Annotated in this window: 61 protein-coding genes (1 of these 61 only partly in view); 3 read left to right on the top strand and 58 right to left on the bottom strand. The window is 56.0% G+C overall.

Features of this window, described 5'->3' with window-relative positions; translation table 11 throughout:
* The 34 genes from Q8Q08_07110 to Q8Q08_06945 form a co-directional block, all read right to left on the bottom strand.
* Positions 1–117 carry the beginning of a GspE/PulE family protein gene (locus Q8Q08_07110; protein ID MDP2653785.1) on the bottom strand. 1,593 nt of this gene lie to the left of the window's left edge, so only the first 117 of its 1,710 coding nucleotides appear in the window; it begins with the start codon at positions 115–117; its stop codon lies beyond the left edge, outside the window.
* Positions 110–1,855 (bottom strand): ATPase, T2SS/T4P/T4SS family, encoded by a 1,746-nt coding sequence (locus tag Q8Q08_07105; protein MDP2653784.1) that lies wholly within the window; start codon positions 1,853–1,855, stop codon positions 110–112. The genes Q8Q08_07110 and Q8Q08_07105 overlap by 8 nt, the downstream gene beginning before the upstream one ends.
* 46 nt (positions 1,856–1,901) lie before the next feature.
* Positions 1,902–2,369 (bottom strand): hypothetical protein, encoded by a 468-nt coding sequence (locus tag Q8Q08_07100; GenBank protein MDP2653783.1) that lies wholly within the window; start codon positions 2,367–2,369, stop codon positions 1,902–1,904.
* 326 nt (positions 2,370–2,695) lie between these two features.
* On the bottom strand, positions 2,696–3,802 hold the full coding sequence (rodA, locus tag Q8Q08_07095) for a rod shape-determining protein RodA (protein MDP2653782.1): 1,107 nt from the start codon (positions 3,800–3,802) through the stop codon (positions 2,696–2,698).
* A 13-nt stretch (positions 3,803–3,815) separates the two neighbouring features.
* Positions 3,816–5,531: a penicillin-binding protein 2 gene (gene mrdA, locus Q8Q08_07090; GenBank protein MDP2653781.1), complete on the bottom strand. Its 1,716-nt coding sequence runs from the start codon at positions 5,529–5,531 to the stop codon at positions 3,816–3,818.
* Positions 5,507–5,992, bottom strand: a complete 486-nt coding sequence (mreD, locus tag Q8Q08_07085) for a rod shape-determining protein MreD (GenBank protein ID MDP2653780.1) — start codon at positions 5,990–5,992, stop codon at positions 5,507–5,509. Before mreD ends, mrdA begins: the two co-directional genes overlap by 25 nt.
* A 135-nt stretch (positions 5,993–6,127) precedes the next feature.
* A complete protein-coding gene (gene mreC, locus Q8Q08_07080; protein MDP2653779.1) occupies positions 6,128–6,913 on the bottom strand; it encodes a rod shape-determining protein MreC in 786 nt (261 codons plus the stop codon).
* 251 nt (positions 6,914–7,164) lie between these two features.
* On the bottom strand, positions 7,165–8,238 hold the full coding sequence (locus Q8Q08_07075; GenBank protein ID MDP2653778.1) for a rod shape-determining protein: 1,074 nt from the start codon (positions 8,236–8,238) through the stop codon (positions 7,165–7,167).
* A 145-nt stretch (positions 8,239–8,383) separates the two neighbouring features.
* Positions 8,384–9,694 carry a 3-phosphoshikimate 1-carboxyvinyltransferase gene (gene aroA, locus Q8Q08_07070; GenBank protein ID MDP2653777.1) on the bottom strand — a complete coding sequence of 437 codons (1,311 nt, stop codon included), beginning with the start codon at positions 9,692–9,694 and terminating at the stop codon, positions 8,384–8,386.
* Positions 9,691–10,581, bottom strand: coding sequence for a hypothetical protein (locus tag Q8Q08_07065; GenBank protein ID MDP2653776.1), 891 nt, complete (start codon positions 10,579–10,581; stop codon positions 9,691–9,693). Before Q8Q08_07065 ends, aroA begins: the two co-directional genes overlap by 4 nt.
* 413 nt (positions 10,582–10,994) lie before the next feature.
* Entirely contained in the window at positions 10,995–11,903 is a 909-nt protein-coding gene (locus Q8Q08_07060) for an RluA family pseudouridine synthase (protein ID MDP2653775.1), read from the bottom strand.
* Between the two features lie 41 nt (positions 11,904–11,944).
* The gene (gene lgt, locus Q8Q08_07055; GenBank protein MDP2653774.1) at positions 11,945–12,697 is read right to left on the bottom strand and encodes a prolipoprotein diacylglyceryl transferase; all 753 of its coding nucleotides are present in this window, start codon (positions 12,695–12,697) and stop codon (positions 11,945–11,947) included.
* Between the two features lie 9 nt (positions 12,698–12,706).
* Positions 12,707–13,252: a signal peptidase II gene (gene lspA, locus Q8Q08_07050; GenBank protein ID MDP2653773.1), complete on the bottom strand. Its 546-nt coding sequence runs from the start codon at positions 13,250–13,252 to the stop codon at positions 12,707–12,709.
* 102 nt (positions 13,253–13,354) lie between these two features.
* The gene (locus Q8Q08_07045) at positions 13,355–13,750 is read right to left on the bottom strand and encodes a TraR/DksA family transcriptional regulator (protein ID MDP2653772.1); all 396 of its coding nucleotides are present in this window, start codon (positions 13,748–13,750) and stop codon (positions 13,355–13,357) included.
* 38 nt (positions 13,751–13,788) lie between these two features.
* Positions 13,789–16,614, bottom strand: a complete 2,826-nt coding sequence (gene ileS, locus Q8Q08_07040; GenBank protein MDP2653771.1) for an isoleucine--tRNA ligase — start codon at positions 16,612–16,614, stop codon at positions 13,789–13,791.
* A gap of 64 nt (positions 16,615–16,678) precedes the next feature.
* Positions 16,679–17,539, bottom strand: coding sequence for an S-methyl-5'-thioadenosine phosphorylase (gene mtnP / locus Q8Q08_07035; protein MDP2653770.1), 861 nt, complete (start codon positions 17,537–17,539; stop codon positions 16,679–16,681).
* 91 nt (positions 17,540–17,630) lie between these two features.
* Positions 17,631–18,419 carry a pyrroline-5-carboxylate reductase gene (proC, locus tag Q8Q08_07030; GenBank protein ID MDP2653769.1) on the bottom strand — a complete coding sequence of 263 codons (789 nt, stop codon included), beginning with the start codon at positions 18,417–18,419 and terminating at the stop codon, positions 17,631–17,633.
* A 30-nt stretch (positions 18,420–18,449) separates the two neighbouring features.
* Positions 18,450–19,145 carry a YggS family pyridoxal phosphate-dependent enzyme gene (locus tag Q8Q08_07025; protein MDP2653768.1) on the bottom strand — a complete coding sequence of 232 codons (696 nt, stop codon included), beginning with the start codon at positions 19,143–19,145 and terminating at the stop codon, positions 18,450–18,452.
* A gap of 91 nt (positions 19,146–19,236) precedes the next feature.
* Positions 19,237–19,965: an isoprenylcysteine carboxylmethyltransferase family protein gene (locus tag Q8Q08_07020; protein ID MDP2653767.1), complete on the bottom strand. Its 729-nt coding sequence runs from the start codon at positions 19,963–19,965 to the stop codon at positions 19,237–19,239.
* Positions 19,966–19,980: 15 nt separating this feature from the next.
* Positions 19,981–20,910, bottom strand: coding sequence for an endonuclease/exonuclease/phosphatase family protein (locus tag Q8Q08_07015; GenBank protein MDP2653766.1), 930 nt, complete (start codon positions 20,908–20,910; stop codon positions 19,981–19,983).
* Positions 20,911–20,959: 49 nt separating this feature from the next.
* Complete coding sequence (gene recQ / locus Q8Q08_07010; GenBank protein ID MDP2653765.1) at positions 20,960–22,783, bottom strand: DNA helicase RecQ; 1,824 nt, start codon at positions 22,781–22,783, stop codon at positions 20,960–20,962.
* A gap of 78 nt (positions 22,784–22,861) precedes the next feature.
* The gene (locus tag Q8Q08_07005) at positions 22,862–24,856 is read right to left on the bottom strand and encodes a tetratricopeptide repeat protein (protein ID MDP2653764.1); all 1,995 of its coding nucleotides are present in this window, start codon (positions 24,854–24,856) and stop codon (positions 22,862–22,864) included.
* Positions 24,857–25,075: 219 nt separating this feature from the next.
* Positions 25,076–27,559 carry a glycogen/starch/alpha-glucan phosphorylase gene (locus Q8Q08_07000; protein ID MDP2653763.1) on the bottom strand — a complete coding sequence of 828 codons (2,484 nt, stop codon included), beginning with the start codon at positions 27,557–27,559 and terminating at the stop codon, positions 25,076–25,078.
* A 102-nt stretch (positions 27,560–27,661) separates the two neighbouring features.
* Positions 27,662–28,786, bottom strand: a complete 1,125-nt coding sequence (locus Q8Q08_06995) for an alkaline phosphatase family protein (protein ID MDP2653762.1) — start codon at positions 28,784–28,786, stop codon at positions 27,662–27,664.
* Positions 28,761–29,255, bottom strand: a complete 495-nt coding sequence (locus Q8Q08_06990) for a hypothetical protein (GenBank protein MDP2653761.1) — start codon at positions 29,253–29,255, stop codon at positions 28,761–28,763. The genes Q8Q08_06995 and Q8Q08_06990 overlap by 26 nt, the downstream gene beginning before the upstream one ends.
* On the bottom strand, positions 29,252–30,196 hold the full coding sequence (locus Q8Q08_06985; GenBank protein ID MDP2653760.1) for a hypothetical protein: 945 nt from the start codon (positions 30,194–30,196) through the stop codon (positions 29,252–29,254). Before Q8Q08_06985 ends, Q8Q08_06990 begins: the two co-directional genes overlap by 4 nt.
* A 28-nt stretch (positions 30,197–30,224) precedes the next feature.
* The gene (locus Q8Q08_06980; protein MDP2653759.1) at positions 30,225–30,656 is read right to left on the bottom strand and encodes a hypothetical protein; all 432 of its coding nucleotides are present in this window, start codon (positions 30,654–30,656) and stop codon (positions 30,225–30,227) included.
* A complete protein-coding gene (msrA, locus tag Q8Q08_06975; GenBank protein MDP2653758.1) occupies positions 30,656–31,123 on the bottom strand; it encodes a peptide-methionine (S)-S-oxide reductase MsrA in 468 nt (155 codons plus the stop codon). The genes Q8Q08_06980 and msrA overlap by 1 nt, the downstream gene beginning before the upstream one ends.
* 223 nt (positions 31,124–31,346) lie before the next feature.
* Positions 31,347–32,078 (bottom strand): hypothetical protein, encoded by a 732-nt coding sequence (locus tag Q8Q08_06970; protein MDP2653757.1) that lies wholly within the window; start codon positions 32,076–32,078, stop codon positions 31,347–31,349.
* A 4-nt stretch (positions 32,079–32,082) separates the two neighbouring features.
* Entirely contained in the window at positions 32,083–34,887 is a 2,805-nt protein-coding gene (locus Q8Q08_06965; GenBank protein MDP2653756.1) for a PD-(D/E)XK nuclease family protein, read from the bottom strand.
* A gap of 136 nt (positions 34,888–35,023) precedes the next feature.
* Positions 35,024–35,209 carry a hypothetical protein gene (locus Q8Q08_06960; GenBank protein ID MDP2653755.1) on the bottom strand — a complete coding sequence of 62 codons (186 nt, stop codon included), beginning with the start codon at positions 35,207–35,209 and terminating at the stop codon, positions 35,024–35,026.
* Between the two features lie 36 nt (positions 35,210–35,245).
* Positions 35,246–35,647: a hypothetical protein gene (locus Q8Q08_06955; protein MDP2653754.1), complete on the bottom strand. Its 402-nt coding sequence runs from the start codon at positions 35,645–35,647 to the stop codon at positions 35,246–35,248.
* Positions 35,648–35,687: 40 nt separating this feature from the next.
* Positions 35,688–35,948, bottom strand: coding sequence for a hypothetical protein (locus Q8Q08_06950; protein MDP2653753.1), 261 nt, complete (start codon positions 35,946–35,948; stop codon positions 35,688–35,690).
* 373 nt (positions 35,949–36,321) lie between these two features.
* A complete protein-coding gene (locus Q8Q08_06945) occupies positions 36,322–36,822 on the bottom strand; it encodes a hypothetical protein (GenBank protein ID MDP2653752.1) in 501 nt (166 codons plus the stop codon).
* Positions 36,823–37,072: 250 nt separating this feature from the next.
* Between Q8Q08_06945 and Q8Q08_06940 the strand changes: the two genes are divergently transcribed.
* From Q8Q08_06940 to Q8Q08_06930, 3 genes are all read left to right on the top strand, one after another.
* A complete protein-coding gene (locus Q8Q08_06940; GenBank protein ID MDP2653751.1) occupies positions 37,073–37,402 on the top strand; it encodes a DUF5666 domain-containing protein in 330 nt (109 codons plus the stop codon).
* 140 nt (positions 37,403–37,542) lie between these two features.
* Positions 37,543–37,755, top strand: a complete 213-nt coding sequence (locus Q8Q08_06935) for a hypothetical protein (GenBank protein ID MDP2653750.1) — start codon at positions 37,543–37,545, stop codon at positions 37,753–37,755.
* Positions 37,756–37,941 (top strand): hypothetical protein, encoded by a 186-nt coding sequence (locus tag Q8Q08_06930; protein MDP2653749.1) that lies wholly within the window; start codon positions 37,756–37,758, stop codon positions 37,939–37,941. It abuts the gene before it with no gap.
* Positions 37,942–37,989: 48 nt separating this feature from the next.
* Here the strand turns inward: Q8Q08_06930 and Q8Q08_06925 are convergent, their stop codons facing one another.
* The 24 genes from Q8Q08_06925 to Q8Q08_06810 form a co-directional block, all read right to left on the bottom strand.
* Positions 37,990–38,910, bottom strand: coding sequence for a glycosyltransferase (locus Q8Q08_06925; protein ID MDP2653748.1), 921 nt, complete (start codon positions 38,908–38,910; stop codon positions 37,990–37,992).
* Positions 38,911–38,965: 55 nt separating this feature from the next.
* The gene (locus Q8Q08_06920) at positions 38,966–39,511 is read right to left on the bottom strand and encodes a hypothetical protein (GenBank protein MDP2653747.1); all 546 of its coding nucleotides are present in this window, start codon (positions 39,509–39,511) and stop codon (positions 38,966–38,968) included.
* Positions 39,512–39,546: 35 nt separating this feature from the next.
* Complete coding sequence (locus Q8Q08_06915) at positions 39,547–40,059, bottom strand: DUF3617 family protein (GenBank protein ID MDP2653746.1); 513 nt, start codon at positions 40,057–40,059, stop codon at positions 39,547–39,549.
* 310 nt (positions 40,060–40,369) lie between these two features.
* Positions 40,370–40,831: a cyclic nucleotide-binding domain-containing protein gene (locus Q8Q08_06910; GenBank protein ID MDP2653745.1), complete on the bottom strand. Its 462-nt coding sequence runs from the start codon at positions 40,829–40,831 to the stop codon at positions 40,370–40,372.
* A gap of 91 nt (positions 40,832–40,922) precedes the next feature.
* Positions 40,923–41,192: a hydrogenase maturation nickel metallochaperone HypA gene (locus Q8Q08_06905; protein MDP2653744.1), complete on the bottom strand. Its 270-nt coding sequence runs from the start codon at positions 41,190–41,192 to the stop codon at positions 40,923–40,925.
* Positions 41,182–41,676, bottom strand: a complete 495-nt coding sequence (locus Q8Q08_06900; protein ID MDP2653743.1) for a hydrogenase maturation protease — start codon at positions 41,674–41,676, stop codon at positions 41,182–41,184. Before Q8Q08_06900 ends, Q8Q08_06905 begins: the two co-directional genes overlap by 11 nt.
* Positions 41,669–42,961, bottom strand: coding sequence for a nickel-dependent hydrogenase large subunit (locus Q8Q08_06895; protein MDP2653742.1), 1,293 nt, complete (start codon positions 42,959–42,961; stop codon positions 41,669–41,671). Before Q8Q08_06895 ends, Q8Q08_06900 begins: the two co-directional genes overlap by 8 nt.
* Positions 42,951–43,730, bottom strand: coding sequence for an oxidoreductase (locus tag Q8Q08_06890; GenBank protein MDP2653741.1), 780 nt, complete (start codon positions 43,728–43,730; stop codon positions 42,951–42,953). The genes Q8Q08_06895 and Q8Q08_06890 overlap by 11 nt, the downstream gene beginning before the upstream one ends.
* On the bottom strand, positions 43,730–44,572 hold the full coding sequence (locus Q8Q08_06885; protein MDP2653740.1) for an FAD/NAD(P)-binding protein: 843 nt from the start codon (positions 44,570–44,572) through the stop codon (positions 43,730–43,732). The genes Q8Q08_06890 and Q8Q08_06885 overlap by 1 nt, the downstream gene beginning before the upstream one ends.
* 15 nt (positions 44,573–44,587) lie before the next feature.
* Complete coding sequence (locus Q8Q08_06880; protein ID MDP2653739.1) at positions 44,588–45,043, bottom strand: cyclic nucleotide-binding domain-containing protein; 456 nt, start codon at positions 45,041–45,043, stop codon at positions 44,588–44,590.
* Between the two features lie 33 nt (positions 45,044–45,076).
* Positions 45,077–46,219: a 4Fe-4S dicluster domain-containing protein gene (locus tag Q8Q08_06875; GenBank protein ID MDP2653738.1), complete on the bottom strand. Its 1,143-nt coding sequence runs from the start codon at positions 46,217–46,219 to the stop codon at positions 45,077–45,079.
* Positions 46,220–46,258: 39 nt separating this feature from the next.
* Complete coding sequence (locus Q8Q08_06870) at positions 46,259–46,903, bottom strand: hypothetical protein (GenBank protein ID MDP2653737.1); 645 nt, start codon at positions 46,901–46,903, stop codon at positions 46,259–46,261.
* Positions 46,904–47,217: 314 nt separating this feature from the next.
* Positions 47,218–47,721, bottom strand: a complete 504-nt coding sequence (locus Q8Q08_06865; protein MDP2653736.1) for an ORF6N domain-containing protein — start codon at positions 47,719–47,721, stop codon at positions 47,218–47,220.
* Positions 47,722–47,947: 226 nt separating this feature from the next.
* On the bottom strand, positions 47,948–48,748 hold the full coding sequence (locus Q8Q08_06860) for a hypothetical protein (protein ID MDP2653735.1): 801 nt from the start codon (positions 48,746–48,748) through the stop codon (positions 47,948–47,950).
* A gap of 48 nt (positions 48,749–48,796) precedes the next feature.
* Positions 48,797–49,207 carry a hypothetical protein gene (locus Q8Q08_06855; GenBank protein ID MDP2653734.1) on the bottom strand — a complete coding sequence of 137 codons (411 nt, stop codon included), beginning with the start codon at positions 49,205–49,207 and terminating at the stop codon, positions 48,797–48,799.
* A complete protein-coding gene (locus Q8Q08_06850) occupies positions 49,204–49,746 on the bottom strand; it encodes a nucleotidyltransferase domain-containing protein (protein ID MDP2653733.1) in 543 nt (180 codons plus the stop codon). The genes Q8Q08_06855 and Q8Q08_06850 overlap by 4 nt, the downstream gene beginning before the upstream one ends.
* 76 nt (positions 49,747–49,822) lie before the next feature.
* A complete protein-coding gene (locus Q8Q08_06845) occupies positions 49,823–50,491 on the bottom strand; it encodes a transposase (GenBank protein MDP2653732.1) in 669 nt (222 codons plus the stop codon).
* Positions 50,492–50,708: 217 nt separating this feature from the next.
* Positions 50,709–53,291, bottom strand: coding sequence for an ATP-binding protein (locus tag Q8Q08_06840; GenBank protein ID MDP2653731.1), 2,583 nt, complete (start codon positions 53,289–53,291; stop codon positions 50,709–50,711).
* The gene (locus Q8Q08_06835) at positions 53,281–54,126 is read right to left on the bottom strand and encodes a hypothetical protein (protein ID MDP2653730.1); all 846 of its coding nucleotides are present in this window, start codon (positions 54,124–54,126) and stop codon (positions 53,281–53,283) included. The genes Q8Q08_06840 and Q8Q08_06835 overlap by 11 nt, the downstream gene beginning before the upstream one ends.
* 40 nt (positions 54,127–54,166) lie before the next feature.
* Complete coding sequence (locus tag Q8Q08_06830) at positions 54,167–54,532, bottom strand: hypothetical protein (GenBank protein ID MDP2653729.1); 366 nt, start codon at positions 54,530–54,532, stop codon at positions 54,167–54,169.
* Positions 54,533–54,580: 48 nt separating this feature from the next.
* Entirely contained in the window at positions 54,581–55,375 is a 795-nt protein-coding gene (locus tag Q8Q08_06825) for a hypothetical protein (GenBank protein MDP2653728.1), read from the bottom strand.
* A gap of 35 nt (positions 55,376–55,410) precedes the next feature.
* A complete protein-coding gene (locus tag Q8Q08_06820; protein MDP2653727.1) occupies positions 55,411–55,986 on the bottom strand; it encodes a hypothetical protein in 576 nt (191 codons plus the stop codon).
* A gap of 17 nt (positions 55,987–56,003) precedes the next feature.
* Complete coding sequence (locus Q8Q08_06815; protein ID MDP2653726.1) at positions 56,004–56,135, bottom strand: hypothetical protein; 132 nt, start codon at positions 56,133–56,135, stop codon at positions 56,004–56,006.
* Complete coding sequence (locus Q8Q08_06810; protein ID MDP2653725.1) at positions 56,132–56,299, bottom strand: hypothetical protein; 168 nt, start codon at positions 56,297–56,299, stop codon at positions 56,132–56,134. Before Q8Q08_06810 ends, Q8Q08_06815 begins: the two co-directional genes overlap by 4 nt.
* Positions 56,300–56,643 lie beyond the last annotated feature (344 nt).

Here is a 56,643-nt window from a genome sequence, read left to right as displayed (position 1 = left end):
TTCGAGGCTGATCTTCTTGCGCTTCTGAAGGTCGATGGCGTCGTCGATGTCCGCCTTTTTGATCTTGAGGGCGGTCACCAGGGTGTTGATGATCTTGTTCTTGAGCGTCTCAACCATGGCTGCCGCCCTCCATTTCCTCGTCGGGAGCGGTGACGCGCAGGACCTCTTCCAGGGACGTGGCCCCGGCCAGGGCCTTGATCAGGCCGTCCTCGCGCATGGTCTTCATGCCATCCTTGCGACCGGTGCTCTTGATCTTGATCTCGTCGGCTCCCTGGAGGATCCTTTCCTTGACCTGCGGAGACAGGATGAGCACCTCCGAGATCACGACCCGGCCGGTATAGCCGGTGTTCAGGCAGGACTTGCACCCCTTGCCGCGGTAAAGCTTGGGCGATTTGTCGGCCGTGATGCGGGACAACCCCACCCTCTGGGCCAGCTCCGGAGGGACCGCGTAGGATTCGCGGCAGGACGTGCATATCCGGCGCACAAGCCGCTGGCCGACGATGCCCAGGACCGCCGAGCAGATCAGGTAGGGCTCGATGCCCATGTTGATCATGCGGATTACCGATCCGGCCGAGGTCGTGGTGTGCAGAGAGCTCAAGACCAAATGGCCCGTCAAGGCCGACTTCACGGCGATGTCCAGGGTCTCGAAGTCGCGGATCTCGCCGATCATGATGATGTCGGGGTCCTGGCGCAGGATCGAGCGCAGGCTGGCGGCGAAGGTCAGTCCCACCGACGGTTTGACGTTGACCTGGTTCAGCCCCTTGATCTGATATTCGACCGGGTCCTCCACGGTGACGATGTTGAGCGCCGGCGAATCCACATATTTCAGGATCGAATACAGCGTCGTGGTCTTCCCGCTGCCCGTCGGCCCGCAGGCCAGGATCATGCCGTGGGGGCGCTCCCCGCACTCCTTCAACCGCACGAGCTGGTCCGGCTCGAAGCCGAGCTTTTCCAGGTCCAGCATGCCGGCGGACTTGTCGAGGACTCTCAGGACCACCTTCTCGCCGTAAGACGTCGGCAGGACGTTGACGCGGAAGTCCACCTCCCGCTCGCCCTGCACGATCATCTTGAACCGGCCGTCCTGGGGCAGGCGGTGCTCGGAGATGTCCAGGTTGGAAATGACCTTGATGCGCGAGACGATGGGCAGGTGCAGGGCCTTGGGCATCTGGTCGATCTCGCGGATGATGCCGTCGATGCGATAACGGATGCGCAGGGTCTTTTCCATCGGCTCAACGAACACGTCGCTCGCCTTGGAGACCACCGCCTGGCGGATGATCGTGTCCGTCAGCTTGATCATCGGCTCTTCGTCGGTCAGCTCCCCGCCGATGTGCTGGTCCAGCTCCGAGACGGAATCCTTGATGAGCTCCAGGTCTTCGGAGTCCTTGATGTCCTTGATGATCTTCTCGAACGCCTCGTGGGTGTCTCGGGAATAATATTTCTCGATGGCCTGCTGGATCTGCGAGGACCGGCTGATGATCGGCGTGATCTTCAGTCCCGTCAGGACCTCGACGTTGTCGATGGCGAAAATATTGAGCGGGTCCGCCATGGCCAGGGTCAGGCGGTCCCCCATTTTCGAGATGGGAAAAATCTGGTAGTTGACCGCCATGTCCTGGGGGATGAGCTTGACGACCTCGGGGTCGATCTTCAGGCGGGAGATGTCGATGGGCGGCAGGCCAAGGCCCTTGCTGAGGACGTGCGTCAGGCCTTCCTCGGAAATAAGCTTGAGCTTAACAAGGATCTTGCTCAGTTCCCCGCCGTGCTTTTTCTGCTCTTCCAGGGCCCTGTCCAGGTCTTCCTGCTTGATGATGTTGTCCCGGATCAGGATCTCTTGCAATCGCTCTTTCAGTGAAGACATAGCGGGATCATCCTAAGGATGCGGGTCCGCATCCGGACGGCGGGCTTCAAAGCCCGGGCGAAGCCGGTTTGGGTTTGTAATACTTGTCGATCGCTTCCCGGATGTCGCTGGTCGTGCTCACGAACGCCTGGACGGTGCAGCCGGTGATCAGCTCCACATCCTCAATGGCCGTGAAATTCAAAGGGTTGGACATCGCCAGGGTCAGGCTTTTGCCGATTTTGTCGATGGGGATCAGGCAATACTGCCGGCCGAGGTTCTCCGGGACCGAATTGATGACCTCGGTCTCGATCTCGTAATTGGACAAGGGAAGGTACGGGAAACCATACTGGCACGTCAGGGCCTGGGCGATGTCTTCCTCGGTCGCGAATTTGAGTTCAACGAGGATTTCGCCCAGCAGTCCGCCCTTTTCGCTTTGGTAAGCGATGGCCATGGCGACCTGCTGGCGGTCGATGACTCCCCGCTCCACAAGCAGTTCGCCCAGGTGTTTATGGGATGTGCGCTTAAATTGTTTCATAGATTCATTGTATTATATCCGCAGAAGCCGGACAACTCCATCTTAAAATTCAGCTTGTCCCAGGGGCACAGGGGACTTGCGTCCCTCTCCGCGAGACTTCTATAAATCCTGATTAGCCCCTCCGCTTTGCTTCGCAAAGCGAAACCGCAGGGGTTAATTCCTGCCGGCAGGCAGGCGTCCAGCAAACTTACGTTTGCCTACGGCTCCGTAAGCCATGTGCTCATTAATCCTGCTTCGAAAACGTTCGCTTGCGAGCTCGCTCACTCTCCGCAGGACTAATTCCGGCATTGGCTTGCGTTCACTACGTTCCGCAAGTCAAGCCGTCATTAGAACACCGTCCTCTTTTTGCTCAGGTTCAGCAGGAAGCCCAGCGTGATCATGAAAAACATAAACGACGTCCGCCCGTAGCTCAACAGCGGCAGGGTCAGGCCGACGACCGGCAGAAGCCCCAGGACCATCCCCATGTTGATGACCACCTGGAGGGTCAGCACGCCGACAATCCCGATGGCCACCTGGGTCCCGAACTGGTCTTTGACCTGCCCGCTGATCTTGAGACCGCAGTGGATCAGTCCCCAGTAACAGGCCAGCAGGAACAGCGCCCCGAGCAGCCCCCACTCCTCGCCGACCACCGAGAAGATAAAGTCCGTGTGCCGCTCGGGAAGAAAGTTGAGCTGATTCTGGGTCCCGGCCAGCCATCCCTTGCCGAAGACCTGGCCGGAGCCGATGGCGATCCGCGACTGGATGATCGTATATCCGGCTCCCAACGGATCGATGTTCGGATTCAGAAAAACCAGCAGCCGGTCTTTCTGGTAGGCCTTCAGCACGTGCCAGCCGAACGGCGCCACCGAAAGGCACAGCAGGCAAAAGCCGAGAAAATACCGGTAGCGGATGCCGCTGACAAAAAGCATAATCAGAAAAATCCCGAAAAACAACAACGCCGACCCCAGGTCCGGCTGTTTGAAAATCAGCAGCATGGGGACCCCCGTGATCGCAAGCGGAAGCATCAGGTCCTTGAACAGCACCGGAATATTGCTGAAAAAATTGAAAGCGATGGACGGCCGGTTGTCGCTAAAGTAACGCCCCAGTGCCAGGATGAGTCCGAGCTTGGCCAGCTCCGACGGCTGAAAACTGATCCCCCCGATCTCCAGCCAGCGCGTGGCTCCCAGGGCATTGCGGCCGCCGGCCAGGACGATGACCAGCAGGACGACGTTCGCGCCGTAAAAAATATACGCCAGGTCGTAAAACCGCCGGTAATCGATCCGGCTCAGGACGAACATCAGGATAAACCCGGTGACCGCGCACGAAACCTGGTCGTAAAAAACCTTGTGCGGGACGCGCACGTTCTGATAGGCCGCGCTGTAAAGGGTGACCAGCCCCATGCCGACGATCAGCAGGGTGAAAATCCATATCATCCGGTTGACGCTCCGGTCCATCAGGTCCTCTCTCTCATATAATATCCTCGGCCTGCATCCGGAGCAGGATCTCCCGCGTGGCGACGACGGCATGATAGCTGGAGCCGCCGTATTCCAGGAAAACGCAAAAGGCCAGCCGGGTCTTCCCCCGGGTCGTGTACCCGGCGAACCACGCGTGAGTGTCCTTGCCCTTGGTCGTCTGGGCGGTCCCCGTCTTCCCCGCCGCGTCCAGCCCCTCGATCTCCAGCGTGCGCGCCGTGCCGGTGCTGTCCCCCACGACCGCGCGGAACCCCGCCTGCAGGATCGCGTAGATCTTGGGATCAATGTTGACGTTGCGCACCGTCGAAAATTTCACGATCTCCTGATCGCCGATGGACTTGATGAGATACGGCTGGACCTCCCGCCCGTGGCGCGCGATGGTGGCCATCATCCGCGCGATCTGGAGCGGCGTGGTCAAAAGGTCGCCCTGCCCGATCGAATAATTGATCGTGTCGCCGCGGAACCAGCCGCGCTTCTGCTTCGTCTTCCGCTGGAGAGGGCTCGGCACATTGCCCTTGGATTCCCCGGGCAGGTCGACCTCCGTGAGCCCCCCCAGCCCGAACATCCGGGAATACTTGTCGAGGAGCTCCGCCCCGACCCTGTCCCCGACGTTGTAAAAATACACGTTGCAGGAATGCGTGATCGCCTGCATCAGATTCTGGGGGCCGTGCACGTGCAGGCAGTGGAACCGCGCCCGTCCCAGGACAAAAACGCCGTTGCAGTTGAACGTCGTTTGCGGGGAAATTTTTTCCGAGGCCAGCCCGGCGATGGTCACGATGGTCTTGAAGACCGATCCCGGCGGATACTGGCCGGCGATGGCCCTGTTCAACAGCGGCGCCGCGCGGTTGGTAAAATACGAACCGGGGCTCAGCCCCGCACTGCTCTCCACAAAAACATTGGGATCGAACGATGGGGAGCTGACCATCCCGAGGAGCTCCCCGCTGTCCAGGTTCATGATCACGACCGCGCCCGCACGGTCCGCGAGGACGTCGCTCGCGATCTGCTGGACGCGCTGGTCGATCGTCAGCTGAAGGTCCTGGCCGTTGGCCGGCTGTTTGACGCTCAACAGCCGGACCTGTTGGCCCCGGCTGTTGACCTCGATCTGGACCCCACCGGTGTTGCCCTTGAGATAAGAATCGTAATACTCCTCGACCCCGGTCTTGCCGATGATGCTCAAGTAGGTGTAGCCGTACTCCTTGAGTTTCTCCGCCTTTTCCAGGTCGATCTTGCCCACGTACCCGAGGATATGCGCCCCGGTCGTCTGGAACGGGTAATGCCGCTGGAGCGCCGGCTCGATGATGAGCCCCGGGAACTGAAAACGGCTTTCTTCCAGCACCATCGCGGCCGTCTTGTCCACGCCCTCGGCCACGGCCACGGGGGCGAACGGCGTGATCTTGCGCTGCTGGTACCGCTCGAGGAGCTTGGTCTTCTTGATCTTCAGCGTGTCGCTCAAAAATTTGAAAAGCCGCTCTGAGGATTTGAGGTCCTGCGGGACGATCGAAACGGTAAAGGCCATCCGGTTCTCAGCGAGCACAACGCCGTTGCGGTCCAGGATCCGGCCGCGCCGCCCTTCCACGGGGACCAGCCGGATCCGGTTATTGACGCTGAGATTGTAATAGTACTGGCCCCGGATCACCTGGGTGTAAAACAACCCGCAGGCGATCATCCCCAGGAGGCCATAAAAAATTATACGGACAACTTTAATACGCATTTTTTGATTTTATTGAAGGCGTAGGCGGCGATCACGGTCGTGGCCAGGACTTCGGGCACGATGACGTGGGTCATGGCCGCGCCGATATCAACGGACAGGAACACCACCATCACCAGATACTGAATAAGGAGATTGGCCAACGCCATCACGCAGGCGACGAACACGCGGGACGCCATCGAACCGATGTGAAAGAGGTATATCTTGAACAGGGCCGTCAGATACGCGCAGGACAGCAGGGAAAAAACATTCAGCCCGAAAAGCCCGACGGCAAAACTGTCCCGGATCAGTCCGGCGGCGAACGCGGAGATCACGCCGTAACGCGTCCCCCAGAACAGATTGAAAAAAACCACCGCGATGATTTCCAGGTTCGGCTTGAACCACCGCCCGCCCACCGAGGACAGAACGCTCTCAACGACAAAGCACGCGCTGACCACAAAAATAATAATAAAAACTTTTCGCATCAATGAATTCCAAGCTCAATGAGTGCCTGAGTTATGGAGCCTTCCAAGGAGACATAACTCATTTGCATGAACCCGTTCACTTCGTTCAGGGCGGTTTGCCCAGAGGGGCAAACCATTTAAACGATTCGGACCCCCTCACTGCTTCAATATCACCAGGACCTCTTCGACCTGGGATGCCGTGACCGCCGGTTTGACCAGGCAGTCCAGCATGGTGTTGTCCGGGCTCAGGTCCACGGAAACAACCTCGCCGACCAGCAGTCCCTCGGGGAACGAGGCGCTCAGCTTGGACGTGACCACCTGGTCCCCCACGGTCACGCCGGCCTCGGGGGAAAGATAACGCATGCGGCACAACCCCTGGAGCGTGCCGGACACCAGCCCCACTTCGCGGGAATGTTCGGACAGGGCCACGACGCTGAAGCTCGGGTCGGTGAGCAGGATCACCTTGCTCCGGTGATCCCCGGTTTCGGCGATCTTGCCGACAACGCCGGCGGCATTCACGACCGGCATCCCCACGTCCACACCGTCGTCCTTCCCCTTGTCGATGATCAGCGTCGCGCTCCAGTTGGACGGATCCCGGCCGATGACGCTGGCGGCGGTGGCGGAATAGACCACCTTTCGCTTGAAATCCAGAAGCCGCGCCAGGCGCTGGTTCTCGCGCATCGTTTCTTCCGTCCCGATCAGGCGGGCGTGGAGCACCTGGTACTCTTTTCTAAGCCTCATGTAATCGTTGTGCGTCTTGTGATAAAGGATGAGCTTTTTCATTTCCTTGAACGGGAACGTGACGATCCGGATCGGCAGAGACAGGACGTTGACAACCTGGAATTTGAGGGGGGCGAAGACACTGGAACGGACAAAAATCAGGTAGAGCGCGGCGGTGAGGATCAGGAGACTGACAACGATTTTTTTGTTTCGTCTTGTCACACGTTGAGAGGAACGGGGTTGTTCGTTTTTAGAATTGGGCCGGGGGGAGAAGACTAAAACCCCGCCTCTTGCTGCGCAAGACCGGCGGGGTTAATTCCTGCCTGCCGGCAGGCAGGCGCCCAACAAACTTATGTCGCCTGAGGCTCCATAGGGACTCATTAACCCCGCATGATTTGCTGACGCAAATCAAATCTGCGGGGCTAATTCCGGCATTGACTTGCGTTCACTTCGTTCCGCAAGTCAAGCCGTCATTAGAAATCCAACTTGGTCGGAACGATGAGGCGTCTTCTCAACCGGGGCGGCATGTTCAGGGTTTGGCCCGTCCCCAGCACAACGGCCGTCAGGGGATCGTCGGCGATGTGCACCGGAAGTCCCGTCTCTTCGGCGATACGTTTGTCCATCCCCCGAAGGAGGGACCCTCCGCCGGCCATAACGATCCCGCGGTCGATCAGGTCCGCGGACAATTCCGGCGGCGTGTTCTCCAGCGTAGCCTTCGAGGCGTCCACGATGGCCTGGACCGGATCATGAAGAGCTTCCCGGACCTCTTCCGAAGTGATGGTGATGGTCTTGGGAAGCCCGGCGATCAAATCGCGTCCGCGGACGTCCATGGTCAATTCTTCTTCCAGGGGATAGGCGGACCCGATGCGGATCTTGATCTCCTCGGCGGTCCGTTCCCCGATCAAAAGATTATAGGTCTTGCGCAGGTATTCCATGATGGCCATGTCCATCTCGTCCCCGGCGATGCGGATAGACTTGGAGTAAACCAGTCCGCCCAGGGAGATGACGGCGAACTCGGTGGTCCCGCCGCCGATATCGATGATCATGTTGCCCGCGGCCTCTTCGACCGGCAGCCCCACCCCGACGGCCGCGGCCTTGGGCTCCTCGATCAGGTCCACGGACCGGGCGCCGGCGCGCTCGGCGGAGTCCTTGACCGCGCGCTTTTCCACTTCCGTGATCCCCGAGGGGATCGCGATCACCATCGCCGGCCGGACCAGCACGCGGCGGCGGTGCACCTTCCTGATGAAATACTTGAGCATGGCCTCGGTGATCTCAAAATCCGAAATGACGCCGTCCTTCATGGGACGGATGGCCACGATGTTTCCGGGTGTGCGGCCGAGCATCTTTTTGGCCTCGTCCCCCACCGCGACCACACGGTTGGTCTCTTTTTCGATCGCGACAACCGACGGCTCGCAAAGGACAACGCCCTCACCCTTGACATACACCAGGGTGGTCGCCGTCCCGAGGTCGATCCCGATATCATTGGAGAAAAGTCCGAGGACGTAGTTCACGGCGCTTTTGATAAACCGGACGATTTGCTGGATCATGGATTCCCCTTCGTTTGGGGTTTCAAAAACCCGCGTTAGGTGGTGTCCGCCTGAAATTCAAAAAAGAAAGCCCGCGCGCTGGCGCGAAACTCGGTAAATGCTTGCCGTTGAATAAGAAACATCTTACATGAACGAAAAATCACTGTCAACGTTTATTCAGGATTTTTCCTTGTTTTGCCCTCGAGACTTTGGCGCCCAGGGCCCGGATGTCCCTCACAAATCCTGGATAGGATTTACGGACACAGTCGATATCGCGGATTTTTGTCCCGATCTTAAGTCCCAGCACGCTGAAGGCCATGGCCAACCGGTGGTCCTGATGAGGGTCCAGCAGGACCCCGGACCGGTAACCCGGCCGAGGATTGATGATCAGCTCTGTCTGCGTCTCCCTCACGTCCGCCCCGGTCTTGAGCAGCTCAGAGCGCAAATCGCTGATCCGGTCGGACTCCTTGACCCGTGCGTGGCGGATGTCGCAGAGCCTTGTCGTCCCGCGGGCGAACAGCGCCAGCACCGCCATGACCGGGACCAGATCCGGGCAGTCTTTCAATGAAAAACGGCCGCCCTTCAATGCAAAGGGGCCGCGGATCAACAGGGCGTTCTTCGTTCTCCGGAAACGGACGCCCATGCGCCGGAGAAACCCCAGGATCCGCCCGTCGGCCTGCACGAGCGCGTCGTCAAAATGTCCGGTCAAAACGGCCGCCGACGGGACAAGGGCGCAGGCGGCCAGCAGAAACGCGGCCAGCCCGTAATCCGACGGGACCGTGAAATGACCGAGCCCGCGGTAAACCTGGCGGCCGGGGATAAAGAAAAGTCTTTCTCCGCGGCGGGTCATCCTGATCCCGGCCCGCCGCAGGACCTGAAGCGTCATCGCGACATAATCCGAGGACACAAGCTGGCGGCCTTTGAGAGCGAGGACTGAATCGTCTTCCAGCAAAGGGCAGGTCATCAAGAGAGATGAAACGAATTGCGAACTGACAGACGCATCCAGGGCGATGCGCCCTCCCCGGATCGCGCCCCCGGAAATCCGAATCGGGACGCTTTCCCCGGGGCCCGTGCCGCGGACATGGACGCCCATGGAGCGCAAGGCTTGCAGGAGATGGCGGTTGGGCCGGCCCTTGAGCGTGCCCTCACCGGTCACGCGGACCTTCGATCCTCTCAGGGCCGCCAATGGAAGGACCAGCCTTAAAACAGTGCCGGATTCCTTGACGTTGATGCCGGCAAGATGCGGACGCCCGCCGGCGGAAAGCCGCCACGCCCCGGGTCCCGGGCGGGAAATTTTTACGCCCAGGGACCGGGCGGCGCCGAGCGCGACTTTGGCGTCATCGCAATCCGAAGGGAAACGGAGAACCGAAACTCCTCCGCAGGCCGCGGCCAAAAACGCGCGGATGGAATAGGACTTCGAGGCCGGCAAACGCACGCGGCCCTTGAGGGAAGAAACAGGCTGGACCTTCAGGATCATTGCTTGATGACGACCTGGTCGTTCTTGCTGACCTGCTGACCGGTCAAAGGCGGGATGAAATCCGCTGCGGACATCTCGGGCAGAACGCGGGACACTTTGACGTCGCCCAGGTAACTGTTATCGCGGTAAACCGAGAGGACGGCGCCGGCCGCGATGCCGTCGCGTTCTCCGAGACTGGAGATGATAAACCCTGTTTCCGCGTCCACGCTGATCACCTTGCCGGCATTCTGTTCGGAGGGGTTCACGATGATTTTCTCAAGCTCCACGTTCTCCTTCGGAAGCCGGGCAGGTTTGAGTGTCCCTTCTTCGGGCCGGGCCGGCTCCGGACCCGCGGATTCCGCAGGGGATCCCGCGTCCGGCAGGACAGCCGCAGGCAAAATATCCGGCGCCGCCTGCCTGAGGGTGTTGATCTGATCATTCAACTGATCGCTGCTCTTCTCCAGCTCCTGATTCCGGGCCTGCGCCGCGTCGAGCCGGGACTTGAGAATTCCGACCTCCTCTTTGGCTTTTTCAATTTCCGCGCTCAATTTGTTCTTGGCCTCCTGCGCGATCTTCTTCTCTGCCTCCAGAGCGTCGGTCAGGGCCTTGTTCTCCTTCTTGATCTCTTCCTTGACCCCTTCCACCAGCTCCAGCTCCTGCTGAAGATCATCGATCTTGGTCTCGAATTCCTTTTCTTTTTCCTGAAGGAGAAAAACCTGTTTTTTGGCCTCTTTCATTTCCCCTTCCAGCTTGGCCTTCTCATCCTGCAGGGCCGTCAGCTGGGTCTCTTTGGCTTTCCGCAATTCCACTTCCTGCAGAAAGAAAAACACCGAAATGGCGGTCAGGGAGATGAGCAGGATGGCTATGACAAAAAGAAAGATGGTCAAGGCCTTGCCGGAGTTGTTCATACTTTTTTCTCCTCTTTCTTTCCCCCTCGGGGGTTGAGATGATAATGAAAATTTTTAAAAAACAGGACAATATCAAAGGGCCGAAATTCTTCCAGCCCCATGAGTTTATCATTTTAAAATGTCAGTAATTTAATTATACGGCAAAGCTGAATCAAGTAAAGGCGAAATCTTAATTTTAATGAGCGCGCGACTTATGAAGCCCCACAGGGACGAACGTAAGTCGCTGTACGAATTAATGAGGCCCAAACTTATGGAGCCGTAGACGACATAAGTTTGCTGGCCGAAGCCATTTGACTTCATTCAGGGTGGTTTGGCCCAGAAAGGCCAAACCATCGCGGGCCCCGCAGCCCTGATTTGCGCCAGCAAATCAGGCGGGGTCAATATCTCCGTTAAAGCAACAAAACGTAATTGGATTAAAGATTGATGAAGACTTTGCGGAACTCGGAAGGCATGGGAGAAAAAAATTCGATGTCCCTCTCCGTCCGGGGATGGACCAGGCCGATCCCCTGGGCATGCAGGGCCAGCCGGGGGAAATGGTCGCCCTTGCCGTATTTGTCGTCCCCGAGGATCGGGTGGCCCAGGTGGGCCATGTGCACGCGCAGCTGGTGCGTGCGGCCGCTTTCCGGGAACAGGGCGACCAGGGTCTTGCCCGCCCCGCGCCGGATGACGCGGTACACCGTCTTCGCTTCGCGGGCGTTCTCCTCGTAGGAAACGGTTTTTTTGTCGAAATGGACCGGGTGCCGCCCCACCGGGGCGTCCACAACGCCTTCGTCATAGTTGATCTCGCCGTGGACCACGGCGGCATAACGCTTGCGGATGGTGTGCGTTTCGAATTGTCCGGCGAGGTGCGCGTGGGTCTGGTTGTCTTTCGCGACCAGGATCAGCCCCGACGTTTCCCGGTCGAGCCGGTGGACGATCCCGGGCCGGAAAGATTCGTTGGCGTCCGACAGGTTTTGGCAGCGGAATAAAAGGGCGTTGACCAGCGTCCCGGTCTGGACACCCGGCGCGGGGTGGACGAGCATCCCCACGGGCTTGTTGATGACCAGCAGGCAGTCGTCCTCATAAAAGACATCCAGCGGGATCTCTTCGGGCTCAATGTTCTCGAACCCGCCTTCCGTGTCCGGCAGATCCGCGATGATCTTCTCGCCGGGGGAAATCTTGTAATGCGCCTTCACCTTTTTGCCGTTGACCGTGACCCGTCCCCCGTCAATCAGGTTTTTGACGTATGTCCGGGACGGGACATCCGCCAATATCCTGGCAAGGTAACTGTCGAGGCGCTGCGAGGCGTCTTCGGGACCGACGGTAATATTCTGGACAGGCATGGCAACGGGTCCTTGCGGGATTAACGATTGGCCGGGAACGGTCACGCCTTTTTCTGCGGGCGGGATTTGCGCAAAACCAGCCAGGCCGCGAGCCCTGCGGCGAAGATCGCCAGGCTGAAGACCTGATAAACGCTCAACCCGACGGCTTCGACCATCAGGTGCTCGTGGTCTCCGCGGAAAAACTCGTTGATGAATCTCTGCAGGCCGGCCAGGGCCATGTAAAGGGCGAAAACCTCGCCGCGGACCTGCGACCGTTTCTGGGAAAACCGCAGGATCAAAAAAACCAAAAACAATTCCGCGGTGTCGTAGAGCTGGGTGGGCTGGAGCCGCGCGCCGTGCACCGGGAAATAGATCCCCCAGGACGCCGGCCGGCCATAACAACAGCCGTTTAAAAAACATCCGATGCGGCCGATGGCGTGGCCGAGCGCGATGTACGGGGCCATCAGGTCCAGCATGAACAGGATCGGCAGTTTCTGCCGACGGACATACCACGCCCCGGCAGCCGCGGCCGCGAGAAAACCGCCCTGGAACGACAGGCCGCCGCTCTGCACCATCAGGATCTCCAGCGGCCGTCCGGAAAACTGCTCCCAATGGAGAACGACGTAAAGGATCCGCGCGCCGGCGATCCCGGACAGGACCAGCCAGAACATGAGATCATAAATGGTTTCGGAGGGGATGCCGTGCTTGCGGGCGTCCCGGCTCAACAGCCAGGCGCACGTCAGGGCGGCGACGGCCAGCATCAGTCCGTAGGAGAACAACGACACAGGACCGATTTTGAGGAGGATCGGATGCATGCTGAATGCCTACTTCGCCTTGAGCGGGATGAAATTGAAAGCGATGATGACCGCGCCGATGGTGATCGCCGTGTCCGCGATATTGAACACCGGCCACACGCGGAAGTCGATAAAATCGATCACGTACCCGTACAGGATGCGGTCCACCAGGTTCCCCATGGCCCCGCCGAGGATCAGCGAAAAGCCCAGGATGTACGTCCGGCTCAGTTTTTCATTGTTGCATTTGAAATAATAGATGTTGTAGCCGAGCAGGATGATGGCGATCACGGGGATAATGATGAACACAAAGCCCTGGTTCTTGAAAAGACCGAAGGCGATGCCCGTGTTGTGGATCAGGGTCATGTGAAAAACGTTGCGGATCACCGGCAGGGATTCCCCTTCCAGAAGGAGCCCCATGAACAGGGCCTTGGTCAGCCGGTCCAGAACAATGACCACGGTCACGGTCAGCAGGGACAGGACGATGTCCATCCGGGAACGGTCAAACCCGCGGAGCCAGGCCGCCGCCGGTTCCAAGACCCGGGGGAAACGGCTGGGGGATGTCGATTCTCTCATCATGGAAGGATTCTGCCGACGGTGTCGGGACAAAGGGAACACCCCAGGGCCTTGCGGGCCGCCTGGGGAGAGACTGTTGTCGCATGACAAAAGGACAACAAACGATTAACGGGGTGTTTTCTTCTCCAGCTCTTCCTGGCATTTCAGGCACGTCTCGGTGTAGGGAATCGCCTTCAACCGGATCAGCGGAATCGGTTTTTGGCAATGCCGGCAGGCGCCGAACGTGTTGTCGTCCACGCGCTTGAGCGCGGACTGAAGTTTGAAAAGAAGCTCGCGGTCGTTGGAGGCCAGTCCGAGACTGAATTCCCGGTCATACATGTCCGTGGCCACGTCCGCCATGTGCAGGGCATGGCCGGAAACGTCGCTGTTGTCCTTGTCCGTTCCACTGCGGACCTGGGACATGTTCTTGATGTCATGCAGGATGTCTTCCTTCATCTTCTGAAGCTGTTTACGGAAATCGTCCATCTGCTTCTTGTCCAACTTCTTGTTGTTTTCTGGCATGCCTTGAGTCTCCTGTAATAACGTCTTCCCAACCAAGCTCAACCCTTGACTGTGTCCTGCGCAGGAATCCGGCGGACAACCTCGGCGCACTCGCCGCACAGGCCCGCGTGTTCCTGGTCCTTGCCCACGTCCGTCCGGTACTTCCAGCAACGGCCGCATTTTTCGCCGTCGGCCGCCCCGATCTCGATGTGCGTTTTCGGGAACGCGTCGCCGGTCCCGGCCTCCACCGTGCCGGCCTTGCGGATCTCCACCCGGGACACGATGAAAACCGCGGCAAGATCTTTCTCAAGAGCCTTCAAATATCCGTAATCACGCTCGCTCGCCGACGTCAAGACCACCTTGGCCTCCAGCGACCCGCCGATGTCTCCGGCGCGGCGCTTGTCGTCCAGGGCCTTCATGACGTGCGGCCTCAGTTCCAGGAGCAAGCCGAACTTCTCTTCGATCTGCGGGTCCGCCCATTCGCCGCGGCCGGCCAGCCATTCCAGCAGATGAACGCTGGCAACGGCGCGAAGTCCCCGGTCCTTGGGCATGACCTCAAAAATCTCTTCGGAAGTGAACGTCAAAATGGGAGCCGAAACCCGCAGCAGATAATTCACGATGTGGTAAAGAACGGTCTGTGCGCTGCGTCTTTCCAGCGATTGAGCGGATGAAGTATACAGCCGATCTTTTAGGATGTCAAGGTAAAAGCTGGACAGATCGTCGTTGCAAAACGCGTAAATCCCCTTGTACGCCTTGGCGAATTCATAGCCGTTGTACGCGCGTTGCACCGTCGACAACGCCAAGTTCAGCCGGTTCAGCGCCCACTTGTCGATGTCCAATAACCGGGCGTGCGGGACCTCGTCCCGCTCAGGGTCGTAATCGTAGAGATTGCCCAGCAGATACCGGAACGTATTGCGGATTTTCCGGTAGGCGTCGATCAGCCGGTCCAGGATCTCCTTGGACAGGCGGATGTCGTCGTTGTAATTGCTCGACGCGACCCAGAGCCGCAGGATCTCGGCCCCGCTGTTCTTCATCACGTCCAAAGGCGAGATCACGTTGCCGAGTGACTTGGACATCTTGCGCCCTTCCCCATCCACGACAAAGCCGTGCGTGAGGACTTCCCTGTAAGGAGCGCGCCCGTCCATCGCCGCGGCAGGGATCAGGGACGACTGGAACCACCCCCGGTGCTGGTCCGAACCCTCCAGATACATCTGGGCCGGCGGGTTCTGGCCCATCATCGGCGACAGGACCGCGCGGTGGCTCACCCCGGAATCGAACCAGACGTCGAGGATGTCGCGGGCCGTGTCAAAATCATTTTTGCCGCAATGCGGGCATTTTTGAACAACCTTCAGGATCTCTGCTTTAAAATGGGGGTCAAACCACGCGCCGCTGCCCTCTTTTTTGACAATTTCCGCAAACTTCTCTATCACGTCCGGGAACAGGCTCTCCTCACCGCACGATTTGCAGATCAACGACGGGATCGGCACGCCCCAGTGCCGCTGGCGCGAAAGGCACCAGTCCGGGCGGCCGGCGATCATCCCGAGGATCCGTTCCATCCCCGCGTCCGGAATCCAGCGGACCTGGTTCTTGATGATGTCCTGCAGTTTTTCGCGCAGGCCGTTGTGGTCCACTTTTAAAAACCACTGTTTGGTCGCGCGGAAAATCACCGGTTTTTTGCAGCGCCAGCAGTGAGGATACGAATGGCTGATATTTTCGGACGCGAACAGGATGCCTCTGGCCTTCAAGTCCGCGATGATGTTCTCATTGGCCTTGAACACGTGCTGTCCGGCGAAACTCCCGGCGTCCTTGGTGAAAACGCCCCGGCTGTCCACCGGCATCAGGACGTCGAGCTTGTGTTGAACGCCGGCGGCGAAGTCTTCCTGGCCGTGCCCAGGCGCCGTGTGCACCAGCCCGGTGCCGTCTTCTTTCGTGACATAATCCACGGTGATGACGCGGCAGTTGTCCTTGAGGCCGAACGGGTGAACATAGGTCAGCTCCTGCAGGGCCTTGCCTGAAATCCCGGCATAATTTTTCCCGGACGCTCCGGCCTTTCCCAAAACTCGGTCCCGCAACGAACTTTCGATGACCAGATATTCCCCGGACAACTCAACAACCATGTATTCATAATTCGGATGAACGGCAACGGCGACGTTCGCCAGCAGGGTCCACGGCGTCGTTGTCCAGACCAGCAAATAAACCGGTTTAGAAAATTGATGGCCCCAGGCCTTCTCCGGATTATTCACCTTAAATTTGACATAAACCGACGGTGATGTGTGATTTTCGTATTCCACCTCGGCTTCGGCGAGTGCGGTCTCGCAGTCGAAGCACCAGTTGACCGGCTTCAGGCCCCGATAAACGTACTCTTCGCGGGTCAAGCGGGCGAGAGAGTCCAGGATCCAGTATTCGTATTCCGGGGCGAGCGTCAGGTAGGGGTTGTCCCAATCGCCGAACACGCCGAGCCGCTTGAACTGGTCGCGCTGAATGCCGACGTATTTCATGGCATAGGCGTGGGCGTCCTTGCGGAATTGGGGGCCGTCCACGTCCGACTTGCGCTTCTTCTGCTCTTTCAAAAGCTGGTGTTCGATCGGCAGGCCGTGGCAGTCCCAGCCGGGGACATACCAGCTGTCGAACCCCTGCATGGTCTTCATCTTGACGATCATGTCCTTGAGGATCTTGTTCAGGGCGTGGCCGATGTGGATGTTGCCGTTGGCGTAGGGCGGTCCGTCGTGAAGGGTGTACTGGGGCTTGCCCTTCGACTTCTCGCGGATCCTGGTCCAGAGTCCCTCCTTCACCCATTTCTCGAGGATCAGGGGCTCTTTTTGGGCCAGTCCCGCTTTCATCGCGAAAGCGGTCTGCGGCAGATTGACGGTTTTTTGGTAATCCATTTGGTGAGCGTACAGCGTGGAGCGTAAAGCGCAGAGCGAGTTTCTATCCGCTATACGCTATCCGCTACTTTAAATATTTCCCGATCAAAAGGTCCAGTTCCTTCTTCTTGTCTTCCGGCATCAACTGCCTGTTGGTCACGATGGAATATTTCATGGCGCCCTGGGCGCTGAACTGTGCCAGGCGGCCGATCTTCGGGACCGCCGCGCGCAGGATCTTTTTCGCGTTCTCCACGTTCTTGCCGAGACAATCGAGGATCATCTCCACCGTCACCGACTCGTGCGCAGGATGCCAGCAGTCGTAGTCGGTCACGGCCGCCAGCGTCGCGTAGGAAATCTCCGCCTCGCGCGCGAGCTTGGCCTCGGTCACGTTGGTCATGCCGATGATGTCCAGCCCCCAGGCCCGGTAAAGCCGGGACTCCGCCAGCGTCGAGAACTGCGGGCCCTCGATATTGATGTACGTTCCGCCGTCAAGCGCCGTGATGTTCAATTCCTTGGCCGTTTCCACCAGGGCCTGCCGGATCTCCGGGGCCACCGGTTGGGCCATGGGCACGTGGGCCACGATCCCGTTCCCGAAAAAGGTGTCCAGGCGCTTGCCTTTGGTCCAATCCACGAACTGGTCCGGCACCACAAAATCCATCGGCTTGATCTCTTCTTTCAAGCTGCCGCAGGCCGACACCGACACGATCGCTTCCACGCCCAGTTTCTTCATGGAAAAAATATTGGCGCGGTAATTGATCTCGCTGGGGGATATCCGGTGCCCCTTGCCGTGGCGGGGCAGGAACACCACGTCCACGCCGTCGATCCGGCCCGCGATCAGGTTGCAGGACGGCTGGCCGAACGGCGTCATCAGGGACAGCTCCTCCACCCGCTCCAGACCTTCCATCTGATACAAACCGCTGCCGCCGATAATACCGACCTTGGCCATAGGACACCTCCAATGAGTGTCTGTACTTGCTTCTCTAAATTTAATCAATGAAGCCATCGCGGCCTAGCGATTGGCATGGGATACCTTTAATTTATTTCTTCGCCAATTTTCTGGCTCTGTCCCGCGCGGCTGTCAGCGCTTCCTGAAAAATCCCGCCGATCCGGTGTTTCATGAAAACATCCGTCGCGGCCTGGGTGGTGCCGCCCTTGGACGTGACTCTGGCCCTCAGGGCGGACGGATCGTCCTTCTGCCCCGCCAGAAGATGAGCGCTGCCCAAAAGCGTCGACGTCACCAGTTTTTCACTGACCCGCGCGTCAAGGCCCAGCGACAGCGCGGCATCGCGCAAGATCTCCGCGAACAAAAAGACATACGCCGGGCCGCTGCCGGACACGGCGGTGACGGCGTCCATTCCCTTTTCGCCGATGACAACGGTCTCTCCCACGCGGCTAAAAATCTTCAAAGTTTTCGCGACATCCGCTTTCGAAGCCCGGCGTCCCCCGGCCACGGCCGTGACGCCCTCGCCGATCATGGCCGGCATGTTGGGCATGGTGCGGACGACGCGGCTCCCGGGCCCGAGCCGGCGCTCCAGATACGCGGTCGTGATACCGGCGGCGATCGAGATCACCAATTTCTTGTCGGCTCCCGCCTGTTTCATGGCGGACAGAACGCCCTCGATGTCCTGCGGCTTGACCGCGACGATGATCGCGTCCGAAACCTTGACGAGTTCCGGCAGGTCTTTGAAAACGGTCTTAAATTTTCTCTTCAACGACGCGCGGCGGCCGGCGTCCTGCTCGCAGACCACGACCTTAAACGCCCCGCGGATCCGGCCCGCGATCGCCGCCCCCATGTTCCCCCCACCGATGATGCCGATCGTCTTCATTCTTTCTCCCCTAAACAAAAATTTTATGACTCATTCTCCAAATATCGCCGTGCCGATGCGGACCATGTTCGATCCTTCTTGGATGGCGATTTCGAAATCCTGGCTCATCCCCATGGACAGGTGCTGCATCCGGACCTTGGGATTGCCTTTAAAAAGCTCATCGACCTGGTCGCGGACCAGCCGCAGGTCGCGGAACGTCTGGCGGACAACGCTTTTGTCTTCCGTCAGCGGGGCCATGGTCATCAGACCCAAAATTTGGATGCGCTTGAGCTTGACCAGCTCATCCATCAGTTTCAAAGCGTCGGCCTTGGCCACGCCGGACTTCTGGGCTTCACCCGACGTGTTGATCTGGACCAAAATATTGACCGTTTCTTTATTCAACCGTTCGGCCTGGCGGTCGATCTCGTGGGCCAGCGGCAGGCTGTCCACCGACTGGATCACGTCGAAAAACGGAACGGCCAGCTTCGCCTTGTTGGACTGCAAATGGCCGATGAGGTGCTTGGTGTATTTCAGGCGAGCCTGGTCCAGAAGAGCAAATTTCCCCTGCGCGTCCTGAACCCGGTTCTCCCCCAGGTCCGTGATCCCGCAGGACACGGCTTCCTTCATCTTGTCAACGGTCGTGTACTTTGTAACCCCAATGACCGTAATCTCTTTGGGGTCTCGATTGGCCTTCCGGCAGATCTCGGCGATCCTGCCTCGCAACTGGGAAATCCGGTCCTGAATCATCTCTCCCGTCCTCCAAACATAAAAATACGTGAAACATAAACTAACACAAAAGCCCTGGAGCGTCAAGGGACGACCCTTCGGGTTGCCTCCGTCATCCTTTTCCCGGAGCGCCCGGGCCGGAGAGAGGGTCCCTCTCTTTCAAAAGCAACAGAAGAAAAAGCAGGATGAGAAAATCCAGGCCGAAGACGATGCCCTCTTTCCAGATCAAAAGATCTTTCGAGACCAGGCCTTCTTCAATCAACTCCAGGGCCACCGCGACCACCGGCAGGTAAAACAGGCACTGCTTTTCCTGCGTGATCCAAAAATACTTCCATTGGAACAACTCCTGGATGCGCAAACTGCGGAGCGTTGAAAACCTCGGCAAAAACCTCGGGACGCGGCGAAAGTAGTCCGCGTAAGCGTCCCCGAACATCTCCAGCAAATAATCCTCTTCCTTGCCCACCTGGATGCGGAACCGCAGATAAAAAGCGCCGATAAAAATCCCCAGACACCAGAACGGGAACCCGATCAGCATCAGCCCCGAACCGATCAGCAGGGTCCCAAGATACATCGGATTGCGCGTAACGGCATACGGCCCTCCCTGGACCAGCGCTTTGCTGTCACGGGAATGGACCTTTTTATACCCCCGGGCCGCCATCCGGAAGAAGATCCCCAAAAGGAGGATAAAAAATCCGAACAAATCCAGGAATTCACTCACCCCTTCACTCTGAAGGAACAGGCGGGGGAACTTCAAGATCAGGAACCCGAGGACAACCAGCGTTGAGGTAATGACCAGGGCGTCGATCTTGATCCGGATTTTGTCGTTATCCCGCTCAATCATTTTCCAATCCCTTCTCTATATCTCCAGCCGGACGAAAACCGGCAGATGATCGGAACCGATGTCCCGCTGAACCCGGTATTCCTTCACCGGAATGTCCCGGCTGACCAGAACATGATCCAGCGGCACGCGAAGGAGCCCCGGCCAAAACGACGGCCAGGAAAAATGAACGCCTTTCCCTTCGGCGGCGTCTCTCAGGTCCCGGCCTTTGGCAACGGCAAACGCGAAGCACCACGGCGCCGCGTTCAGGTCCCCGACAACGATCTTCGCCCGGGGATCCAGGTCCAGTTCCTCCCTCAAAAGCCGGATCTGCTCGTTGCGCATCCGCCAGTACTCCGGGCCCACCGGAGGAAGCGGATGCGTCGCCCAGAGCGTGTATTCCTTCCCCTCCCGCGAGAATTCTCCCCGGAACGACGGGACCTGGGCCTCTCCCAGGGACCACATCTCCAGGTTCTGTAAAGGGATTTTGGAAAACAGCGCCAGGCCGAAATTGTCCTGCCGGATGCTGACCTTCCCGAACGGATACCCGCGCAGATCGCGCCGCAGCGCCTCGTCCCACGGTTCGTTGATCTCGCTCAAAACAAGGACATCCGGATCTTTGTCGCGGACAAGCCCCAGGACCTGGCTGAATTTCTTGTTGTAAAAATTGACGTTGATATACAGAACGGACAAAGAGCGGTCCGGAACGCCGCCGGACGGATTCCCCCGAGGAACATACGGCAGGAGCGGAACGCCGAACACGGCGATGAGCAAAACCGTCATGGCCGCGCGTCCCCATTTCTTTCTCAGCGCCATGAGCGCCGCGAAGACCGCGAGAAGGATCAACTGCTGGACGCGGAAATGGCTGAAGATGTCCAAAAACCAGTGCCACCGGCCGAACAGTCCCAGGAACAGCGTGATCCCGCCGTAAAGGAACAGGCGGTCGACAAAAGTTGTTTTAAAAATCATGGATGAAAAATCCGCTCTGTTGATCTTTGCCCCGGCCCTTTCCTGCGACTCAAGGCCCCACCTGATGCTCCCGGATCACGCGGATGAATTCCTCCGCGTAGGCCTCCAGCTTCTTCGCGCCCACACCGTAAATATTCGCGAAGCCCTCCCGGGTGACAGGCCTCTGCTGGCTCAGCTCGATAAGGGTCTTGTCCGAGAAAATGATATACGGCGGGACGTTCTGCGCGTCGGCCAGCTCCTTGCGCCGGCGGCGCAACCGCTCAAAAAGCTGCCCGTCGTATTCCTCCACGGCGTCCTTGCGCGCCTTCGCGGGCCGCGAAGACCGCGTGTTTTCCTCCGGCGGAGGAAATCCCAGGATCTTGCCCTTGTGCTTGAGAACGTCCATGCCGAACGAAGAAATTTTCAACACCCCGTAAATGTCGTCGGACTTGAGGACCAGCTTCTGCTGGACCATCTGCCGCAGCAGAAACTGCCATTGCCGCGCGGAGAATTCTTTGCCGACCCCGAACACGTCGGTCTCGTTGTGCTCGTACTGCAGGACTTTCTCGTTCTCACTGCCGGTCAGCACATTGATCACATGCCCCGCGCCGAACCGCTGGCCCGTGCGCAGGACCACCGCCAGGAATTTCATGGCCGCGAGCGTCATGTCGAACGTCGGCGTGCGGGGATTCACGCATCTGTCGCACAGCCCGCAGTTGTCTTTCTCGGCGCGCTCGCCGAAATATTCCAGCAGGGGTCTTCGACGGCAGTCCTCGGACTCGGCGAAGCTGATCATGGCGTTCAGGTGCATCTGGGCCGATCGCTTTTCGTCCTCGTCGCTCTTCTGCTCGATCAGATATTTGATCTTGTGGATGTCCCCGTACCCGAACAACAGCAGGCAGTGCGAGGGCAGGCCGTCCCGTCCCGCGCGCCCGGTCTCCTGGTAATACGACTCGATGTTGCGCGGCATGTCGTAGTGGATGACAAAACGCACGTTGGGCTTGTTGATGCCCATGCCGAAGGCGATCGTGGCCACCATCACCTGCACGTCGTCGCGGATGAACATCTCCTGGTTGCGCCGGCGCTCGTCGTCGGGAAGCCCGGCGTGGTAAGGCAGGGCCGTGAACCCGCTGCGCTGCAGCTGGACGGCCAGGGTCTCCACCTGCTGGCGGGAAAAGCAGTAAATGATCCCGCTCTGCTCCCGGAACCGGCCCAAAAAATCCAGGGTCTGCGCCAGGGGATTGATCTTGGGAATGATCTCGTAAAACAGGTTGGTCCGGTTGAAACTGCCGGTGAAAATCCGAGGATCGCGCAGTTCCAGATTGCGCACGATGTCCTGCCGCACCCGCTCGGTCGCGGTGGCGGTCATGGCCAGCCACACGGCCTCGGGGAACCGGGGCCGCAGATGGGACAACTGCCGGTACTCGGGCCGGAAATCGTGCCCCCATTCGGAGATGCAGTGCGCCTCGTCCACGGCGAACAGGTCCACGGCCACAGAGGACAGCATCTCCAGGACGTCGTCCTTCACCAGGGTTTCCGGCGCCATGAAAAGAATCTTCGTTGTCCCATCTCTGACGGATTCGGCGTTCCAGCGGTATTCATCCCAGGACAGGGAACTGTTGAGCACCCCGGCCGCGACGCCGAGGTCCTTCAACTGCGAGACCTGGTCCTGCATGAGGGAAATGAGCGGAGAAACAACCACGGTCAGCCCGTCAAAGGCCAGCGCGGGGAGCTGATAGCACAGCGATTTCCCGCCGCCGGTCGGCATAAGCAAAAGGGCGTCTCTCTTCTCTAATATAGAGAAGATACAGTCCTCCTGCAGGGGGCGGAACGAATCAAAACCGAAAACGGATTTGAGGATGGAACGCGGAGACTGGTTAACGTGCGTGGGCATGTCGATTATTGTAATGCCGCAAGGAGCAGGAAACAAGAACCAATTGGGGATCCCCCGGCTTCCCGAAAAAATACCGCCTTATTCCGGCGGCCGGCGGCCTTCCCAGCGGACTTCCGGCTTCGACGGCGACGGCGTCCCCGGACGGCCGATCCGCTCCAGCAGGCGGGTAACGTCCCCGTCCTGCGGCGCGAGCGCCCGGGCCTTGCGCAGCATTTTCTCCGCGCGGGGCAAATCATTTTGCATGAAATACAGATTACCCAAATTTTTGTAAGCGATCACCGAGTCGGGGAACATCCGGATCATGGTCTCGAATTCCCGGATCGCCCCCTCCTTGTCGCCCTTAAGGGCATACACGCTGGCCAGGCTGTTGCGGCAAAACACGTCATACGGGTCTTCCCTCAGTCCCGACCGCAAAAAAGTGATGGCCTCGCCCGATTTTCCCTGCATGATGTAAAGATTGCCCAGATTGCAGTACGCGTTCGTCAGCTTGGGATCGTAATAAAGGCTTTTTCTGTAATATTCCTCGGCCTCGGCGAAACGCCGGTCCCGCGCGAAAAAATAACCGGCCTTGAAATACGCCCGGGCATACGGCGGCTCCAGGCCGGCCGCTGTTTCATACGCGCGCCGCGCCTCCGGGAGGCGATTCTGCTCCTCATAAATCGTGCCCAGGTGAACATAGTTGTACGAGTGCTCCGGGGCGAGCCGGAAGCCCAAATGCAGGACCCGCAGGGCCCGGTCGTACTGTTTGTTCTTGATGTAATACTCCGACAGCAAGTGAATGGCGCGAAGTTTGCGGGGAGACTTGACGAGATTGTCCTGCAGGAGCCGTTCGACGTCCGACCAGACAAAAACCCGGGCCATGCTCAGCATGCAGAAAAAGGCGATCGCTCCGGCCACGGCCCTGAGCGCGTTGCGCGGCGGCGCGACGGTAAACGCGATCGACGGAAGAAACAGGGCGAAACCCACCGTCGCCAGATACGCGTAATGCTCAAAGATCATGTCCCGCCCGACCCAGGAGCAGACCGCAAACTCCACGGACAAGGTGATAAAAAACCACCAGATAGCGTACGCCGCCGGACGCGACCGGGAAAACAACCGCACGGCCGCAAGCATACAGCCGGCCAGCACGATCACCGACCAGACGACGGACGGCTCTCCCAGGCCATGAACAAACGGATAGTCATAGTCAACGTTCTGGTTCACCGGGAACACCATGAGCCGCAGGTAGGTGTTCAGGACGTTGATCTCGGTGAGGACGTTCGTGAGCGCCAGCCCGGAGGCCAGGACCTGAGGCCGCAGACGCAGCAGCGCGGAATCCGTTTCCAGACTCAACAAAAGCGGCACCGCCAGGACCAGCGCCCAGAACGGGAGCAGACGGACGATCCGGGCCCTGGTCTGTCCCGGCCCGCCGGAAAAGAAAAAGAATTCATACAGCGTCAGCGCCAGCGGCAGGGTCACGATCATCTCCTTGCTGACAATGCCCAGCGCCAGAGACACCAGGGCCGCGAAAAACCATATCCGACGGCCGGGTTCCATCCTGGCCTTCACATAACCGATGAGCGTCAGCAGATAAAACATCGCCGCGAGCGAAGTCGAGCGCTGGACCACGTAGGCCACGGTCTGCGTGACAAGAGGGTGACACAGGAAGATGATCGAAGCGAGCGAAGCGATCGTTGTCCCGTGCTCGGCGGAAGGGGTCCCGCGGACGCGGGGCGTGCGGAACGTCAACGCGGCGAACGCGTAGACCAAAAGGGCATTGACGAGATGAACGGCAATATTGACCGCGTGATAACCGGCGGGGTTGTCCCGGCCTGCGGCGTAGTTGAGGGCAAAGGTGATGCCGGGCAGAAGACGCGTGTTAAAGGCGCGCCAGAGGAATTCCAGGTTCCCAAGGTCCTTGATGGCCGGGGAATGGAGGAACAGCGTATCGTCGAGCAGGAACCCGGCTTTCAGGAGCGGCGCGTAGAGCAAGACACCGCCCCCCAGAACGAACCAGAAGATCAGGGGAATGCCCGGCCCCGGCAGGCGGGGCGGGACGGATTTCCTGGTTTTTCGGGCATCGGGGGTTCGCACGCCGAGAAAGGCCTGTCATTTCATCCGTCTTCGCCGGAAACCACGGGCTATAACTATACCCGGGGAGAAAGACGAAAAATGAATTTCCAGCTGCGCCGGATTCCGCCGCACACATCCCGAAGACGGATGAATCCGGCGAAGCCAAAGGCGAATGCACTTTGGCGGAGACGGGTCATACCAAAAAATCACGGGCAGAGCCCGTGGGCTCCATGCGCGGTATCAGCAGGGGATCTTCCAGATATCCCGGGAATATTCGCGGATGGTGCGGTCGCTGGAAAAGAATCCGGCCTTGGACACGTTGATGATGGACTTCTTCGTCCACTTCTCCTGGTTCTGGTACTCGTGCGACACGGTGTCCTGCATCCGGCAGTACGCGTCGAAGTCCGCGCAGACCAGGAACGGATCGTGGTGCGACAACGAATCCACGATCGGGTCAAAAAGGCCCAGGCTGTAATGACTGAAGAAATTGTTGGAGATCAGCTGCATGATCTCCCTGAGCATCGGCGAACGGCGGATGTATTCCTGCGGGTTATACCCCCGGGTCTTGATCTTCTCGACCTCGTGCGCCAGCAGGCCGAAGATGAAGATGTTGTCCTTGCCCACCCGCTCGGCCATCTCGATGTTGGCCCCGTCGTAGGTCCCGATGGTCAAGGCGCCGTTGACCATGAACTTCATGTTGCCCGTGCCCGAGGCCTCGGTGCCGGCGGTGGAGATCTGCTCGGACAGGTCGCTGGCCGGGAAGATCTTCTCGGCGAGGGACACCCGGTAATTCTCCAGGAACACCACCTGCATCTTCCCGTGCACAGCGCGGTCGCGGCTGACCGCGTCCATGATGCTGTTGAAAAATTTGATGATAAGCTTGGCCATGAAGTAGCCCGGCGCCGCCTTGCCCCCGATCAAAAACGTCCGCGGCTGGACGAACGCGCCGGGGTCGTTCTTCAACCGGAGGTATTCGGAGATGATGTACAGCGCGAACAACAGCTGGCGTTTGTATTCGTGGACGCGCTTGACCTGCACGTCGAACATCGAGTGGGGATCCACCTGGATGTGCATGGTGCGGGCGATGTGCCGGGCCAGGGCCTCCTTGTTCGACTGCTTGATCGCCTGCCATTTCTGCTGAAACGCCTTGTCGTCCTTGAATTTGGCCAGCTTTTCCAGCTGGTCCAGGTTCGTCACCCATTTATCCGAGATCGTTTTCGTAATCAGGTCCGACAGCTGCGTGTTGGCCTTGAGCAGCCAGCGCCGGGGGGTGATGCCGTTGGTCTTGTTGTTGAATTTCTCCGGGCAGTAATCGTTGAAGTCCGGCAAAAGTTTTTTGCGCAAAAGTTCCGAATGCAATTCGGAAACGCCGTTGACCGAGAAACTGCCGACGATGCCGACGTGCGCCATGCGGACCTTCTGCACGGCCCCCTCCTCGATGATGGACATCCGCGCCAGCTTGTCCACGTCCCCCGGATAGCGGGCCGAGACGTCGTTCAGGAACCGCGCGTTGATCTCGTAGATGATCTGCAGATGGCGCGGCAAAAGCTTGCGGAACAGATCGAGAGGCCAGGATTCCAGGCCCTCGGGCATGAGCGTGTGGTTGGTGTAGGCGAACGTGCGCTGGGTGATGTTCCAGGCCGCGTCCCAGTCGAATTCGTACTCGTCGATCAGCACCCGCATCAGCTCCACGATCGCCAGGCACGGGTGCGTGTCGTTGAGCTGGATCGTCATCTTTTCCGGGATCAGCCGCAGGTCGCTGTTCTCGGTCAGGAACCGGCGGATGATGTCCGCGATCGACGCGGCCGTCAGGAAATATTCCTGTTTCAGGCGCAGTTCCTTGCCGCGGGTGATGTTGTCAATCGGATACAAGACCTTGGAGATGATCTCGGAGGAAATTTTCTGGTGGACGGCCTGCTCGTAGTCGCCGTGCTTGAAATAATCGAAATCGAATTCCTCGGAACTGCGCGCCGACCAGAGCCGCAGGGTGTTGACGACGTTGTTCTTGTATCCGGGGATCGGATAATCGTAGGGAACGGCCATGACATCCTGGGTGTCCACCCATTTCATGCAGAGCCGGCCGGTCTTGTCGTGGGCCATCTCGGTGCGGCCGTAAAACCGGATCTTGACCGCGTACTCGAGCCGGGCGAATTCCCAGGGACTGCCCAGCCGCAGCCACTCGTCGGGCCGCTCCACCTGGTAGCCGTCCTTGATCTTCTGGTTGAAGATCCCGTAATCGAACCGGATGCCGTAGCCGTGCGACGGGATGCCGAGGGTGGCCATGGAATCAAGGAAACACGCGGCCAGGCGGCCCAGACCGCCGTTGCCCAGGCCCGCGTCCTGCTCCTGGTCACGCAATTCTTCAAGGTCAAACCCGAGCTGCTCAACGGCCTTGCGCACCGGGCCCTCAATGCCGAGGTTATAAACATAATTCCCCATCAGCCGGCCGATCAAAAATTCCATGGACAGGTAATACACCCGTTTGACGTTCTGCTTGTGATACCTCTGCTGGGTCTCGATCCACCGTTCGATGACGCGGTCGCGGATGGCGATGGCCAGGGCCCAGAAATTGTCGTTCTTCGTCGCCGAGTACTGGTCCTTGGACAGGGCGTACTCCCGGTTGACCTTGAACGACAGCTTGATCGCCTCGGCGCTCATGTCCTTGTGCAGGACCTTCCACTGCTCCGCGGTCATGTCTTTTTTCCTGGAAATTCGGGGAATCATATCGGCCTCATTTGGTAAGGGTGCAACGCGTGGCTAAAGGATCAATGTATCTCTATTATCCATAAGGAAGCGGCTTCTTTCCACCTAATTTTTCGGGGTTTTTCACTTCCCCGCGGGCGACAAAGGATACACGCTCAGATCCTGCCGGACATTGATGGACGAGCCGGGGATCGACGGAAGTCCCAGCAGGGACAGCGCCAGGTTGGGGGCGTCGCCGTTGCGGACGGGCTGGAGGCCGGCTCCGTAAGGCACCCTCTCCTGTTCCGGGTCTTTCCGCGTTCCGGGATTGAGTTTGTAAAGGTCCGCGCCCTGCGCCACATGATTTCCCCAGACCAGAAACGGGATGGTGTAATCCCGCGGGTCTGTCACGTCCTTGTGATGGGTCCCGTACCCGCCGTGGTCCGCGGTGACGATCACCACCGTGGTGCCGCGGGACGTCCTGTCCTCTTTCAAAAACCGCAGGACCCTCTCCAGCCGCCGGTCCATGCGCCGGACCTCGTTCATGTAAACGGACTCCGGGGCAGGGTCCCAGCCGTAATCATGGCCGGTGGCGTCCAGCCCGCTCAGATGCAAGAACGTGAAATGCGGCGCGTGTTTTTTCAAGGTATGCAGGAACGCGTCAACGATCGCGTCGTCGTTATAACCGCTGATCCGGTAAAAATCAATGAGCTGCTGTTCCTGCGCAGAAACCGCATCAACCGCGCGCAGGACCCCTCTCGCGCCGTAGGATTTGATATAGAGCGAAAACTTGGGTTTTGACGAGAAGAAAGCCCCGCGCAAGGCATGGCCGTGGACCACGTCGAAAATGCCGGCGACATATTGCCCCTTGTTCTCGTGAAGGGTCTTCACGATATTATCGTCATTGGACGTGTAACCGTGGCCGCCCTCGCCCAGCACCGGCCGGCCCGTGAGCATGCAGGTGTGGTTGGGCAGGGTGACGGTGAAATCATGGTCTGTGCGGGCGTTGAGGGTCCCGGCCCCTGTGCTCAACACTTCATAGAACGCCGGGACGCCGGAAGGGCCCAGCCGGCTGATCGCATCGGCGCGCAGGCCGTCGAAGCTGATCACAATGACGTGTGAAATCTCGGATACCGGCGGCCGCGGGCCGGACACGTCCCAGACCACCAGGATCAGGACAAAAGGAATCAGGACCCCGACCATAACGCGCCGGATCCATACATTGGCCCTGGCCAGCATATTTTCAATGTCCCTGAAGGATGCCATCATCAGTTCCTCCGGTTGACGGGGCCGCTTCGTACTCAACAAGCTTGTCATCGGCGGCCGGAGAAAACGCGAAAAGAGAAAACGCGGGATGCCCGTATTCCCCGGTGACACGGAACGCGAACAGCACGGGCTTCGATCTCACGGATTCGTAAAGAAGCCGCCCGTCATCATCCGGCGGCCTGCGCTTCCAGGAAATTTCTTTCCCGTAATCCCTGTCCAGCTCGACCATGCGCTCCATGAATTCGATCATCGTGATCTGATCGCGCACGCCCTGGCTGAACAAGCCGTAGGCCAGTTCATGGCGTTCGCCTCGCAGATAATCATGGAACAGCCCGGCCATCTGCCCGGCCGATAATCCGGGCCGCGCGGGGGCCACCGGCTTCCACAGCGCGTCTGTGGACACAGGCGCGGCGGCGCAACCGCACAGCGTCAACGCCAACGCGCAAAACAACCGGGCAATCCCCAGCCTCATAATCCCTTCACCCGCTGCTCAATGACATACAGCACGCCGCCCGCCACCTGGGGCTTGGGGACGAACAATTTTCTGGCCGACACCGTCACGTTCACGCGGCTCCTCGTGATCTTGGCGACCCGGACCGCGACTACGGCCCCCTCGACCCTCGCCTTGATCATTCCCGTATTTCGGTCCTCGCGGACCAGCAGTCCCCGGGACTTGACCGCTTCCAGACAGGCCTCGTAAACCTTGTCGTACCCGGCGTCAAAATCCATCGCTGTCTCGTCCTTGGCCAGCAGGGAGTTCACCATTTTCACCGGCAGTTTCCCCCACCCGAAAAACGACGCGGCCCCGTAAACAACGGAGTTCTTGATCGCCGTGGATTTCATGGTCTCAAAGAGGATCAGCAGGGCGAACTGCTGGGCGCTGGTGATGTTGTGGAATGTCTTGTCCTTGATGTTCAGATTGTAAACGTTCAGGACGGGCTCGGCGCGCGAATAATCCTTGTAAATGACACGGCCGACGCTCAGCGACAGCATGTCGAAACGCATCTTCTCGAATTCCATCTGGCCTTCGTTCTTGTCCCGGACAAATTTGAAAGAGTCGACGTTTAGTTTTCCGTCCTTGTTGCGGATCACCGAAACCTCATCCAGGTCCATGACAACGGCCGGGACATGGACCTCCCTTTTCAGCATGGCCTTCAGGTCGTATTCGACGGAAATCTCGGGGAAGATCAGGGCGGGCTCGTCCGGGAACCCGGCGGGATTGTAGATCTTCAGGTTCTGGATCTTGAGCATCTGGCGCGGGAGGCTGAAATCGAACATGTCCACCGTGACTTTGGACCCGGTGACCCGCGAGGCCCCGGCCATCACGATCGACTTGACGAACTGCTCCTTGCAATTGTTCAGGACAACCGCGATCACGACCAGGACAGTGAGGGCAAAAAAAACTTTTCTCATGAGCGCTCCCCCTTGCCGGCCAAACCCATCATATCCAGAACTGCCACCATTTCTTGTTCTTCTTTCTTTCTGCCATCGCCCGCTCGTCTTCCCGGATTTCCTGAAGGGACTTCTCGATTTCCTGCAGGTAATCCTTCCAGGACCGGAATTTGACTTCCGTGCCGTCGGTCTCATAGGAATAGACGAAAACTTCCGAGGGATTCTTGTTCAGGTCGAGAAAGAAGACTTCTTCGCCGCCGTCGCCGCCCACGACAAAAGGCTGGACATCCGCCGTCGTGATCTTGCCGGGAAAAGGCGCGGTGCAGTTATGACCGATGACAACGTCAGCGTCATCCGGCAGCAGGCATTCGGCCGCATACGAATCCCTTTCAAAAGGATACTGCAGCATTGTCTGTTTGTAATCATCCGGCAGGCGGACCTTAAGGGACTTCTCAATTTCTTCAAGGTCATGGATATTCATCAATGGCAACCGCTCATCCCATGCTTCTCAAAATACCGCTGGTGATATTCCTCCGCCCGGTAAAATTCGGCGGCGGGCTCGATCGCGGTCACGATCGGCAAGGGGTAACGGCCGGAGGCCTGCCTCGCCTCTTTGGACCGCGTTGCCGCGTCCCGTTGTTCCGGGGAATGATAAAAGATCACGGAACGGTACTGCGTTCCCGTGTCCGGTCCCTGCCTGTTCAGCGTCATGGGATTGTGGCAGTCCCAAAAAATGTCGAGCAATTGCTCGTAGGTCACCGCGAGCGAATCGAACTCCAGCCGGACGACTTCCGCATGCCCGGTCCGCCCGGTGCAGACGTCTTCATACGCCGGATCTTTCGTTTTCCCGCCTGAATACCCGACGGCTGTCGCGGTGACGCCTTTGGCCTTGCGAAAAATCTCCTCAACGCCCCAAAAACATCCCGCGCCGAACATGGCCTTCTGCATCCGACCGCCTTTCCCAACCCCGGGGGTTGGACAACAGGTCCAGTAGATCCCGCCCGCAAAACAGGACAGGCACACAGCCGCGATCGCGTACGCCAGGCCCTTCAACAGCGGGTCCGAGGCGATGCGCTCGCCGCCCAATGACCAGACCACCCACAATGCGAAACCGAAAAAAACCGCCAACCCCGCCAGTTTCGCGGCCGGGGAACGGAACGCGCCGCCCATATCAACGCACCTCGGTCCCGGACAACAGTTCCCGCGCGCCGTTCTTGTCCTGGATGTAAACCTCGGGCAAAAAATCGATCGTGCTCTGGGACTGCTCGTTCACCACCGCGGCCAGCCGCTTCTGCTGGTCCTTGTCGCCGGGATTAAAGATCGGCTCACTGCTCAGATCGTTCAGCAGGATGATGAGCGGCTTGTGCGCGTACGGCCCGCTCAGCTGAAAAAGTTTTTTGATCAGCAGGTCCAGAAAGACCGGCTTGTCCTTGTAGATGTCCACCGAGGTCTTGAAAACGATCTTTCCCCATTCCTCGGCCACCATCTTCTGCAGGATGCCGTACGCGGAGGAATATTTCACCAGCCGCTGCTCGCCCGGCGGGATCTTCCGCGAATTGCCCGCGACCATCGTCACCAGCTCGGCGTAATTGAACGTCTTCACCTCATTATGGATGTCAAAGGTCAACAAGTCAAAGGTGTAAATGCCGTGCACCCGGGCCGCGGCCTCGTACATGCTGCGCTCCAGAAGGTCCTCGGCCGAGTCCCAGAGGAAATCCTCCTCCTTGCGGATGACCGTCAAGGCCAGGAGATGGCATTCCTGCTCCTCCCTCACCGCCTTGTAAAGCTGGACCTTGCCGTCCGGATGCCCGTGATAATGGATCACGTCAAAGATCGGCAGGTGCCTGAACAGGCTCGAGTTCTGAAAATGCGCGTCAATGAGGTTGATGTATTTGGTCGGCATAGGATTAGTATTCGGCGGTCAGGTCTTCCACAAACGGGACATCCGGATCCAGGATCTCCCCCATCACAAAATCCAGCGCGCGCAGGAAGGCGGCGTTGATCGCCTCGCGGCCCGGCGCTTTCTCACCCAGGAAAGCGCGCAGTTTTGTCGTCCTCAAATTATACAACGCGGCGTTGATCGGGCGGTCTTTAAATTGTTTGTTTAAATAATGGAAATACAGCGGGACCTGGAAAGACACCACCTGGTCGCGGACGGCCTCGCGCGACAGCGGCATCGCGGCGATTTTCTCGACGGCATTGGGCATCTGGTCCCGGCTGCCGGTCTTGTAATCGATGATCATGACGGTGCCGTCCTTGAGCTGGTCCACGCGGTCCACGATGTATTTGAACCGGAACCTGCCCGAAGACAGCTCCACCTCGTCCTCGAACTCACGCTCCAGATACAGGATTTTCTCGACCTGCCGCGACTCGTCCTCTTCCTCGTTCTTCAAAAACCGGCTCATCCGCTCCATCATCACGGTCTTCAGCAGAAACGCGTCCGAATGCAGGCTCTTGCCGATCGTATCCTCGAACAAGCGCTCAAAAAGATTCTCAAAACGTTTGCGGAACGCGGCGTTGATCTCCGGCTTCTTGTTCAAAAAAGGCGTGAAACTCTGCTCCAGAAGTTTATGCACAAAGGTCCCGACATGCCTGGCATCGGGTTCGTCCAGCAGGTCATCCTGTTCCTTCACGCCCACGACATAGGTGTAATAGAACTCCAGAGGGTTCCTCAGGTACGTGTTCACGCTCGACGCGGAGTAGCAGTGGTTCCTCAAGAACTCGATCATGGCCGGCGTTTTCCGGACCTCCCGGACATGGGCGGCGACCTTGAGCTGGAACCCGCCCTGCCGGACCGGGACCACCCCGGAGCGGCCCTCTTTCTTCTCCGCTTCCCAGATCAGCTCCTCGATGAAACGGCTGCGCTCCTTGTCCCGGCTGGCCTGGTAGACCAGGTGCACGTTCTTCGCCGAGGAAATGAGCCGCATGAACTGATACCGCTGGATCTCCTCCTCCAGCTCCAGCCGGTCGATCCCCAGGCTCACCATGACCTCGCGCGGGATCAGGGGCTCGTAAACGCTCAGCGTCGGCAGGGTCCCCTCGTTCACGTCCGCGACGATCACGGTCTCAAAATTGAGCGAACGGGTTTCCAGCGACCCCAGGATCTGCAGGCCCTTCAGGGGCGAACCCTGGAACGCCACGATCTCGCGGGAGATCTTGCTGTCAAAGATCCGGAAGACGTCCTCCGCGTCAAACCGCTCCTTCCGAAAGCCGGCCGACCGAAACTCGTCGTTGATGTCGTACATGCGGTTGGCGATGTTGATGTTCAGCGGATAATTTTTGAGGAAACCCTTATGGACCAGAAGGTCGAGCGTCTTCTCCATGACCTCGGCAAACCCGGCGAAATTGTCCACGCCATCCCATGACGCGAACAGCGACGCGTGGATCACCGCCAGAATTTCCTCCAGCTCCGCCCGTCCCGCCTCAATGTTCAGCCGCCTGAGCGCGTCCAGAGTGAGCTTGTACAGATCATCCAGCGACTCGATGTCCTTCAGGTCAATAAACAGCTTCCCGGATTCGTCCGTTTTCTCTTTCCCGCTCAAAACCTCCTCGATCTTATGGATGAGCGTGCGGGTGATGGCAGGGGACGGGGGTGTGTCCCCCAGGGAAAGATTCTTCACAAACGGATGCCGGAGGACCTTCAAATAATCCCGGGTGTAATATGTCCCGCCCTTTTTGGAAACCTGTGCTTTGAAAACGAATTCAAACAGCGAATACAGACTGCTCCGTTTGAGAGGATATCCCATCGAGATATTGAATTCCTGCACAATGTTGGTGATCTCGGAAAGGAGCGGGATGATGTGGTCCGGGTTCGGCAGGACCACGACGGCCTGTTCCGGGTTCTTGACGCCCTTCAGGATCTCCCGCACCAGCCCCATCTGACTGTGGGCGTCGAAGCCCTGGTGAAGCTGGAGCTTGAACGGCGGGGGCTGGGGCTCCATCCCTTCCTGGATCGCGCAGTCGAATTTTTTGGCCAAACGCTCCAGCACCGGCCATTTCCGCTGGTCGCCCTGGAAGATCAGGGTCGCCAGGTCCCGGGCGTAAAGCTCCTTGACCACGGTTTCTTCGCAGCGATTGAAGTAAAAAAAATTGCAGAACAGGACCTGGTCGAATTCCTCAAAGGCCGTGTCCTTGACCAGCTGGGCCGCGCGAAGATACTGCAGACCGCGGGAATAATTCTTGTCTTTCAACAGCCGCTCATGATACAGCCCGCGCAGCTGGACGATGCTCTGCAGAAGTTTATTGATGCTCTCCGGCACCTCATACCCGATCTGCGCCGCGCTCTGGATGTTCTTGAGTCGGTCGTTCTCGACATTCTCCAGGTCCATCTGGTCGATGAATTTCAGGATCTCATACGTCCAGGGCAGGAATTGCGAGAACGAGGCCCGCCCGCCCAGGATGTGCGGCGCCTTGGCCTTGGCCAGCTGATACAAAAGATAACTGCTGTCCATGTCCTGGACGCCGCCGAACGCTTCCGTCTTGCGCACGATATGGGCCATAAAATCATTGATGGCAAAGAACCGCGGAGGGTAAAAACTCTTCTTCATGCGGCGGGCCAGCTCGCGCTTGATGAACAGCGCCGGCCTCTGGCCGCCGAACACAACAGCGACCCGGCTCAAGTCCTTCCCTTTCTTGACAAATTCGCCCTCGATATAATAAATGAGGTTGTCAATGAAGGGTTCGCAAAAGCTGTAAGTGATGATTTTGGACATAAAAGCAGTGTTCAACGGCCTGCGGTTAACGGTCAGAGAATACCCCTGTTTTATCATCCGGCAACAAAAAAGGCAACCCTTTTGAGGCTGCCCTGTTCATGACTTTCTGAACGCTGTCCGCTGACCGCTGTCTTTCTTACAGCCACATCCACCACGGAAGGCGCTTCGCGATGTTGATCGCCCCGCCCGCCACTTTGGACGCGCCTCCCAGAAGGGCCCCGGGCAAGTTCAAAATCGCGCACCCGGATGCGCAAAAGCACCACAAAACCAGCAGAATAAAAAGAGGGCTCTTCAGTTTTTTACCCAATGATGGTTCCGCCATTGTCGGAGGACAGGGGTGCGCCCCCCATCCGGGGGCTTAAAATTTCAATTTCTCCACGTCGTCTTTGATCTTTTGCAGCGTGTCGGCCTGCGTCTGCTGAAGGGTCTTCAGCGCTTCCTGCATCCGTATCTTCTTCAGAAAGATCTCACGGCACGCGGAGTTGGTGTCGGCAACGTCCGCCTTGATGACATCCAAGACCTGCTGTGTGTCGTCCACGCCGGCGACGCTCACTTCGATGCAGTCCTCAATCACGTGGGCTTTTCTTTTCCTGATATTGGCGTTTTTCCTGAAAAGCTCGTTGAAATTCCTGACCCAGGATTCGTCCGGCTTTGAGGAAAGCTTGAACGGGACGATCCATATGCCGCCGGAAGTTTCGCTCTCCCGGATACGGGCCTTGTCCACGCCCACAATCTTGATCTCCAGATCCTCTACACTCATAATCCGCCTCCCTTGAAATTTGAAGGGCGCCCGCGGGCGTTTAGCCCAACCCGCCGCGTTTCATCTTCGAAAACCTGGACCCCTGGTCCAAAGGAGCGCTCCCCGCATGGATATGGCAATAGGCTTCGTGGTTATAGATGCTCAAAATGTGCTTGCACCTGGGGTGCTTGCACTTTCTTCCCTTGCGGGATGTCACGATCTTTTTGATAACGGCTCCTTCTTTTGACCCGCGTTTCGGCGCGGCGGAAAGCGGTAACCGCCTCCGGCCGTTGCCGATGAAAAAGCCGCAAAGGTTAGTCATCTCCTTTGCGGCTTGAGAGCCCTAATCTTGGCCTCATTATAACACGCCCCGCGGGATAATGAGGGTTTTCTTCCAAAATAGGCTCCGAAAGGCCTCGTCACGCGTCTTCGGACGCCGTCCGCGGGGCCGCGTCGGCCAACTCCCAAAGGACAAAACAACAAATTCTTGCGGAGGGATGGGGTATTAAGGGGCCGGCGCGCGCTCGGGGAGCATAATTCCCCTTCATTATTTTACCGCCATGGTTTTTTTGGAAGGCTTCTTTCCAGTCTTCTGTTCCCGCAGATCAATCCCGTGTCCCAGGAAATCAAAAGGGCCAGCCTTTTGGGCTGACCCTTTTGTTTTTATTCAGAACAGGGACCTGGTCCCTTTTTTATTATTTTTTACTGTCTTCGGGGTGAGCATGATCGTCACCCATCTTCTTGTTTTTCTTCTTAAGCATGCACATCTCGCACATCTTGCCGTCCTTGCAATCCGGGCAATGGCCCTTCATCTTGCCTTTGCACATCTCGCACATCTTCCCGTCTTTGCACATCGGGCATTTGTCTTTCATCGTTTCCCAACTCTTCATCTGCTCTTCGCTCAAGACGCCCTGGAGCTTGGCCTTGAAATCCGCGTGAAGAGCGTCCATGGCCTCTTTCTTCTGGGCCATGATCTGCTGTTTTTTCTCCATCTTCTCTTTCAGGATGGCCTCGACCTTGCCTTTTTGCTCATCCGAGAGCTTCAGCTCTTTGGTCATCATGTCGAGTTTCTTGCCCATCATGTCTTCCTGGGCGGCGGGCGCGGGGTCCCCAACGCCGCACTTCCCGCAATGGGCATACGCATTTCCCGATACGATCAACAATCCTGCAATGAGTATTCCAATCGCTTTATTCATTTCTCCTCCTTCGTTTGCTGGTTCGTTGTCCGTCTCCTGTTCAACCTGTCCTATCTTATTAAAAAATCGCGAAAAGTCAACGAATACCCGCCTGAGGCGCCGGGCCTCCTTTATGCGCGATCGCGCGGTGAATCGCAAAATCCGGATTAATTTTTTTAATCTCATTTTCATAATGCCTTCATGAGGCATTTTATAGAATACGCCTGTCCTAAAGATGAGCTTTAGGCGCAAATCAAAAAGGAGGAGTGCAATGAAGAAGATCAATGGTCTTACCCTCGTTGTGGCGCTCGTGGCTTCAATGGTCGTGTTCGTCCTTCCGGGAGAAGCGGCTTCTCTCGAGGGGAGAATCAAGAACATTGCGGCCAACTCTCTGACCATCAGTCAGGAAGGCAGCATGTTGCCGACGAGCGTTGAAATCGGCCAGGACACGCAGTTTCAGGAAGGAGCCGCCCTGGACAACCTGAAACAAGGAGATCAGGTGAAGGTGGAGTATACGGAAGAAGGTGGCAGAAAAATGGCCGTCTCCATCGGGAGAATTGAAGGCCAGACAATGTCTGACACAGCGCCCAAGGGGTACTGATCTTATCTCTTGAAATCAAACAGGGAAAAGACATGGACCCTTCGTTGGGACAAAGACGGCGGGATTGAACAACCTTCAATCCCGCCGTCTTTATTAAAACTCTCGGTGGCCCAGGGCTAACGGCGGGAGGCCGGCCTGGCATGAGAGAGACCGGCACCAACCGAAGCAAACGCATTAAGCAAGGGGAGGCGATCGCCATGGAAGAAAAATACACCAGCTTTCACAGGCAAATCGTTCTGACCGGATGGATTTTGTTTCTCCTGATGCTGATTTTGCAAATGATCACGGGTTGTGCCGGGAACACAACGGTCCATAAGCAAACAAGCCGCACATCCACCACCAGGCCGAGTTAAATGGAAGACGCTGAAGACGCCTCTTACCGGGAAACAGAGGAATCCACAACAACGGTCGAATCCGAAGAAACAACGACGACAAAGGAAGGCAGCGGGGGCATTGGGGGAGAGTCCTTGAATCTCGCGGGAAATATCCTGGCCTTCCCGTTTAGGCTCGTCGCGGGAGTGATCGAGGCCATTTTCTAACCCCCGGCGCGTAAGAGGGCTTTCTCCACGCGCGATATGAATGGCGCATCACCGGTAGGCGGATTGAGGGATGCTTTTCTCCCCTCTGACCGCGTCCAGCATTCCGGGAATTTCGAAGAAAGGCACAATCACCAACAATAACATCAACAGCGGCCAGTCGTGCCATTTGAGATAAACGGGTCCCAGGCGCAGGCAGTCCGAGAGTTCCCGTTTGAAACGCCCCCATAATAATCTGGGGATCCGGGACGATTTCTTGTGGGGATGTTCCATCATGTCCGCGTATCCGGTGTTGCGCCGGAAATCCCTGATAAAATTCAGCCCCCCGATCGCGTGGCGCATGACCGCCCCCGGCTCAAAATAGAACTTATGGCCGCTGGCCCTCATCGCCTGGATCCGCATCCTAGAGGAAAGGAAAGGAGTCACGGCCTCGGGGTAAGGAAAATCCTTTAGCACGGAACACCGGTAAAGAGCTCCGTTATTGGAGACATGCCGTGTTTTCCCCGTGCGGCCGAGGTTGTCGAACGAACGGTCCAAAACACTGAGACAACGCTTATAGGCCGTTTCATCCCCGTAGGTCGTACGCCCGCTGACAATGGAGAAATCCTTATTCCGGAGGAGAGCCTCATGAAGGGTCCTCAGCCATTCCCGGTTCGGGAGGCAATCCGCTTCGAGCACGGCGACATATTCGGTTTGGACGCGCTTGACGCCCTCGTCTTTCATTTTCGCCGATTGCGATTCATCCGTAAAAATAATCTGAAGGCGGGGGAAGATGCGGTAAAGTTCCTGCGGGGCAGAATCTCCGCCGCTGTTATTCTCGACCAGAATGACATCAAACGGCGCGCCGATATCCTGGCTGGCAAGGGCCTCCAGGATACACCGCTCATCTTTCCAGGTCTTCTCTTCGTCCGCCTCATAGTCTGAGACAACGACAACGCTCAAAAGTGATTGTGATGGATTGGATGTATTCATGGAATATAAACCGTCCGGGTCCCTGTTTTTAAATCAGGTCCCCGGGGAATCAACCTTAAACTTCCATCGGCGTCCATAAACCTGGCTCGGACGACGGCGAATAAAGCTCATAAAAATAAATGTCCCGCTCGCGCACCTCCGCCTCGAACCGCTTCATGAAACACCGCGCGCAAACGGGCTCTTTGACGGCCTTCTCCGGGCGGAACTCGCCGGACAGCGGGTTATTGCCCTCAAAAAGCTCCAAAGAACACCACATAATCTTGGCCGGCTTCCCGCATTGGCAGGATGTTCCATCCTCAGGCAGTAACCCCCGGATGACGTCCACCTCCGCCGGGGGATACTCATACTCAATCATTTCCCAAAAAGCATAAAAATGATACCCTCCCATTTTCGGCAAGGGAGGGACGGCCACCGCCTTGCCCTGGAAGGAATCCATGTCCTCGGACAACTGATGCATCAGGCAGTCCCGGCAGACCTGCAGACGCTCCCCCGGCCTTGTGCCGCGCTTCGTGGAATCATAACCATTCAGCCGGTTTTTCGGCAAAGTGACCATGCACTTCTGGCAATTCGCCTCTTTCTTAAAAGCGTCCATAAATCCCACAGATCGCTCCCTTCACCCTTCCCGGGACAGGGTCCTTAACCCCCGCACGGCCCCACATATTGGCCGCTGATCTCGATCGTCACATCCGTCTCATTCCCATCGACCGTTTGATGCGACTTGATCCAGCCGTTCATTGAATCTTCCTGATAAGTGATCTCGCCGGTGGAGGTGCTGTCTTTGCAAACCGACTCGAATTTGACGGTATTGCCATCCATGGTATGCGTCGTCTGGCAGTCCTCAGTCGCATCCGCGTCAGGGACCGGGTTGTCGTTCGTGATGCATTGTGTGGTCGTTGTTGTCATCCCAACAGCGCTGCCCGCCGCCTGCAACTTCATCCCGCCCATCATCTTTTCCATCATCGCCTTCTCGTCGGGCGACATATTTTCCATAGATTCCATCGCTTCAGTGGCTTCCTGGTTCATCCCTCCCATTGTCGTGACCATGGTCATGGACCACTTGCCCTCCCGAACGCCTTCCGCTCTTAAACCGGCGGCAAAAACCAAAGACCCCACAGCCACAACAGCCATTGCCAAAATTAACTTTTTCATGCTCGAGCTCCTTTGCTTCCTGTTCGGATTTTACTTGAGGATACCTCTAAGGCCGGTGCCAAGACGGTGCAGAGACCGATCCCTCTTTTCATCGTTATATTAGTTTACTGAAAAATTTGACTTGGTCAATGAGATATCCGCTTGAGCCGTGCCCCCGGAACAATCGCAGGGCAGAGGAATTTTCAAGCCGCACGTCGATTCTTCGCTTGGCGGGGGGGCAAGGAGGATGCGAAGTCCCGCAGGTGTCTTCTGGGTTTATGAATTAAGTCATGTCCCCGGAATTACGCCAGGCGGAACAGCGGTTGTCCCTTTACGTGCTGATCCCCTGATTATACATTTGAAGGAGCTGGTATCGAATGGCGTCGAGCCGTTTGACCAAAATGCCGGTCATTTGCCTGAACAGCTCATAACCGAGGTCGTGATTGTCTTCGCAGGCTTTCTGAATGACTTGGCCGTTAATGACGACCAATTCCGTTTTTTCAACAGCGCGGACGGTAAAGCGCCACTGATGAGGGGCAATCAACCAAGACCAACCGATGATGTCGCCTCTCTCCAAGGCCTGAATGGCGAAAGGATGGCTCCCCGGCATTTGGATTTCGAGGTTGACCTTGCCGCTGGAGATGACATAAAATTTGTCGGCTGCCCCGCCCTCCTCGACAATGCATTCTCCGGGCTTGAACGTATCGGTATGAGCATATTGGGAAATCAGTTCAAGATATTCCGGTTTGAGTCCGGTAAAAAATGGGTTATTTTCTAAAAACGACCTGGCCATGGATAAACTCCTTTCGCGATTCAGATAGGATAAAACTCCCGGGAGACGATTGCCTGCCTAATGATATGATACCTCCGTGAGGCACCCCGCATCAAGCAAGATCGACGTTGACGCTCATCAGCATGATTTCCTGGGCATGAGGATCGTCGGTATCCTGGCCCACCTCAATATCCAACCGTGCCCCTTCCGCGACTGTCCCCACGACCCCCTCCACAAAATGCCCGCGGAAATGGCCGGGCGAGATGTGGCTCAAGGCGCCCAGTTGCACCGTGACGGCTGTCACTTTAAGCGCATTCTGCTCTGCGGCAATATGCTCAATCTTGCGGACCAGATTATTGATCAGAGACATCTCATGCGTCATGCGAAAGGCATCCTCTCCCGTTCGACAGAAACGTTTTAATGTCTTTTGTGATGCGTTGAGCCACCTCCTCGGCTGACCGGCGGACGGAAGCCGACAAGCCCTTCCCCTCCCCGAAATCTTCGCCGACGACGCCATAGACGATCAACTGCTCCGGCACCGCCCCCAGCACCCGGGACAATTCAATCATCTGCGCAATATTCAAGGAATGGGTTGAGAACGGGCAGAGCTCCCGGGGGATCCCTTCCCGAAGAGGATGGAAACGATAGATTGCGCCGGGACGATCGTGAGCGCGTACGGCGTCAACCACAATCGCCAGGGGCAAACCCTTCCATAATTCCATCAAGGACAGACCCGCGCCCCCTGCTGCCGACAACATAACGCCGCCGGCCTCCAGGGTTTCTTTTAACAGGCCGATCGTATAAGGGCCCACCCCATCGTCACGACGGAAGTCGTTGCCCACGCCGATGACAACGGCCTCATTCATCACGGTCAACCGTCAAGTTTAGAAAATGGCAGGAGCAGGAGATGCACGGGTCATAGTTACGGATGGCCTGTTCACAATGCCATTTCAACTTCTCGTCAGGCATCTGGACATGAGACTCGACAAACCGGTGCAGGTCCTTCTCAATCGTCGCCTGGTTAACGGCCGTCGGAGAGACGATCTTTGCATCGCGGACGATCCCCTGCTCGTCGATCGTATAGCGATGATAACAAATCCCCCGGGGGGCCTCTGTGCACCCGTATCCCGTTCCGGCCCGGGGTTCCACCTTCATCGCCGGCCGGTCAGGCTCTTCGTAATTCTCAATGATCCGGACCGCCTCATCAATGGCAAAAACGGTTTCCAGGCAGCGGACCACAATACTTTTAAACGGATTGCGGCAATCGGGCCCCACGCCGACCTGTTTGGCCAAATCCGTTACGACCGGCGGCAATTTGTCAAAATTCAGGGAATACCGGGCCAGGGGGCCGACCAGACAGTTCTCCCGCTCCTTGACAAATGTCTGCAGGCTCGTCGAATGTTCCACATGCTCCTCAACCAGCACCCGGTCATATTCGCAGATACGCGCGTCGATCCCCTTGTTGGAAACCAGGCGCCCTTCAATGATGGCGTACTCCTCCGGATGGCGCATGGCTACAAATTCATAATCCATCTCGAGCTCCGGGAAAGGGAACGTGGCAGCAAGTTTTGCAAGGCCGACCGCCGCCTCCAGCCCCCATTTCAGGTCATCCAACAAAAGGCGCAGATCCCGTTTCTTCGGGACTTTATAAAATCCCCCGACCTTGAGATTGATCGGATGGATCTCCCTGCCGCCGAGAACGACCATGATGTCGTTGCCGATTTTCTTCAATCGCAAAGCGTTCTTCACGACCTCCGGGTGGTCTTTGGCCATCTGGATGGCGTCCTCGTACCCCAGAAAATCCGGGGCGTGCAGCATGGCAATATGCAGGATGTGGCTTTCGATCCATTCCCCGTCATAAATCAGCCGGCGCAGGGCCCGCAGCGGCCCTTCGACCTTGACCCCGCAGACATCCTCCATCGCGTACGCCGCGCCCAGTTCATAGGCGATCGGGCAAATCCCGCAGATCCTTGCCGTAATGTCCGGCACCTCTTCGAAATGGCGCCCCCGCAGGAACGCCTCAAAGAACCGCGGCGGCTCAAAAATTTTCAACTTGATGTCGGACACCTTGTTGCCGCGGATCTTGACATGCATGGCGCCTTCGCCCTCGACCCGGGCCAGATAGTCCACTTTGATGGTCTTACTTTTCATGGGCCTCGCTCTCCTTCCGGAAGGCATCCGCATAAGCGTTATAACTGCGGAAAGCCCGGAGGATGGTTCCATGCTCCGCCCCATGCGCATGAAACCAGCGGCTCAGGGCGGTCGTGTTTGGCGTTTCCTTCGGCCCGAAACATCCATAACAACCCCGATCAAAAGCGGGACACAACCCGCCGCACCCCGCCTGGGTCACCGGGCCCAGACACATCGTGCCGCGGGACACCATAACGCAGACGGTTCCCCGCCGCTTGCATTCGACACAGACACTCTGCTTGGAAATATTCGGCTTACGGCCGTTGAGAAAAGAGTTTAAGACTTCCATCAGCTGGTATTTGTTGACCGGGCATCCCCTCAACTCGAAATCGACGTAAACATGGTCGGCAATGGGGGTCGATTTGCTCAAGGTCGAAATGTACTGCGGCCTGGCATAAACGAGCGAGATGAATTCTTTGACATTCTTAAAATTCCTCAGGGCCTGAATGCCTCCCGAGGTCGCGCAGGCGCCGATGGTCACGAGCACCCTGGACATCCGGCGGATTTTATGAATCCGCTCGGCATCGTGCGACGTCGTGATGGAGCCCTCCACCAGAGAAACGTCATAAGGGCCTTTGGCAACCGCGCGGGAGGCCTCCGGGAAATTGGCGATCTCAACGGCCCCGGCCACGGTTAGAAGCTCATCTTCACAGTCCAAAAGGCTGAGCTGGCATCCGTCGCAAGAGGCGAATTTCCAGACGGCCAGTTTGGGTTTATGTTTCTTCCCCATCACACTTCCGCCTTCCTGAAAAACGGCACGACATCCGTAAAATTGAACACCGGTCCGTCTTTACACAAAAAATGTGGGCCGAACTGGCAATGCCCGCATAACCCCACTCCGCATTTCATATTCCGCTCCATTGAAAGGAAGATGTCCTCGTCCCTCATCCCTCTCTGCTGAAGAGAATTGATCGAAAAATACATCATCACTTCCGGCCCGCACACAAAGGCGACCGCACCCAGCGGATCAAAAGGGGCCCGGGGAATCAAGGTCGTCACAACCCCCACGTTGCCTCTCCAATCCTTGTTGGCGCGGTCAACCGTGATGAAGACCTGGAGCCCCTGCCGGCCCCATTCCTTCAATTCATTTTTAAACAAGATGTCGCTGGGGTCGCGGGTGCCGTAGAGTAAAACGATCTGACGAAACGCCTCCCGATTCTTTAAAAGATAATAGACGGCCGGGCGTATCGGCGCCAAACCGATCCCGCCGACGACCAGGACCACGTCTTTGCCGCGGGCCGCGTCCATCGGCCACCATGTCCCATAAGGGCCGCGGATGCCGATCGTGTCGCCCTTTTGAAGGCTTCCGATCGCCTTGGTCACCGTCCCGACAACGCGCGTCGTGTGCTTGAGCGTCTGGTTGTTAATCGGGTCCCCGCTGATGGATATCGGCACTTCCCCCACGCCATAGATATAGATCATGTTGAATTGCCCGGGCATAAAGGGAAACGGCCTGTTTCCGTCTTCGCGCGACCTCAGCTCGATGGTAAACGTATCATTGTTTTCCGGGTGGATCTCGTCGACCTGAAATATCGCAGGGGCCATGGGATCTGACAGCGCAAGTTCCGTCATCGGGAATTCCTTCTGCTAACGGTTATACAAGTCCAACAGCTGGATCCGTGTCCACTCCAGGCGGCTGGCCAGCACGATGGAAAAACGTTTGATCAGTTCATAACCCAATTCGTGATCCGTTTCGCACTTTTTCCGCAAGCACCCTCCATCAAGAGCCAGCGCGCTCGTTTCCTCCATCGCTTTCGCCGAGAAAGTCCATTTGTGCGGCGGAATCAGCCATGACCATCCCAACACGTCCCCCGGATCCAAAGTTTGGATCATGATGACCCCCCGCTGGGCGGCTTCCAGCTCGAGAGAGACTTTCCCTGTCCGCAAAAGGAAGAAATAGCGGGCAGACTGCCCTTCTTTGAGAAGGTAAGCCCCTCTATTAAAGTGCATATTCGCAGCGCAACCGGCCAACGTGTCGCAATGCCGGTCCGAAAGACCTTTTAAAAAATGATGTTGGGTTAACAAGTCTCGGATATTTTCCATGATTTTATCCTTTCCTGCATCCCTGTGAGGTTATCAGGGCGCCTTTTTCTCGGCCACTTGATTCTCCCGTATCAGCCGGGCCACCTGCGTGATATCAATCCCCACGGGGCACCACGCAATGCACCGGCCGCAGCCCACACAGCCCGTCGTGCCGAATTGGTCCTGCCAGCTGGCCAGCTTATGCGTCATCCATTGACGGTAGCGCGCCTTCGCCGAAAATCGGACATGCCCCCCATGAATGTATGAATGATCCAGGGAAAAACAGGAATCCCACAAACGCCAGCGCTCGGCATGTTCGCCTGTGATATCCGTCACGTCTTCAACGGTCGAACAAAAACAGGTCGGGCAAACCATCGTGCAATTGGCGCAGGAAAGGCAGCGCTCGCCGGCTTCTTCCCAATAAGGGTGGTCATAATTCCGGTAAAGGAGTTCCTTGATTCCCTGGGTGTTCAAGGTCCTTTTGATCTGGGAGGCCGTCTGCCTCAGGACCTGTTCGCCGGCGGAAAGGTCCTGCGGCTGAGCGGGACGGCAAACGAGCTCGCCGCAAATTTCCTCTCCCAGGGAAGTCCCGGTCTGCCCGATGAAAAAATGGCGTTCCTGTTGGACGACTTCCGTCAAAGCCAGATCAAAACCCTCTACGGCCCTGGGCCCCGAATTCATCGAAGTGCAAAAACAGGTGCTGGCGGCCTGTCCGCAATTCACCGCAATAAGCAAGGCCTGCTCCCTCCCCGCCTTGTAGACCGGGTCGACATGGCGGCCCTGCAGAAAAATCTTGTCTTGAATACGGATGGCCTGAAGATCGCAGGAACGGACGCCGAGGAAGGCGTACCGGCGTGTCTCCGGGCAGGATGGCTGGATTTCAAAGGTGTTCGATTGCCGCCGGGCACCCAAAATCTTAACGCTGGGGGGGGACAAAAACTTTTTCAACGAAACCGGGCCTACGGCATAGCCAAACAAGGCCTGATCGTTGCGCGGTTTAACCCGGTAGGTCCCGCCGTCTTGTTCGTCTGTTACCCCGATGGGCAGATCCGTCTCGCCCTGGATTTCCGCGTAGACGATGGCCCCATCCTGCAGGGTCGGCCCGATGATCTGATATCCCCGCTGCCGCAGGACCTCAAATAACCTGTGGAAATCTTTTCTCTCGATGACAAAATGTTTTCCGTCAGCGGCTTCCATGCCCTTTTTCTTTCCTTACGCAAAACCCGCTTGTCGTTATTACTGCGCCAGAAAGCAGACGGCCAATCCGCACAAAACCACTGCGCCTCCGGCCAATGCATGCGAAGAGGTATCCCGGATCCTGATTTTCACAATGTTCCATCGAAAGACGGTCAGAGTCGTCAGGACAATCCCGAGCATGGTGAAAACCGTTGTCAGCCCGAAAACAGCGACAATTCCTGCGAATGAAAACGGGGGAAGCTGTTGTGAAAATCCCATGAGAGGGATCAGAGGTTCGCAGGGGCCCAAGAGAGCAATAGAAATAAGGAAACCTTGAAGGAAACCCGCCGGCGGGACCGGATTTGAAGAAACGGAACGTCGACGGCCCTGCCAAGTCCGCTTCATCCCCCGAAGAACATACAATAGGCCGAAACAGATCAGCGCCCAGGCCAAAATAGCTTCACGGAAAGAATCGATGAATTGGAGATCCTGCAGGGAAACTAAAAATTTAAGCCCCCACCATCCGATCAATACGGAACTGAAGACGTGCGCGGTTCCGCAAACAACGATGAGCAGAAACGATTTTGGGAAGGACCAGCGGTTTGCCTTGGCCAAGGCGATGAAAGGGACATAATGATCGGGGCTAAAGATGGTGTGAGAAAATCCAAGGATCACCGCGCTGAAGAAATAGGGGCCGGAGTCCATACTCGCCTTTGATCCTCTTCTTGGTTCCCGGGGCAAGAAAAAGTTCAATACTTTCGTTTATTATAACCATTTTGGTTAACTTTTGAAATACCTAATACTACGTAGAATTGGTCTTACTGTTTTAAGTGCCCAATTCGCAACAAATCACAGGGGCCGACGTTTTTTGGTAAGCAAGATTAAGGCGGGGTCATCTTCGGGCCGCGCACCGACTTTTCGCTTGGCGGGGGTTGGGGGCATGGGGGGCCTGGCATCTGAATCGCCGGTCACTTACTCCAATAGTTTCTGTGCCATATAGGGGAAAGCGGATGGGGGGGCTAATCCTTAAAGCCAATCCTCCGCTTTGGGGGCCCGGGAGGCGGGGCCATGAGTTGGCGGATGGCGTCGAAAACAACCTTAAACTGGGCGTCGTATTTCTTTTCCAACTGCACAAGCTTGCGGGCCAAATCTTCATTGGAAGCAAGGAATCGGCTCAGACGCACAAAAGCGCGCATGATCTCGATGTTAACCCTCACCGCACGCTTGCTCTTGAGAACGCTGGAGAGCATGGCGACTCCCTGCTCGGTAAAGGAATAGGGCAGATATCTTCTTCCTCCCCAACTTGAGGTTCCAAATTGGAACCTCAAGTTTTCGCATTCCTTCTCTGTCAATCGAAACATGAAATCCGTTGGGAAACGATCCAAATTTCGAGAAACCGCTTTGTTCAAATTTTTCGTTGTCACGCCATAAAGAGAAGCCAGGTCTTTATCCAACATCACTTTGTGCCCCCGGATGACAAAAATTCTTTGTTCAATGGCCTGCGGTGAAATCGACGCAGACATACTTCCCCCTTTCAAGGAATGGTTGGATTTGTGGTGTCGTATTTTGCGACACCGGCGAAACAGGGGAATTCCGGGGATCAATGAAACGGGGCTGGATGCTTGAAGCTTGTGAACCGGTCACAATTTGTGACCAGTTCATTCTTTTGGACAATGGACATCGGCATAAAAAAACCCCTTCCGTTGGGGGGAAAGGGGGATAGCTGCTTTTATTTTACATCAAGGGCCGTCAGAACCGCAAAAGGTAAAATTTGTTCTTCCTGCCGCCCGAGGAGCCCGCGTTCAGGACCAGGGCAAAGGAGGAATCCGACGCCCATTGGACCTTCCATTTGTGAAACTCGTCATACTTCATGTTGAAGACCCTGCCCTTCCCGCCGCCGGCGCATTCCGGAAAGAAGCGGTAGGCCACGGCCGAGCCCTCCAGGGTGAAGAACCGCACGATCTTCTGTTTCAGAACTTCCTTCCGCAGGACCATCGTCCCGTCCGGCGACGCGACCGTTTCCGGCGAAGTCTCATTGAAGTCCAGCGCGATATACGGGAACTCCTTCATCAGCCGTTTCCCCTCTTTCCAGCCGAGCTTCGTCCATTCCCTGCGGCCGATATCATACAGATAAAACGCCCGCCGGTACGCGTAAATGCATTTCCCGTAATCCTGGATCTCCAGCCCCTCTTCCTTTTTGGCCTCCTCCCGCCATTGCTCGGCCTTCTTCTGCCCCTGTTCCATGGACAAACGCCGCTCGCTGTGGCCGGGGAAAAAATCCGTCAGCCCGTAACGCTGGTTCACCCCCTCATAGAGCATTTCCGCATGGTGCAGCATCCGGACGACGATCCTCTGATCGTCCGCTGACAGCGCGAAGTCCTCGACGATGATGTTCCCCGGCTGGCGAATGCGGGACAGATGGGCGGATGAGACTGCCTTTTGGCAGTCGCGGGGGGCGGGGGCCTGCGTGTGGCCCGGGGTGGGCAGCAAAAACGTGCTGATCAGGGCGAGGATGGTGGGGTAAAAAAGCTTTAAGGAGGGTTGGGGCATGGGATGGGATTAAATCAAGCGTTTCCTAAGAATGAATGTCCTTTTTGCTTACGATAAAATCCTGCGCCTGGCTTTCACCATCACTCGGGCAACAAACTTCAAGTAGTCTTCCGCTTCCTTATCGCTGATAAACTCGCCGCCGCTGTAAAGGTCCTGGTTGCGTTTCATTCGCATGACATTGCCGATCGTCAAAACATCGGGATCTTTCAACAAGGCGCTGACCTTTTCCAAAATCTTGATATGATGCCCGGGCACGCTGCGGACCTTGACTTTCCCCGCTTTGGCCAAGAGCGCGATGCCGGTTTTGATCAACGCCTGATACGCATAGCTGAATTTCACCTCGCGAAAAGCGTCCTTCTCCGCGATTTCAAAATCCCTCGAGGCGCTGTCCCAATAACGCTGAATTTGCTCCCCGGTAAAATCAAGGGGCTGAAAATATTCCTTCTCAAAGCGTGTCATAAAATATCAATCTTCTTCTTCCTGAGGACCGCCTTCAAAAAGACGTCTTTTTGCGATTTTTCCGCAAACTCGCGAGGGGACAAACTGATCACATTGATTTCACGCCCGGCTTGCCGCTGGATCGCGGCCACCTTTTTCTGAATTGCGATGGTATCCTGTTGCCCCACCACCACAAGGTCAATATCGCTGAAGCGGTCCATCCTGCCGGCGGCGTAAGAGCCGAACACAAAGGCCTTCTCAATGCCCTTCACGTCCTGCAGAGCCTTCTTAAGCGTCGATTGAAGGCCGATGGACTGCTCAATGATTTTCTTGTATTCCTTGAACAGCGGGAAAGATGTATTCAACGCAAAATACCGCTGGTTTCCCTGCCATTGGCTTTTCAGCAGGCCTTCCGCCTCAAGCTCAAGGAGTTTGCGCGTCAGGTTCCCGCTGTCCAGGGAAAGCTTTCTCGCCAGCTCATTGACGTAAAACGATTCGCTTTCATGCAGCAAGAGATACTGCAGAACCTCACGGGTGATTTTCGAACGCAGGCTGATCATCGCCGCCCCCCTTCTGTCATTGATTACAGTAATTACTGTAACATACAACAGCAGCGGCGTCAAGGAGGGACAGCGCCTACTTTTTACGCGCAGCCTTGCGCGGCCTTCCCATCCTGGGCTTTTGCAAATCGACGCCGAATCTCCTCTCTATCCGTTCCACATAGTTGACGGGGCCCCAGACCCGTCCCGCCCTGGTCGCTGCACGGATATCGTTCAATTCCCCCTCACCTTCATCAAGGTAACTCCCCCAATTTTCAACACCGATATATTTCCGAATATCACTCAATCGGATGATCCCCTTGCCGCGGCCCAGGTGTTCTCCGGCGCTTGACCAGGGCCACATCCATGCCTTTGGGACCAATCCCGCCCTGACAGGATTACGTTCAACATACCTCACCGCTGCCGCCAAGTGTTGATCCCACAACAAGCATGAAAAAAACCGCCCCTGCCAGACATGCCCGCTTCCTTTATGACGCCGGTTATAATACTGCGCATAGCGCATGTGCGCGGTGTTATACAATCTCCCGAACGCGTCTTCCGTTGAAGGGCGGGCGATAAAATGCACGTGGTTATCCATCAAACAGTAAGCGAACACCTCCACCGCATATTTCCTCCGGTACTCCTCCATCCAATAGAGATACCGCCTCTTATCTTCCGCATCCTTCAGCACATATTGCCGGTTATTCCCCCGCTGGGTGATATGGTAGAAATAACCAGGCAGCACAACCCGGGCCATTCTAGGCATAGACGTATCCAATGGGGTAGAAAATCAGTGAATGGATGATGGGGGCAGGGGAAATCGGCGATCTTGGGGATGGGGAAAAGCGGCAACAAACGCCTGCATCTAACCTAAATCAAAGCCGATGCTTTGTCAAGACCCAAAAAGCAGGCGCTGTCCCTACTTTTCCTACTTTTCCCTTTTTGCGTGCCCGGGACTTTCTGTGTTTCGGACATTTTCTACTTCATAACTTTTCCGGCAACATCTTCCCCTGTGATTCAAAAATTTTAATATCTTTTACAAGACATGGATACAAATAGTTTTCCCGGTCACAGTTCGCCAGGCCGTCTTTTGCAATACTTATTGCTTTAACGACATCACCCTTATAATAAGCAATCCAACTTTCAGCCCTTTTTTTGATACAACTGACATGCTGGCCAAAAACAACCTTTTTTAAGATAGAATTAATATTTGAATCCACCTCTTTCTTCTTAGCATAAATTAAGGCCAAATTAATTGCGGCCGTCTGAGCTATTGTTATACCTTCGGCAATCTTCTCCTGCTCTGTTAACTGTGGGTGGTCGAGCATCAAATGAATCAAACCCAACTCTTCATCTTCCCCTAACTTTTTTCGCAAAATTTGTTTCAAAATTGTCTCTGACTCAGCTGCGCTCTCACCGTTCCTGATGAAGTAGATATATGCCAAGTTTAATTTCGCGAGCAAATACTTGTCAGAAATCTTTTTAAGGAATTCCTCCGCCTTCTTATGTTCATTCAAATTCATTAGACAAAATGCATGATTGTTGGTCGCGTGGACATTTATTTCAACATAGTCTTTCTTAACACTAACATCGAGAAAATGCGCCTGCTCTGCAAGTTTCACCGCGGCCTCAAAATTCCTCTCCTTAGCTTTCTGAAATAATTGTTTTCGTATTGCAGTGATATCAATACTAAATATGTATAGCAATGGCTCAAAACGCACCTGACACAAATACATCCAGTGAATCGTGACCATATATTCACTCAAGGGGCCTTTAATCTCTTGCGCGAAATCAATCAGCTCACCAAAATTTCCTTTCAATTCATCAATTTTATCTTTTTTAATCGGCAGATAATTTATTATCAATTGCTCTTTGCCTCTAATCTTGACAGCCGAAAATAAAATATAATACCCGCCGTAATTTAAGGCTCTGGCCAAATTGGAAGGGTAATCGAGCTGGTACTTCTTAGATATCTCCATAACTTTTTTGGCTGAATCTTCACTCTTATCCATGGCGCTTTTTGCCAAGTTCCTAAAATCAGCTTTGATGTCAGAATGCGTAAGTTGGCTACTTATTGCGCTTGACGAGATCGCGTGGAATTCCTCGTCTTCTGTAACATCCTTGTTGACTTTGGATTCCATGGTCTGGCAACATATGGTCCGGGACAACTTTTGGGCCAAACACCCTTCAAAGCCCTGCTCAGAATCGTGGTTCAAATCCTGGCCATTTGTTAATGTTTTATAGAAATATGCGGCGTATAGCTTATCAATTTTGTCACCTATGAATAAATAACGAACGTTTGCAAGTTTATCAATGGCCAAAGACTCAACCTCATCGAATTTCAGCAAGTCCCCTTTGAATTCAAATAACTCCAGGTCTCTAATTTCTTTAAAATCCTGAAAAATCAACTTCCTAACAGATTCCTCCGCTTCTGAAGTAATTGGTTGGAACGCGAGTTTGCATAAAATCACTTGTCGCAAAGTAAATCCTTCATAGCGATAAATGCGACTAAAAATCTCCAATTTATCCCTAGAGCACGTGTTTAAAGAATTCTGAATTTTCCTACTTTTATCCGAGACCATTGAATAATATTGCATAACTTCATCCATTACAGGCCTATTCAACTTTAAAACCTTGCACTCACTATTTTCAGAGAAAAACTTAAACATGCTTCCACACAGGACCTGCACATGGAGTGGATTACCACCAGTCCGCTTGACCAGTTCCCAAAGACTTTTCCTGTCAAATAGGCTCTCCGCCTCATACCTATTTAAACCAAAATTCTTCTGCAATGGGCCTAACGCTAAGTCATACACATCCTGAGTTTTTAAATCCACCAACACCACCGGGGCAGATATCCGGATCATTTTCTCAAAACTTGAATTTTCTAAAAAGATTGGGACGCCTGCTCCTATGACAATTAAATGGGGGACATTGTGAGACAGCTGTCTTAAAATATCCAATAAGGGGATATTTTGAGACAGCTCCTGGAACTCATCAATTAAAATGGCGAGCCCCGCAAGCTGCAACCGACTTGATATCAATTCCGAGATGATCTCTTTAAAATCAACTTCCAAATCTTTGTATGAGATGTCTTCCCTCGCCCCCTTTTTATAATTCGCATATTTTGTTGCAAATGAGATCTTGCGCTCCACATAACCACTTGCATGTTCATATCTGCCACGGGTTAAGCTAAACCAAATTTCTTGCTGCTGGGGATTAAATAATGCGCTTTCTGGGTTACTATAGTTTAGAAATAAATAGTTTATTAAATCATAAAAAAAATCAAATCCATTAACAGCACCGGCTTGTTTTGGCAGCTCTATTTCAAAAGCCGCAAAACTGTAGTCTCCCAAAATTTGCTTATACCTATAAAGCATTGTGGATTTTCCAATGGATTTGGCACCACTAACAATTACATTTGACAATTTCCCCGACACCTTATGTTCTTCCAGCAATTTTCTCAGAAGGTCGATTTCTTTGCCCCGGCCGATAAAATCATCCGCGACCAATTTATGCGTAATGCGATACGGGTTAGGCAATTTTTTAATCTGCTCAATATCCACCAAGCCCTCCAATGCGGTTAGTGAAACTTCTGATTTTCCCTGGGATACCTTTTTCTAGAGTAAAATTTCTGATGTTATCGCTACCCCCCGGAGTTCTTGGGAAAGCGTTATATTGCCTAAAAATTTCCACCGCTTCAAAAATTTCACGTGAAGATCCATTTTTGCCCAACTGAATCAAACAAGCTTCGGATAATATCTTGAAAGAACGAACAAGGCCTTCTGGCAGAACTTCAAAAACATTAATTTTATTAATAATTTCCTCGCCAACGCCTATCAGCTCTTTCCTATTATCCTCCAGCGGATTCAATACTATTTGTTCAAAATTTACAATTAGCTCGCTTTTCATCACTCGATTAATCATCTGCAACAAACCATGCAATTCATTTGAATCTATGAAGCTAACATAACGATCGTGTGCCACCGCATTCCTTATGGGCGCGACCCTAAATAAGCGCTCAATCAAATCACTTCTGAATGCTGCACCATTCATGGTAAATAAATTCACGAAATTACTATCCCAAAAATAATCCAGGGTGGCGACTAAAATTCTATATTCCAAATACCAAAACCCAGGATAAACATATCCCAACATTAAATTATAATATTTTTCATGTGACTTCAGTCGGCTGGATTCGGTGATGATATCAATATCTTTTCTGCCTTCATTGATTCGAGGATGTTTAAAAGGAGGGAAAAGGCTGCGGTGAAAATAATTTTCACCATCACTCGTCACCATTAAATTATGCATGGAGACCCTCAAGTAATTCTCAAGCAAGAACAAGGCCTTATAAACCTCCCCCTGCTTATACATTTTCTCGTCCAAAATCTTCTTCATTTAATAAGTATTCCGAGTGTGCGCACCAAATCCAACCTCATTAGAAAATCGAAAACACCAATATCCCGAACGACGCCGCGGCCAGGCCCATGAGGCGGATCACCAGGGCGGGCATTTTTCGGTAGGCGAGCATGAAGTCCTTGAGTTTCTCGATATCGGCCGCGAACACCACGATGCCGCTGACTAAGAACATCAGGCCCAGGGCGATGGCGGCCAGGGGGACCAGACTCCGCGAAGACGTGAGCAGCATTAAAAGGCCCACGGAGGTGCGGACGACCCCGGCCCAATAAATCCGCTTGCCCACCTTAAAGAAATCGAACATTTTCTGGGCAAACGGGGGCGAGGCAAATATCGCAAAGCCGAATGACATGATCAAAAGCCCGACGAATTTAACCAAAAAGACCATATGTTGCTCCTTTCTTGATTTTTAGACACACGCCTGACATAGAAACCGTTATTTTAACCGCAATATCATAAACTTGTTTGAATGGCGGTTGCCAGTGTCCAGGATGACCGCGGCCGCCGAGTCGGATGTCCATTGGACTTTCCACCGGCCCAGCTCGCCCCACTTCATATTAAAATCCTTTTCTATCCCGCCCTCCGCGCAAGCCAGACTTAAACGGTATTTCCTGGCGGTCCCGTCCGTCAGCATAAACAAAAAATAAACATCCTTTTCCCGGAGGAGAGTCGTGCGCAGAATCTTCCGGCCATCGGGGGAAACCTCCTTTGCGTGGGGTCCCCAACTGCTCTCTTCATAATTTTCCGGCAAAAGCCCCGCACCCTCTTCCCACCCCACTTTGGTCCACTTCCCAGACCGGAGATCATAGGCATAATAAACTTTCTGGGTCGCGTGCCAACTGATGGGCGAATATTCCTTAAGCTTCAAGCCGGGGTCATCCTGGGCCTGTTTCCGCCATTGGCTGATCACCTGTTGCGCGTCGTGATCGCTGAGGGACCGATGGTTCTGGCCAGGGGACCATTCCGCAAGCTTCCAGCCGCCGACTTCTTGCCAAAGCTGTTGTTCGGAAGCGATCGTCAAAACAACGGCCTTCTGATCGTCCGGCGTGAGCGCGAAATCCACCGCCTTGGTAAAGGAGGGCAATCGGACGCGCCTTAACCGGGCCTGCGATATGTCCCGCTCGCATCCGGTCAGATTTTCAACGGCCGGACCCCCAAAAGCGCAAGCCGGCATAAACCCCAGGGCAACGGCGATCAGGCAAAAAATTCTCATCGCAGATGCAAACGGCATATTGACAAGATATCCCCCAGGCACTCTGGTTGAATTCATTTTGTATTATCAAGCCGCTGTTCATTGCTCGGCGCCGACATGAGGAAATCATTGTTTGGCATCCAGGCGCCGAACAGGACCTTCACGCGGTATTCCCCGGGCTGATCGATGCAGTCCCCGCCCCCGGACAACTTCCCTTCGAACGTCGCCGGATTGATATCCCGGCCGTCCGTGACCCACTCCTCTTCGAGGACCTCTCCCGGCTGAAAGGTCTTCTGCGTCACCTTCCACGGGGACTCTCCTCCATAAGGCATCTCCACCTGCCGCAGACTGCAAGGAGAGAACGGCGGGAGCGCCCCGAAATAGGTGCTTCTCTCCAGGAACCCGGCGTCGGGCCGGGCAAAAATATCATTCCCCGCCTTCAGTTCAATGGGGGTTGCCCCGGTATACTCGAGACGCGCCTTCACGCGAAACACCCGGCTCCCCTCACGGATCTCCGTCGTGATGGGAGAGAGCGTTATTTTAAAATCCTCACTGAGGACGTAGCCCGCCCCCGCAGTTTTTGTCAGGAGCATCATGGATAGAAACATCGCCGGCAAAAAGACCCACTTGGCTTTCGAAAAAAGAATCAATGCCTGCCTCCCTTCCCTTAGTCACCCTTCCCGAATCCCTTCCAAAACTCATTAGAAAGCCACAACTGCACCGCGCCGAGGACGCAGGCCAGCAAAAGCCCGAGAATAATACCCCAGAAGATATCGCTCCTCTTCGTTTTCACGCTCAATCCGACACTCCCCCCGGCCCGATGTCCGGCATGGGCTGGCATTCTTCCCACCGCTTGCCTGCCTTAAAGAAATCGAACATCTTCTGGACGAACTGGGGTGAGACGAATATCGCGAAACCGAACGTCATGATTAAAAGCCCGACGAACTTAACTAAAAAGACCATATGTTGCTCCTTTCTTGACCTGTGGACACATGCCTGACAACAGAGGCGGTTATTTCAACCGCAATATCAACAACTTGAGCGCAAACCGGCATAAACCCCAGGGCAACGGCGATCAGACAAAAAATTCTCATCGCAGATGCTAACGGCATTTTACCAGCCCCCATACACTCTCGTTGAATTCAGTTCAAATTCCGGGAACACAGTGAGCTAACCCCGCTTTAACGGACACCAAAAATCGGATACAATAGCCGATAGGAGGTGTCTGATGAGCAAACGAGGCCGATATTCAAAAGACTTCAAAACCGAAGCCGTCAGGCTGTTAAACTTGGGGGATAAGCCTGCCA

The organism is Candidatus Omnitrophota bacterium, from assembly GCA_030688425.1.
GTDB lineage: Bacteria > Omnitrophota > Gorgyraeia > Zapsychrales > JANLHA01 > JAUYIB01.
This window is presented reverse-complemented; position numbering and strand designations above follow the sequence as displayed.

Bases quoted from the DNA above. Each gene is read 5' to 3' on its own strand.
- Q8Q08_06885 (MDP2653740.1), bottom strand. From the start codon at position 44,572: ATGACGGAACTTGCGCTGTCAGATCCCATGGCCCCTGCGATATTTCAG.
- Q8Q08_06895 (MDP2653742.1), bottom strand. From the start codon at position 42,961: ATGAAAAGTAAGACCATCAAAGTGGACTATCTGGCCCGGGTCGAGGGC.
- Q8Q08_06990 (MDP2653761.1), bottom strand. From the start codon at position 29,255: ATGAGGCTGGGGATTGCCCGGTTGTTTTGCGCGTTGGCGTTGACGCTG.
- Q8Q08_06925 (MDP2653748.1), bottom strand. From the start codon at position 38,910: ATGAATACATCCAATCCATCACAATCACTTTTGAGCGTTGTCGTTGTC.
- Q8Q08_07015 (MDP2653766.1), bottom strand. From the start codon at position 20,910: ATGATTTTTAAAACAACTTTTGTCGACCGCCTGTTCCTTTACGGCGGG.
- Q8Q08_06970 (MDP2653757.1), bottom strand. From the start codon at position 32,078: ATGCCGACCAAATACATCAACCTCATTGACGCGCATTTTCAGAACTCG.
- Q8Q08_07105 (MDP2653784.1), bottom strand. From the start codon at position 1,855: ATGTCTTCACTGAAAGAGCGATTGCAAGAGATCCTGATCCGGGACAAC.
- mtnP (MDP2653770.1), bottom strand. From the start codon at position 17,539: ATGGCCAAGGTCGGTATTATCGGCGGCAGCGGTTTGTATCAGATGGAA.
- Q8Q08_06875 (MDP2653738.1), bottom strand. From the start codon at position 46,219: ATGGAAGCCGCTGACGGAAAACATTTTGTCATCGAGAGAAAAGATTTC.
- mrdA (MDP2653781.1), bottom strand. From the start codon at position 5,531: ATGCGTATTAAAGTTGTCCGTATAATTTTTTATGGCCTCCTGGGGATG.
- Q8Q08_07020 (MDP2653767.1), bottom strand. From the start codon at position 19,965: ATGATTGAGCGGGATAACGACAAAATCCGGATCAAGATCGACGCCCTG.
- recQ (MDP2653765.1), bottom strand. From the start codon at position 22,783: ATGCCCACGCACGTTAACCAGTCTCCGCGTTCCATCCTCAAATCCGTT.
- Q8Q08_06860 (MDP2653735.1), bottom strand. From the start codon at position 48,748: ATGCCCCAACCCTCCTTAAAGCTTTTTTACCCCACCATCCTCGCCCTG.
- Q8Q08_06930 (MDP2653749.1), top strand. From the start codon at position 37,756: ATGGAAGACGCTGAAGACGCCTCTTACCGGGAAACAGAGGAATCCACA.
- Q8Q08_06865 (MDP2653736.1), bottom strand. From the start codon at position 47,721: ATGTCTGCGTCGATTTCACCGCAGGCCATTGAACAAAGAATTTTTGTC.
- Q8Q08_06905 (MDP2653744.1), bottom strand. From the start codon at position 41,192: ATGACGCATGAGATGTCTCTGATCAATAATCTGGTCCGCAAGATTGAG.
- msrA (MDP2653758.1), bottom strand. From the start codon at position 31,123: ATGCAGAAGGCCATGTTCGGCGCGGGATGTTTTTGGGGCGTTGAGGAG.
- Q8Q08_07100 (MDP2653783.1), bottom strand. From the start codon at position 2,369: ATGAAACAATTTAAGCGCACATCCCATAAACACCTGGGCGAACTGCTT.
- Q8Q08_06870 (MDP2653737.1), bottom strand. From the start codon at position 46,903: ATGGACTCCGGCCCCTATTTCTTCAGCGCGGTGATCCTTGGATTTTCT.
- Q8Q08_06995 (MDP2653762.1), bottom strand. From the start codon at position 28,786: ATGATGGCATCCTTCAGGGACATTGAAAATATGCTGGCCAGGGCCAAT.
- Q8Q08_06950 (MDP2653753.1), bottom strand. From the start codon at position 35,948: ATGACTAACCTTTGCGGCTTTTTCATCGGCAACGGCCGGAGGCGGTTA.
- Q8Q08_07025 (MDP2653768.1), bottom strand. From the start codon at position 19,145: ATGATTCAGGACCGGATTTCCCAGTTGCGAGGCAGGATCGCCGAGATC.
- Q8Q08_07075 (MDP2653778.1), bottom strand. From the start codon at position 8,238: ATGATCCAGCAAATCGTCCGGTTTATCAAAAGCGCCGTGAACTACGTC.
- Q8Q08_07000 (MDP2653763.1), bottom strand. From the start codon at position 27,559: ATGATTCCCCGAATTTCCAGGAAAAAAGACATGACCGCGGAGCAGTGG.
- ileS (MDP2653771.1), bottom strand. From the start codon at position 16,614: ATGGATTACCAAAAAACCGTCAATCTGCCGCAGACCGCTTTCGCGATG.
- Q8Q08_06935 (MDP2653750.1), top strand. From the start codon at position 37,543: ATGAGAGAGACCGGCACCAACCGAAGCAAACGCATTAAGCAAGGGGAG.
- lgt (MDP2653774.1), bottom strand. From the start codon at position 12,697: ATGCATCCGATCCTCCTCAAAATCGGTCCTGTGTCGTTGTTCTCCTAC.
- rodA (MDP2653782.1), bottom strand. From the start codon at position 3,802: ATGGACCGGAGCGTCAACCGGATGATATGGATTTTCACCCTGCTGATC.
- proC (MDP2653769.1), bottom strand. From the start codon at position 18,419: ATGAAGACGATCGGCATCATCGGTGGGGGGAACATGGGGGCGGCGATC.
- aroA (MDP2653777.1), bottom strand. From the start codon at position 9,694: ATGATCCTGAAGGTCCAGCCTGTTTCTTCCCTCAAGGGCCGCGTGCGT.
- Q8Q08_06915 (MDP2653746.1), bottom strand. From the start codon at position 40,059: ATGAAAAAGTTAATTTTGGCAATGGCTGTTGTGGCTGTGGGGTCTTTG.
- Q8Q08_06940 (MDP2653751.1), top strand. From the start codon at position 37,073: ATGAAGAAGATCAATGGTCTTACCCTCGTTGTGGCGCTCGTGGCTTCA.
- Q8Q08_06965 (MDP2653756.1), bottom strand. From the start codon at position 34,887: ATGTCCAAAATCATCACTTACAGCTTTTGCGAACCCTTCATTGACAAC.
- Q8Q08_06945 (MDP2653752.1), bottom strand. From the start codon at position 36,822: ATGAATAAAGCGATTGGAATACTCATTGCAGGATTGTTGATCGTATCG.
- Q8Q08_06810 (MDP2653725.1), bottom strand. From the start codon at position 56,299: ATGGTCTTTTTAGTTAAGTTCGTCGGGCTTTTAATCATGACGTTCGGT.
- mreD (MDP2653780.1), bottom strand. From the start codon at position 5,992: ATGCGAAAAGTTTTTATTATTATTTTTGTGGTCAGCGCGTGCTTTGTC.
- Q8Q08_07065 (MDP2653776.1), bottom strand. From the start codon at position 10,581: ATGAACAACTCCGGCAAGGCCTTGACCATCTTTCTTTTTGTCATAGCC.
- Q8Q08_06890 (MDP2653741.1), bottom strand. From the start codon at position 43,730: ATGGGGAAGAAACATAAACCCAAACTGGCCGTCTGGAAATTCGCCTCT.
- Q8Q08_06850 (MDP2653733.1), bottom strand. From the start codon at position 49,746: ATGATCAGCCTGCGTTCGAAAATCACCCGTGAGGTTCTGCAGTATCTC.
- Q8Q08_06835 (MDP2653730.1), bottom strand. From the start codon at position 54,126: ATGAAGAAGATTTTGGACGAGAAAATGTATAAGCAGGGGGAGGTTTAT.
- Q8Q08_06830 (MDP2653729.1), bottom strand. From the start codon at position 54,532: ATGGTCTTTTTGGTTAAATTCGTCGGGCTTTTGATCATGTCATTCGGC.
- Q8Q08_06980 (MDP2653759.1), bottom strand. From the start codon at position 30,656: ATGAATATCCATGACCTTGAAGAAATTGAGAAGTCCCTTAAGGTCCGC.
- Q8Q08_06910 (MDP2653745.1), bottom strand. From the start codon at position 40,831: ATGGCCAGGTCGTTTTTAGAAAATAACCCATTTTTTACCGGACTCAAA.
- Q8Q08_06985 (MDP2653760.1), bottom strand. From the start codon at position 30,196: ATGAGAAAAGTTTTTTTTGCCCTCACTGTCCTGGTCGTGATCGCGGTT.
- Q8Q08_07045 (MDP2653772.1), bottom strand. From the start codon at position 13,750: ATGCCAGAAAACAACAAGAAGTTGGACAAGAAGCAGATGGACGATTTC.
- Q8Q08_06880 (MDP2653739.1), bottom strand. From the start codon at position 45,043: ATGGAAAATATCCGAGACTTGTTAACCCAACATCATTTTTTAAAAGGT.
- Q8Q08_06900 (MDP2653743.1), bottom strand. From the start codon at position 41,676: ATGAATGAGGCCGTTGTCATCGGCGTGGGCAACGACTTCCGTCGTGAC.
- Q8Q08_07060 (MDP2653775.1), bottom strand. From the start codon at position 11,903: ATGCCTGTCCAGAATATTACCGTCGGTCCCGAAGACGCCTCGCAGCGC.
- lspA (MDP2653773.1), bottom strand. From the start codon at position 13,252: ATGATGAGAGAATCGACATCCCCCAGCCGTTTCCCCCGGGTCTTGGAA.
- Q8Q08_06825 (MDP2653728.1), bottom strand. From the start codon at position 55,375: ATGCCGTTTGCATCTGCGATGAGAATTTTTTGCCTGATCGCCGTTGCC.
- Q8Q08_06855 (MDP2653734.1), bottom strand. From the start codon at position 49,207: ATGACACGCTTTGAGAAGGAATATTTTCAGCCCCTTGATTTTACCGGG.
- Q8Q08_06960 (MDP2653755.1), bottom strand. From the start codon at position 35,209: ATGGCGGAACCATCATTGGGTAAAAAACTGAAGAGCCCTCTTTTTATT.
- Q8Q08_06845 (MDP2653732.1), bottom strand. From the start codon at position 50,491: ATGCCTAGAATGGCCCGGGTTGTGCTGCCTGGTTATTTCTACCATATC.
- Q8Q08_06955 (MDP2653754.1), bottom strand. From the start codon at position 35,647: ATGAGTGTAGAGGATCTGGAGATCAAGATTGTGGGCGTGGACAAGGCC.